This window comes from Marinomonas posidonica, from assembly GCF_043643765.1.
Classification (GTDB): domain Bacteria; phylum Pseudomonadota; class Gammaproteobacteria; order Pseudomonadales; family Marinomonadaceae; genus Marinomonas; species Marinomonas posidonica_A.
This window is the reverse complement of sequence record NZ_JBHZSP010000012.1, coordinates 1-56,582: the sequence shown is the minus strand read 5'-3', so window position 1 is coordinate 56,582 and position 56,582 is coordinate 1. Positions and strand designations below refer to the sequence as shown.

At 43.6% G+C, this 56,582-nt stretch carries 59 protein-coding genes and 1 pseudogene (1 of these 60 running past the window's edge); 34 read left to right on the top strand and 26 right to left on the bottom strand.

All coding sequences use genetic code 11. The features are described 5' to 3' along the window. Both ACHUFM_RS14175 and ACHUFM_RS14170 read right to left on the bottom strand, forming a co-directional pair. Positions 1-266, bottom strand: partial view of a methyl-accepting chemotaxis protein gene (locus ACHUFM_RS14175; protein ID WP_394182950.1) — the beginning only. Its footprint begins 1,354 nt before the window's first position; the window shows 266 of its 1,620 coding nt (coding positions 1-266); the start codon lies at positions 264-266; its stop codon lies beyond the left edge, outside the window. Between the two features lie 294 nt (positions 267-560). Beyond that, a complete protein-coding gene (locus ACHUFM_RS14170; RefSeq protein WP_394182948.1) occupies positions 561-1,175 on the bottom strand; it encodes a glutathione S-transferase family protein in 615 nt (204 codons plus the stop codon). Positions 1,176-1,312: 137 nt separating this feature from the next. On the opposite strand from ACHUFM_RS14170, the gene ACHUFM_RS14165 reads away from it, so the two are divergent. Together ACHUFM_RS14165 and ACHUFM_RS14160 are read left to right on the top strand one after the other, a co-directional pair. Then, on the top strand, positions 1,313-2,155 hold the full coding sequence (locus ACHUFM_RS14165) for a LysR family transcriptional regulator (protein ID WP_394182946.1): 843 nt from the start codon (positions 1,313-1,315) through the stop codon (positions 2,153-2,155). A 27-nt stretch (positions 2,156-2,182) separates the two neighbouring features. Continuing rightward, entirely contained in the window at positions 2,183-2,776 is a 594-nt protein-coding gene (locus ACHUFM_RS14160) for a DJ-1/PfpI family protein (RefSeq protein WP_394182944.1), read from the top strand. A gap of 4 nt (positions 2,777-2,780) precedes the next feature. Here the strand turns inward: ACHUFM_RS14160 and ACHUFM_RS14155 are convergent, their stop codons facing one another. Beyond that, positions 2,781-3,062 carry a putative quinol monooxygenase gene (locus tag ACHUFM_RS14155; protein WP_394182942.1) on the bottom strand — a complete coding sequence of 94 codons (282 nt, stop codon included), beginning with the start codon at positions 3,060-3,062 and terminating at the stop codon, positions 2,781-2,783. A gap of 94 nt (positions 3,063-3,156) precedes the next feature. Between ACHUFM_RS14155 and ACHUFM_RS14150 the strand changes: the two genes are divergently transcribed. Both ACHUFM_RS14150 and ACHUFM_RS14145 read left to right on the top strand, forming a co-directional pair. Then, complete coding sequence (locus tag ACHUFM_RS14150; RefSeq protein ID WP_394182941.1) at positions 3,157-3,591, top strand: MarR family winged helix-turn-helix transcriptional regulator; 435 nt, start codon at positions 3,157-3,159, stop codon at positions 3,589-3,591. A gap of 133 nt (positions 3,592-3,724) precedes the next feature. Beyond that, on the top strand, positions 3,725-4,147 hold the full coding sequence (locus ACHUFM_RS14145) for an organic hydroperoxide resistance protein (RefSeq protein WP_394182939.1): 423 nt from the start codon (positions 3,725-3,727) through the stop codon (positions 4,145-4,147). A 58-nt stretch (positions 4,148-4,205) separates the two neighbouring features. Here the strand turns inward: ACHUFM_RS14145 and ACHUFM_RS14140 are convergent, their stop codons facing one another. From ACHUFM_RS14140 to ACHUFM_RS14110, 7 genes are all read right to left on the bottom strand, one after another. After that, entirely contained in the window at positions 4,206-5,024 is an 819-nt protein-coding gene (locus ACHUFM_RS14140) for a helix-turn-helix transcriptional regulator (protein WP_394182937.1), read from the bottom strand. A 149-nt stretch (positions 5,025-5,173) separates the two neighbouring features. After that, positions 5,174-6,451: a TRAP transporter large permease gene (locus ACHUFM_RS14135; RefSeq protein ID WP_394182935.1), complete on the bottom strand. Its 1,278-nt coding sequence runs from the start codon at positions 6,449-6,451 to the stop codon at positions 5,174-5,176. Between the two features lie 15 nt (positions 6,452-6,466). Beyond that, positions 6,467-7,039, bottom strand: coding sequence for a TRAP transporter small permease (locus tag ACHUFM_RS14130; RefSeq protein ID WP_394182933.1), 573 nt, complete (start codon positions 7,037-7,039; stop codon positions 6,467-6,469). Between the two features lie 20 nt (positions 7,040-7,059). Continuing rightward, complete coding sequence (locus ACHUFM_RS14125; RefSeq protein WP_394182931.1) at positions 7,060-8,091, bottom strand: sialic acid TRAP transporter substrate-binding protein SiaP; 1,032 nt, start codon at positions 8,089-8,091, stop codon at positions 7,060-7,062. 117 nt (positions 8,092-8,208) lie between these two features. Further along, positions 8,209-9,849: a UxaA family hydrolase gene (locus tag ACHUFM_RS14120; RefSeq protein WP_394182929.1), complete on the bottom strand. Its 1,641-nt coding sequence runs from the start codon at positions 9,847-9,849 to the stop codon at positions 8,209-8,211. Continuing rightward, complete coding sequence (locus ACHUFM_RS14115; protein ID WP_394182928.1) at positions 9,846-11,030, bottom strand: mannitol dehydrogenase family protein; 1,185 nt, start codon at positions 11,028-11,030, stop codon at positions 9,846-9,848. Before ACHUFM_RS14115 ends, ACHUFM_RS14120 begins: the two co-directional genes overlap by 4 nt. Positions 11,031-11,033: 3 nt before the next feature. Continuing rightward, positions 11,034-12,044, bottom strand: a complete 1,011-nt coding sequence (locus ACHUFM_RS14110) for a zinc-binding alcohol dehydrogenase family protein (RefSeq protein WP_394182926.1) — start codon at positions 12,042-12,044, stop codon at positions 11,034-11,036. A 404-nt stretch (positions 12,045-12,448) separates the two neighbouring features. Between ACHUFM_RS14110 and ACHUFM_RS14105 the strand changes: the two genes are divergently transcribed. Next, positions 12,449-13,345, top strand: a complete 897-nt coding sequence (locus ACHUFM_RS14105; RefSeq protein ID WP_394182924.1) for a GntR family transcriptional regulator — start codon at positions 12,449-12,451, stop codon at positions 13,343-13,345. On the opposite strand, the gene ACHUFM_RS14100 is transcribed toward ACHUFM_RS14105, so the two are convergent. The 3 genes from ACHUFM_RS14100 to ACHUFM_RS14090 form a co-directional block, all read right to left on the bottom strand. Further along, positions 13,340-14,161: an amidohydrolase family protein gene (locus ACHUFM_RS14100; RefSeq protein WP_394182923.1), complete on the bottom strand. Its 822-nt coding sequence runs from the start codon at positions 14,159-14,161 to the stop codon at positions 13,340-13,342. The two genes, ACHUFM_RS14105 and ACHUFM_RS14100, sit on opposite strands and share 6 nt — an antisense overlap. Next, positions 14,151-14,588, bottom strand: a complete 438-nt coding sequence (locus ACHUFM_RS14095) for an RbsD/FucU family protein (RefSeq protein WP_394182921.1) — start codon at positions 14,586-14,588, stop codon at positions 14,151-14,153. Before ACHUFM_RS14095 ends, ACHUFM_RS14100 begins: the two co-directional genes overlap by 11 nt. A gap of 67 nt (positions 14,589-14,655) precedes the next feature. Next, a complete protein-coding gene (locus tag ACHUFM_RS14090; protein ID WP_394182920.1) occupies positions 14,656-15,348 on the bottom strand; it encodes a GntR family transcriptional regulator in 693 nt (230 codons plus the stop codon). Positions 15,349-15,458: 110 nt separating this feature from the next. On the opposite strand from ACHUFM_RS14090, the gene ACHUFM_RS14085 reads away from it, so the two are divergent. The 8 genes from ACHUFM_RS14085 (at position 15,459) to ACHUFM_RS14050 (ending at position 24,467) form a co-directional block, all read left to right on the top strand. After that, positions 15,459-16,979 (top strand): UxaA family hydrolase, encoded by a 1,521-nt coding sequence (locus ACHUFM_RS14085; RefSeq protein WP_394182918.1) that lies wholly within the window; start codon positions 15,459-15,461, stop codon positions 16,977-16,979. A gap of 32 nt (positions 16,980-17,011) precedes the next feature. Further along, positions 17,012-17,761 (top strand): SDR family oxidoreductase, encoded by a 750-nt coding sequence (locus tag ACHUFM_RS14080; RefSeq protein ID WP_113916075.1) that lies wholly within the window; start codon positions 17,012-17,014, stop codon positions 17,759-17,761. A 54-nt stretch (positions 17,762-17,815) separates the two neighbouring features. Then, entirely contained in the window at positions 17,816-19,309 is a 1,494-nt protein-coding gene (locus ACHUFM_RS14075) for a sugar ABC transporter ATP-binding protein (protein ID WP_394182916.1), read from the top strand. 22 nt (positions 19,310-19,331) lie between these two features. After that, positions 19,332-20,339, top strand: a complete 1,008-nt coding sequence (locus ACHUFM_RS14070; RefSeq protein ID WP_394182914.1) for an ABC transporter permease — start codon at positions 19,332-19,334, stop codon at positions 20,337-20,339. Positions 20,340-20,430: 91 nt separating this feature from the next. Further along, positions 20,431-21,378, top strand: coding sequence for an ABC transporter substrate-binding protein (locus tag ACHUFM_RS14065; RefSeq protein ID WP_394182912.1), 948 nt, complete (start codon positions 20,431-20,433; stop codon positions 21,376-21,378). A 60-nt stretch (positions 21,379-21,438) separates the two neighbouring features. Then, entirely contained in the window at positions 21,439-22,293 is an 855-nt protein-coding gene (locus ACHUFM_RS14060) for a fumarylacetoacetate hydrolase family protein (RefSeq protein ID WP_394182910.1), read from the top strand. Positions 22,294-22,412: 119 nt separating this feature from the next. Next, positions 22,413-23,366 carry an aldo/keto reductase gene (locus tag ACHUFM_RS14055; RefSeq protein WP_394182908.1) on the top strand — a complete coding sequence of 318 codons (954 nt, stop codon included), beginning with the start codon at positions 22,413-22,415 and terminating at the stop codon, positions 23,364-23,366. 84 nt (positions 23,367-23,450) lie between these two features. Next, positions 23,451-24,467, top strand: a complete 1,017-nt coding sequence (locus ACHUFM_RS14050) for an alpha/beta hydrolase family protein (protein WP_394182906.1) — start codon at positions 23,451-23,453, stop codon at positions 24,465-24,467. 71 nt (positions 24,468-24,538) lie between these two features. On the opposite strand, the gene ACHUFM_RS14045 is transcribed toward ACHUFM_RS14050, so the two are convergent. Then, the gene (locus tag ACHUFM_RS14045; RefSeq protein ID WP_394182905.1) at positions 24,539-25,354 is read right to left on the bottom strand and encodes a pirin family protein; all 816 of its coding nucleotides are present in this window, start codon (positions 25,352-25,354) and stop codon (positions 24,539-24,541) included. Between the two features lie 266 nt (positions 25,355-25,620). Here ACHUFM_RS14045 and ACHUFM_RS14040 point away from each other — a divergent pair, with 266 nt between their 5' ends. Beyond that, complete coding sequence (locus ACHUFM_RS14040; protein WP_394182903.1) at positions 25,621-26,487, top strand: LysR family transcriptional regulator; 867 nt, start codon at positions 25,621-25,623, stop codon at positions 26,485-26,487. Here ACHUFM_RS14040 and ACHUFM_RS14035 read toward each other — a convergent pair. Beyond that, positions 26,465-27,520 carry a helix-turn-helix domain-containing protein gene (locus tag ACHUFM_RS14035; RefSeq protein WP_394182901.1) on the bottom strand — a complete coding sequence of 352 codons (1,056 nt, stop codon included), beginning with the start codon at positions 27,518-27,520 and terminating at the stop codon, positions 26,465-26,467. The two genes, ACHUFM_RS14040 and ACHUFM_RS14035, sit on opposite strands and share 23 nt — an antisense overlap. Positions 27,521-27,669: 149 nt before the next feature. Between ACHUFM_RS14035 and ACHUFM_RS14030 the strand changes: the two genes are divergently transcribed. From ACHUFM_RS14030 to ACHUFM_RS14005, 6 genes and pseudogenes are all read left to right on the top strand, one after another. Then, positions 27,670-28,023, top strand: coding sequence for a DUF805 domain-containing protein (locus tag ACHUFM_RS14030; RefSeq protein ID WP_394182899.1), 354 nt, complete (start codon positions 27,670-27,672; stop codon positions 28,021-28,023). Between the two features lie 13 nt (positions 28,024-28,036). Beyond that, the gene (locus ACHUFM_RS14025) at positions 28,037-28,603 is read left to right on the top strand and encodes a hypothetical protein (RefSeq protein WP_394182897.1); all 567 of its coding nucleotides are present in this window, start codon (positions 28,037-28,039) and stop codon (positions 28,601-28,603) included. Positions 28,604-28,684: 81 nt separating this feature from the next. Continuing rightward, positions 28,685-28,915, top strand: a pseudogene (locus ACHUFM_RS14020) (GNAT family N-acetyltransferase); the annotation flags it as partial. Positions 28,916-29,029: 114 nt separating this feature from the next. Then, positions 29,030-29,305 (top strand): type II toxin-antitoxin system ParD family antitoxin, encoded by a 276-nt coding sequence (locus ACHUFM_RS14015; RefSeq protein ID WP_394182895.1) that lies wholly within the window; start codon positions 29,030-29,032, stop codon positions 29,303-29,305. Positions 29,306-29,326: 21 nt separating this feature from the next. Then, positions 29,327-29,641, top strand: a complete 315-nt coding sequence (locus ACHUFM_RS14010) for a hypothetical protein (RefSeq protein ID WP_394182893.1) — start codon at positions 29,327-29,329, stop codon at positions 29,639-29,641. 147 nt (positions 29,642-29,788) lie between these two features. Continuing rightward, on the top strand, positions 29,789-30,013 hold the full coding sequence (locus ACHUFM_RS14005) for an addiction module protein (RefSeq protein WP_394182891.1): 225 nt from the start codon (positions 29,789-29,791) through the stop codon (positions 30,011-30,013). A 122-nt stretch (positions 30,014-30,135) separates the two neighbouring features. Here the strand turns inward: ACHUFM_RS14005 and ACHUFM_RS14000 are convergent, their stop codons facing one another. The 4 genes from ACHUFM_RS14000 to ACHUFM_RS13985 are packed head-to-tail and all read right to left on the bottom strand — an operon-like array spanning position 30,136 to position 33,001. Continuing rightward, complete coding sequence (locus ACHUFM_RS14000; RefSeq protein ID WP_394182890.1) at positions 30,136-30,864, bottom strand: amino acid ABC transporter ATP-binding protein; 729 nt, start codon at positions 30,862-30,864, stop codon at positions 30,136-30,138. Continuing rightward, entirely contained in the window at positions 30,851-31,501 is a 651-nt protein-coding gene (locus ACHUFM_RS13995) for an amino acid ABC transporter permease (protein ID WP_394182888.1), read from the bottom strand. Before ACHUFM_RS13995 ends, ACHUFM_RS14000 begins: the two co-directional genes overlap by 14 nt. A 35-nt stretch (positions 31,502-31,536) precedes the next feature. Continuing rightward, entirely contained in the window at positions 31,537-32,199 is a 663-nt protein-coding gene (locus ACHUFM_RS13990) for an amino acid ABC transporter permease (RefSeq protein WP_394182887.1), read from the bottom strand. Between the two features lie 10 nt (positions 32,200-32,209). Further along, positions 32,210-33,001: a transporter substrate-binding domain-containing protein gene (locus ACHUFM_RS13985; protein ID WP_394182885.1), complete on the bottom strand. Its 792-nt coding sequence runs from the start codon at positions 32,999-33,001 to the stop codon at positions 32,210-32,212. 321 nt (positions 33,002-33,322) lie between these two features. Between ACHUFM_RS13985 and ACHUFM_RS13980 the strand changes: the two genes are divergently transcribed. The 12 genes from ACHUFM_RS13980 to ACHUFM_RS13925 all read left to right on the top strand — a co-directional run bounded on the left by ACHUFM_RS13980 (position 33,323) and on the right by ACHUFM_RS13925 (position 45,990). Then, entirely contained in the window at positions 33,323-34,141 is an 819-nt protein-coding gene (locus ACHUFM_RS13980) for a MurR/RpiR family transcriptional regulator (RefSeq protein WP_394182883.1), read from the top strand. Positions 34,142-34,241: 100 nt separating this feature from the next. Continuing rightward, a complete protein-coding gene (locus ACHUFM_RS13975) occupies positions 34,242-35,450 on the top strand; it encodes an amidase (protein ID WP_394182881.1) in 1,209 nt (402 codons plus the stop codon). Next, positions 35,447-37,042 carry a gamma-glutamyltransferase family protein gene (locus tag ACHUFM_RS13970; protein ID WP_394182880.1) on the top strand — a complete coding sequence of 532 codons (1,596 nt, stop codon included), beginning with the start codon at positions 35,447-35,449 and terminating at the stop codon, positions 37,040-37,042. The genes ACHUFM_RS13975 and ACHUFM_RS13970 overlap by 4 nt, the downstream gene beginning before the upstream one ends. Positions 37,043-37,116: 74 nt before the next feature. Next, on the top strand, positions 37,117-37,935 hold the full coding sequence (locus ACHUFM_RS13965; protein ID WP_394182878.1) for a sulfite exporter TauE/SafE family protein: 819 nt from the start codon (positions 37,117-37,119) through the stop codon (positions 37,933-37,935). A 6-nt stretch (positions 37,936-37,941) separates the two neighbouring features. Further along, positions 37,942-39,165 carry a pyridoxal-phosphate-dependent aminotransferase family protein gene (locus ACHUFM_RS13960; RefSeq protein WP_394182876.1) on the top strand — a complete coding sequence of 408 codons (1,224 nt, stop codon included), beginning with the start codon at positions 37,942-37,944 and terminating at the stop codon, positions 39,163-39,165. Next, positions 39,165-40,391 carry an allantoate amidohydrolase gene (locus ACHUFM_RS13955; RefSeq protein ID WP_394182874.1) on the top strand — a complete coding sequence of 409 codons (1,227 nt, stop codon included), beginning with the start codon at positions 39,165-39,167 and terminating at the stop codon, positions 40,389-40,391. The genes ACHUFM_RS13960 and ACHUFM_RS13955 overlap by 1 nt, the downstream gene beginning before the upstream one ends. 320 nt (positions 40,392-40,711) lie before the next feature. Continuing rightward, the gene (locus ACHUFM_RS13950) at positions 40,712-41,077 is read left to right on the top strand and encodes a cupin domain-containing protein (protein ID WP_394182872.1); all 366 of its coding nucleotides are present in this window, start codon (positions 40,712-40,714) and stop codon (positions 41,075-41,077) included. Between the two features lie 209 nt (positions 41,078-41,286). After that, entirely contained in the window at positions 41,287-42,261 is a 975-nt protein-coding gene (locus tag ACHUFM_RS13945; RefSeq protein WP_394182870.1) for an ABC transporter substrate-binding protein, read from the top strand. Positions 42,262-42,268: 7 nt separating this feature from the next. Further along, positions 42,269-43,279 carry a FecCD family ABC transporter permease gene (locus ACHUFM_RS13940; protein WP_394182868.1) on the top strand — a complete coding sequence of 337 codons (1,011 nt, stop codon included), beginning with the start codon at positions 42,269-42,271 and terminating at the stop codon, positions 43,277-43,279. Then, complete coding sequence (locus ACHUFM_RS13935) at positions 43,272-44,303, top strand: FecCD family ABC transporter permease (protein ID WP_394182867.1); 1,032 nt, start codon at positions 43,272-43,274, stop codon at positions 44,301-44,303. The genes ACHUFM_RS13940 and ACHUFM_RS13935 overlap by 8 nt, the downstream gene beginning before the upstream one ends. A gap of 30 nt (positions 44,304-44,333) precedes the next feature. Next, a complete protein-coding gene (locus ACHUFM_RS13930; RefSeq protein ID WP_394182865.1) occupies positions 44,334-45,209 on the top strand; it encodes an ABC transporter ATP-binding protein in 876 nt (291 codons plus the stop codon). Continuing rightward, positions 45,202-45,990 (top strand): IucA/IucC family C-terminal-domain containing protein, encoded by a 789-nt coding sequence (locus ACHUFM_RS13925; protein ID WP_394182864.1) that lies wholly within the window; start codon positions 45,202-45,204, stop codon positions 45,988-45,990. Before ACHUFM_RS13930 ends, ACHUFM_RS13925 begins: the two co-directional genes overlap by 8 nt. A 37-nt stretch (positions 45,991-46,027) precedes the next feature. Here the strand turns inward: ACHUFM_RS13925 and ACHUFM_RS13920 are convergent, their stop codons facing one another. The 6 genes from ACHUFM_RS13920 to ACHUFM_RS13895 all read right to left on the bottom strand — a co-directional run bounded on the left by ACHUFM_RS13920 (position 46,028) and on the right by ACHUFM_RS13895 (position 52,667). After that, positions 46,028-48,433 (bottom strand): TonB-dependent receptor, encoded by a 2,406-nt coding sequence (locus ACHUFM_RS13920; protein WP_394182862.1) that lies wholly within the window; start codon positions 48,431-48,433, stop codon positions 46,028-46,030. A gap of 130 nt (positions 48,434-48,563) precedes the next feature. Further along, complete coding sequence (locus ACHUFM_RS13915; protein ID WP_394182861.1) at positions 48,564-49,523, bottom strand: FecR domain-containing protein; 960 nt, start codon at positions 49,521-49,523, stop codon at positions 48,564-48,566. Next, a complete protein-coding gene (locus ACHUFM_RS13910; protein WP_394182859.1) occupies positions 49,516-50,043 on the bottom strand; it encodes a sigma-70 family RNA polymerase sigma factor in 528 nt (175 codons plus the stop codon). Before ACHUFM_RS13910 ends, ACHUFM_RS13915 begins: the two co-directional genes overlap by 8 nt. 192 nt (positions 50,044-50,235) lie before the next feature. Beyond that, positions 50,236-51,165: an allantoinase PuuE gene (gene puuE, locus ACHUFM_RS13905; RefSeq protein WP_394182857.1), complete on the bottom strand. Its 930-nt coding sequence runs from the start codon at positions 51,163-51,165 to the stop codon at positions 50,236-50,238. 80 nt (positions 51,166-51,245) lie between these two features. After that, complete coding sequence (locus tag ACHUFM_RS13900; protein WP_394182855.1) at positions 51,246-51,977, bottom strand: aspartate/glutamate racemase family protein; 732 nt, start codon at positions 51,975-51,977, stop codon at positions 51,246-51,248. 24 nt (positions 51,978-52,001) lie between these two features. Then, positions 52,002-52,667, bottom strand: a complete 666-nt coding sequence (locus ACHUFM_RS13895) for a GntR family transcriptional regulator (RefSeq protein ID WP_394182853.1) — start codon at positions 52,665-52,667, stop codon at positions 52,002-52,004. A gap of 265 nt (positions 52,668-52,932) precedes the next feature. Between ACHUFM_RS13895 and ACHUFM_RS13890 the strand changes: the two genes are divergently transcribed. After that, a complete protein-coding gene (locus tag ACHUFM_RS13890; protein WP_394182851.1) occupies positions 52,933-54,369 on the top strand; it encodes an NCS1 family nucleobase:cation symporter-1 in 1,437 nt (478 codons plus the stop codon). Between the two features lie 24 nt (positions 54,370-54,393). Here ACHUFM_RS13890 and ACHUFM_RS13885 read toward each other — a convergent pair whose 3' ends face one another. After that, complete coding sequence (locus ACHUFM_RS13885) at positions 54,394-55,290, bottom strand: LysR family transcriptional regulator (RefSeq protein WP_394182850.1); 897 nt, start codon at positions 55,288-55,290, stop codon at positions 54,394-54,396. Positions 55,291-55,391: 101 nt separating this feature from the next. On the opposite strand from ACHUFM_RS13885, the gene ACHUFM_RS13880 reads away from it, so the two are divergent. Continuing rightward, a complete protein-coding gene (locus tag ACHUFM_RS13880; protein ID WP_394182848.1) occupies positions 55,392-56,261 on the top strand; it encodes an urea carboxylase-associated family protein in 870 nt (289 codons plus the stop codon). The last annotated feature ends 321 nt before the right edge of the window (positions 56,262-56,582 follow it).

The following is a 56,582-nucleotide window of genomic DNA, read 5'->3' as shown; positions in this document are numbered from 1 at the left end:
TGTCGAGCGTTCTCAAGCACAATGCTTTCTTGCTCGGCGACATCTACTCCGTGTCTGGCGAATACTAATGAAGCCAAGGCGAGTCGTGATTGATATAAATCGCGATCCGCATTTTGGATGAGGGATGAGCCAGAAGCATATTTTCCCATGTTATTTTGTAAGTGATGAACTAGGCTTTCCGCCGCAATAACGACGACTAAAAAGGTGACGGCCAAGCCGCCAAATGCGAAGGTATAGCGACCCCGAATGGTTTGAAATAGTGACATGAAGCGTTCCTTGAATGTGTAACTATTAATGAATAGAAGTGAATAACTTCCTTGCTATACAACGGTCTAAAACTTTCAAAACGGTTATGAAAAGACAATAGCGCTCATTTAACAGTGGCACTTTATTCATTATGTGCAAAAAAAAAGATTGTAACTTTTTTTATCTGTCTTATTAGGCATGGGGTGACTGGGTGAATGAAGACTGACGATGCCCTGTGTTTTATTAGATGCCTTCGTCAGTTTGAGCGTTTTGCCTAATTACTAAATGGATAGCCAAATTTGCTTCTGTGATGCTTATGGATTATGAGTGATAGGGATGTACCAGTTTTGTGCTTGAATTGCTTGTATCCAACGTTGCACATTGGGGTAATCTGACAGTTGATAAGCGCCGCCTTCTTCGGCGACATGGGTATAAGCGAATAAGCTAATGTCAGCAAGAGTCAGGTGATCGCCAGCGAGAAAGTTTTGTTTAGACAACTGGTTATCCATTAATTTGAGCGCAGTCTGACCTTGTTGAATGCGCTCTGGTAGCATTTGTTCTTTTAGTTCTGTCATGGCGTTATGGGTTAACCAAAAACGTACCGAAGCAATATTTGGTTCGTGGCTGTATTGTTCCCAGAATAACCATTTCATTACTTCTGCTTTGTCGAGAGGGTTACTTGGTAATAAATCAGACTGATGAACTTCAGCCAGATACAACAGAATTGCGTTGCTCTCACTTAGGCATTGGCCATTATCGAGTTCAAGCACAGGAATTTTGCCATTTGGACTGAGGGCGAGAAAGGCTTCTGTACGAGTTTCACTTTGGGTAATGTCGTATTCTTTTAACTGGTAACTGAGTCCCAACTTGGCGCAAGTTAGGCGAATTTTATAACCGTTTCCAGAAGGTAAAAAGTCGTGCAATATCATGCTTATACTCCAATAAAATAGAAAAGGAATACGGTTATCATGGCGTTAGACTAGCATCATGAAAAGCGAATTTAATTGATGGCATTGTTAAGCCATTTTGATGAATCAGCTCAATGAGAGCCAAACAGAGGTGAGCGGTGGATACGGAATTACTTAAGACGCTCGTGGCAATTGTGGATCATGGCAGTTTCCAGCGGGCTGCTATGCAAACTTTTCGCACACCGTCCGCTATTAGTATGCAGATGAAGCGGCTAGAAGAGCAGGCAGGGACTCCGTTATTTGTCAAACAAGGCCGAGAGCAAGCTTTGACAGAAGATGGTCAGCGTTTAGTGCATTACGCCAGACGTATCCTGCAGCTACAAGAGCAGGCTTTAATGTCATTGAAAGGCCCGCAGCAAGGGGCCTTGATTCAATTGGGTTGTCCCAACGATTATGTCGCGAACCTATTGCCATTGATTATGGCAACTATGGAAGAAATGGCGCCTAGACTCAGGTTCCGTATTCGTACTGGTACGTCTATCGAGCTGCGAGAGCTGATGGACAAAGGGGAGGTCGATCTTGCGTTGGTGACACGCTCACCTGGCAGTGATGAAGGGTTAGCTTTGTATCAGGATAAAGGCGTATGGGTAGCGAAAAAAGGCTTTGATTGGCAAGCCAATTTGTCACCTTTGAACTTAGCCATGTACGAGCCAGGTTGTAAATTTCACTCTAGTGCCATTGATGGTTTGCAAAAGAAAGGGGTGGATTACCACCTGTATTGTGTGACGTCTAATTTGGCATTGATCGAAAGTTTGCTGGTGGCGGAAAAAGCCATCTCAGCCATTGCCAGTGTGAGTGTGAATGAAGCGCTAGAAGTGATTGAAAGTGATGTCTTGCCAAGTTTGCCGAGCATTGAAATTGCCTTTAGTCGTTCTGCTGCCGCACCAGAATGGTTGACCATAAAGTGGATTGAAGAAGTGATCACCAAGATACAATCCTAAGCATAAAACTGAGTCATAAGGGAACACATGAAAAGTATCAAAATAGGCATTTATTTATACGAGTTGGCAGAAGTATTGGACTTTTCTGGGCCATTTGAAGTGTTTACGACGGCTTCTAGAATCAGTGAAGATACGCCTTTTGAGGTGTTTCTCATCAGTGAAAATGGGCAGACGGTTTCCGCCCGAGCAGGGTATAAAGTAGTGCCGGATTACAGCATTAAGGACCACCCTGAATTGGATGTGTTGCTAGTTGTGGGCGGTGATCATACTCAGGAAATGAATAAAACGGCGGTGTTGGCTTGGATTGCGCAACAAGCATCAAAAGTGACTTGGTTAACGTCTGTGTGTACCGGTGCTTTTTTGTTGGCCAATGCGGGCGCTTTGCGTGCTCATAAGGTCACCACTCATTGGGACGATGTTTTGGATTTAAGGAAGTTGCACCCCGATCTTGAGGTAATGGAAGGGGTGCGTTGGGTGCAACAGGATAAACAGCTGACTTCAGCGGGTATCTCGGCTGGTATAGACATGAGTTTGCAGTTAGTCAGTTTGTTACACAGTGACCTGCTGGCGGAAAAGACTGCACATCAAATGGATTTTGATTGGACGAAAAATCCGCTCTAGTGAATCATTCACTGTGCGACACATTGTAAAAACGTTCGACATTTTGAGCTACCTGTCCCCACAGTGACGCTTTTACTCTGGCTTGGTGTAGGTCAAAAGCGGCTTGATCAATGAATTCTTCGTAGACTTCAAACCGCAATGGGTTATGAACGTTCTGCGTCACTTTAAAAACCAAGCAGCCTGTTTCTTCTTGGGTTAGCTTAATGTGTTCTGACAGGGCTTGTTGTACCTGATTGAGATCTTGATGGGGCACCATAATGTGCCCAGTGAGTGTGATTTTTGTCATACTTTACCTTCTTCTTGTGTCTGTCTAATGTAATGCGATGACATGAAAGTTTCGTTAAACTAGCAGAATTATTTGAACGCTCCTGTGAGACTTTATGAAACCGAATGATCCTCTGCTACTGGATAACCAACTTTGCTTCGCTTTGTATTCTACGTCTCTGGCGATGACTCAGTTCTATAAAGAGCCATTGGCGAAAATTGGTCTTACTTATCCGCAATATACCATCATGCTAATTTTATGGGAGCAAGATGGTGTGAGTCTGAAGCACATTGCTCAGTCTCTAGGGCAAAAATCAGGTGCATTGACGCCCGTCATCAAACGCATGGAGGGCGATGGTCTAGTGCAGCGTTTACGTGGAGTTGAAGACGATCGTAGTTTGAGTATTGCGCTTACCGAAAAAGGCCGTGCGTTACGAGAACAAGGCTTGGAAGTGAATCGTTGTGTGGCCGAAGCGTGTGGCATTGAGATGCAAGAAGTGGTCGCTTTACGAGACCAGTTAAACCGACTTAAAGCAAAACTAATAGAATAATGGTTGCGCAGTTATTATTATCGCGATAACATATATTTAATAGCTCATTCAGTTGAGCTTTTATTTTAGCTATATAGTTATCGCGATAACTATTTTGAACGGTACCGTTTTAATCATTTAAGGGAGTCTTATTATGCAAGCATTATATACAGCAACCGCTACGACTACAGGTGGCCGCGATGGTCGTTCCATCTCATCTGATAATCGTCTTGATGTGGCGTTAAGCACGCCAAAAGAGTTAGGTGGTGCCGGTGGTGAGGGTACGAACCCAGAGCAATTGTTTGCGGCAGGCTATTCCGCTTGCTTTATTGGCGCATTGAAATTGGTTGCGTCTCAGCAGAAAGTGACACTACCAGCAGACCTAACTGTCACAGCGAACATTGGCATAGGTCCAAATACCAAAGGCGAAGGTTTTAGCATCAGCGCGGATATGACCGTCAGCCTTCCAGGTATTGAAAAAGCGCTAGCGGAACAATTAGTCGAAACCGCTCACAAAGTGTGCCCATACTCTAACGCAACACGTGGCAACATTGATGTGAATTTTGACATCAAGTAAGTCTTAATCTTCTATTGAATAGCCCCTACGAACCTTGTTTCGTAGGGGCTATTGTTGTTTATTTCTGGCTTAAAAGGGCTTTTAAATCGTCACTGGATTCAGGGACTAAAGACACCTTAAGCTGAAAAGGTTTAAACATCTTGTTGAGGATTTCCGCTGTGTAGTTACCTTTGCCGTTCTCCACTTCCGATAGGGTTTTACGTGAGACACCAGTCAATTCTGTATAGGCTTCTTGTCTTAACCCCAACACTTTTACTCTTAATTCTCGAAGTGCTTCCCCTTGACTAAGGTCACCCATTAAAAGGCGTTTCACCACATCTTGCGTGGCGATTTTTTGTTCGTCTTGAGTGAGGGTCGCTAGGTTTTTTGAAGCGCGTTGACGGTTCGCATTTTCTGCAAGAGCTTGAATGTCTTCTACAGCTGTCTTACGCCTAGTAGAACGAGGACGTCTTGTGATTCTCTGAACCGGCTTCGACTCGACACTTGTTACGGTAGCAGCCGAGTTATGATGAGTCAGTGATTCAGTTTCAGCCAGATTAATCTCTAGGTCATCAATCGCTACAGTTGTCTGAGTGTTTTTTGCTTTACTAACTGTGTTTTCGAGTGGGGAACTCTCTGTCGTAGGTATGCTTGTTACTTCGGCTTCAGGCGATTTGATATCAATGGATTTGTCTTTATTGTCATTTGCTTCGACTTTAGCCGATTTTTTACTTTTTTTAGTGACGGCCAACGCCTCTTTTTTAAGTACTTTCTTGTCTTTTTCTGCCTTTTTCGCTTTTAACTTGGCTTGTTTCTTTTTCTTTACCTCAGCCTTTTTGGATTTTGCTTTTGGCTTTTTCATTGGTTGAGGGCTGTCTAATTGATCTTTCATTTTCATATTGGTTGCACTCCAATCAGATTAAGTTCTGCCTACCAAGTAAAGCTACAGGGATAAGATGACAAATAAGTAACAATAGATGAAAGTCGTGTTTTTAGCTAAATTTAATATATGCCAGAGAATACGTTTTTGATCTCTGGCATCTTTTTTTAACGGTACAGAAGGGTGGGTAGCCACATTGAAATAGCGGGAATGAAGGTTAATAAAAGTAGTACCGAAACGAGAGGGATTAAGAATGGTGCTGTAGCCATTACGCATCGCTCGAAGGGGGTTTCAGACACTTTTGCAAGAACATATAGCACCATACCTACTGGTGGAGTCAGTAATCCGAGCATTAAATTTAGAATCAAAATAATACCAAAATGGACTGGGTCGATGCCTATTTGTACTGCCACTGGCAAAAGTACGGGGACTAAAATAGTGATGGCTGCAATCGTCTCCATGAAACAACCAATTATTAATACCATGACGGTAATAATGAGCAGTATCATGACTTTATTTTCGGTGAAAGTAAGCAGCTGCTCTGCAAAAAAAGTGGCGAATTGGTTCGCTGTCAGAATCCACGCAAAAATCGTTGATGTTGCGACTATCATTAAGATTGAAGCGGTTGTTTCAATGGTTTCTTGCGACACTCGAATAAGGCTTTTAAAGGAAAGTGTGCGATAAACATACATTCCTAGGAACATGGAGTAAGCAACAGCCGCGACAGCTGCTTCAGTTGGTGTAAATATTCCGGTTGCTATCCCTCCTACGATAATCACAGGTGTCATTAGTGGAAGGCATGCACGTTTAAAAGTAGCCCATAATATACGTACACTAAAATGGTCATCTTTCGGATAGTTACGCACTTTTGCGAACCAAGACACCATAATCATCAGTGCAAAAGCCATCAGCAAACCAGGCACAAGACCAGCGGCAAAGAGTTGGCCGATGGAGGTGTCTGCCATCACACCATATATCACTAAAGGGAGAGATGGGGGGATAATCGGACCAATAGTGGAAGAGGCCGCCGTAATTCCAACGGAAAAATCCGTATCATACCCTGCATCTTTCATTGCCTTAATTTCTACGTTCCCAAGGCCTCCGGCATCAGCTACCGCTGCGCCAGACATGCCGGCAAAGATAACGCTGGCACCTACGTTTACATGACCTAATCCGCCGGGCATCCACCCAACTAAAGATCGGGCAAAGGCGAAAATACGATTGGTAATTCCCCCCGTATTCATTAAGTGCCCTGCCAGTATAAAGAAAGGAATGGCGATTAAGGTGAAACTATTAACGCCATTCACCATGTTATGCAATACCACAATACTGGGCATGCCTTCCATTATTATGAAGATTAAAGAAGCGACGCCGAGTGACACAGCAACAGGTACACCAATCATTAACAGCGCAAATAAAATAAGAAACATGAAAAGAATAGACATAAAAATCCTTAGTCTTCAATCAGGTACGATCTGATCATTAATATGACTAACCAATTCATCACTGCTTTGTCTACAGTGTTTTATCAGCCACAGTAAAGAGTGACAGGCCATCAAAATGAAGCAAACGCCAATAGTCCAATAGATATACGATTTTGGTACTGGTATTGAAACGAGTGTTTGATGAAGACGCATTGCTACTTGAAAAGACAAATGAGCACAATAAGCATAAAAAATCACACATGTAACATCAGCAAACATCACTAGGCCTTTTGTTAGTCCTGCCGGTAGGTAGCGATATATGAATTCTAAAAATATATGGCTACCTTTTCTAACGGCTGTAATTGACCCAATAAAGCCGACCATAATAAGTAAGTAACGAGCAATTTCTTCCGTCCAGCCGGGCGAATCATTTAACACATAACGAGTGAAAAATTGCCAAAAAACAACGATGATCAACATCCAGAAAAAGAGCATCACTGGTAAATCGGCTAGGTTAAATTTGAATGAATCCTCGACCTGATCTTCATCAATCAGATCGAGGGGAAGCGAGCTTTCTTTAGCTCGCTCTTGTATCTGTTGATTATCCATCAAGCAGCCCCTCTAGGTATTTATAGCGCTTCCAATTCAGCTAATTGTTCAGCAGTGAATCCATTATCTTGGGAGTTAAGCAAAGGTTGAATCGCATCGACAAATGGTTGCTTATTCACTTCCTGTACTATGACACCCTGGTCTTTGAACCAGCTGACAAGGTTTTGTTCTGACTCATTAATTGCCTCAGAAGCTTTACTCGCAGCTTGGTTGGTAATAGAGACAATTGTTTTGTAGTCATCGCTACTGACTTTGCTCTTTGTGTAACTCGAGATCATGGTGAAAACAGAGTTAGTCATGTGTCCGGTTAAATTTATATATTTTTGGACTTCATAAAACTTTTTAAATTTGATTGTTGGTAATGGGTTTTCCTGGCCATCAACAACGCCCATTTGAAGAGCTAGGTATACTTCTGAAAATGGGATTGGTGTTGGATTTGCCCCAACTGCTTGTGGAAACATCAAATAAAGGGGAGCATTTGGTACTCGAATTTTCATTCCTTCCATATCTTGAGGTTTAGTGATTGGAAAGTTGGATGTGACATGGCGAGCTCCATAATAGGTAAAACCGGCTACATCCTGACCTGTTTGTTTCTCATATTCGGAGGTAATATTTTTATATAAGCTGCTGTCACGATAATGCTTCCAGTGGTCGAAATCGCGTATTGCAAATGGGAAAGAGGATATACGCATAGGAGGGTATGTCTGACCAGCAAAAATGTCACCAGTATAAATAATATCAACCGCCCCAAAATCTAATGCTTCACTAAGCTCAGCTTCTTTGCCCAGAGATGAAGCTGGATAGGCGTTAATTTTTACTCTTCCTTCAGTCTGTTTCTCTATTTCATCGGCAGCCCATAATAGTGCTTCGTGGTAGGCTGATCCGGTTTCATAGACGTGAGCCCATTTTAGCGTCGTTGCTGCATTTGCTGAACCAGCAAAACCAAGGCCAACGGCAATGGTTGAAGCCGCTACTAAGAAAGTACGGCGAGTTAATTTATTTAAAAAAGTAGCTTGGCTAGTTTCGTTTATTTTACGACTGATTTTCATCATGATTTTACCTATTTTATTTTTATAAAAAATCAAAGGGTTTACTTAGGTGTAGACAAGTAACGTTTCCTAAGTCGTTTCGTGGTTTCCGCTTAAGCAGAAACCAAGCATTAAATTTTTTTATAAAGAAACACCTCGTTTCCATGGAATAAAGTCATCTTGACCAAGCCGCTTTGCTTTTGTTGCATAAGCACCTGATACGGTTTCAAGGCACAACTCAAATAAGTCATTACTTAATACGTCTAAGGTATTCTCACCCGTCACGATTGGACCAGCATCAAAATCAATAATATCTGGCATACGCTCGGCGATGGTTGAGTTGCTAGAAATTTTGAGCACTGGAACAATAGGGTTACCTGTTGGTGTGCCAAGTCCTGTTGAAAATAAAATAAGGTTTGCTCCCGATGCGACTAATGCCGTCGTGGATTCGACATCATTTCCAGGAGTACACAGCAAATTTAATCCCGGTTGAGTTACGACTTCAGTGTAATCAAGTACATCCGAAACTGGCGCGGCTCCACCTTTCAATGCCGCCCCAGCGGATTTCATTGCATCGGTTATTAAGCCATCACGAATATTTCCCGGAGAGGGGTTCATATCAAAAGAAGCGCCAGCCGCAAGAGCATGAGCTTCATAAGCTTTCATTAATCCAGAAAAGCGGCTTTTCAATTCGGGGTGGGTACAACGATCTAACATATTCTGTTCTACGCCACATAGCTCAGGAAACTCGCCTAATATCGATGCGCCACCAAGTGCCACCGCTTTGTCAACGACACGACCAATAAGTGGGTTAGCGGATAAACCAGAAAAACCATCGGAACCACCGCATTCAACACCAATTTTAAGAGCCGACAGAGGTACCGCTTCTCGTTGATATTGATTCGCTTTGACTAGCCCTTCAAACGTGCCTTTTATAGCCGCATCCATCATAGTGCGCTCTTTTCCATAAGCCTGTTGCTCAAACCATAAAACAGGTGTATCACCGTTTGGCTCAAGTCTGGATAATTCCTCTTGTAACAAAGACATTTGCGCGTTTTGGCAACCAAGACTAAAGACCGTTGCTCCAGCCACATTTGGATGATGAATATAACCCGCTAAGAGTTTGCAAAAAGACAACGCATCTTCTCGGGTTCCGCCACAACCAGCAGAATGAGTCAAAAACTTCACCCCATCAAGGTTTGGAAAAACACGTTCCTGAGGTAATGAAACCAAATCCTCAGACATTGATGAAGCGTCCGGTTGATTCGTCAAATGCCCTTTTACCAAATTCCGAGCAAGGTCGATATAATGGGTTTCATTACTGTAACCAAGCGCATCTTGCAAAGCCGTTTTCATTTGCTCAACATTACGGTTTTGGCAAAACACTAAGGGGACTACAAGCCAGTAATTTGCGGTTCCTACTTGACCGTTTTCGCGTCGGATTCCTTGGAAGCTTGCCCCTTGCCACTTGGATACATCTGGCTTTTTCCATTCATAAGTTTGACCATCTTTGCCATATGTTTGACTACTATGGCGGGTGTTATCTGTTGTGATGGCTGTTCCTTGCTCAATGGTATTAATGGCTTTACCGACCGTGATGCCATACTGGATGAGCGTGTCTCCTTCAGCAAAATCAAGCGTGGCAAATTTGTGTTTGGCTTTAATATTTTCTTTTATAGGGTAATGAATGCCATCTAACTCGATGGTTTCACCTATTTGTAAGTTGTCGAGAGCCACAATCAAGTTATCATCCGGATGTATTTTTAATACTCGGCGCTTCATAAAAACGTCTCCTCAACGGATTGATGAAATCCATTGGCTGATAAACATGCTGCTAATTTAGGAAAGCTTTTAGCTGGTAAAACGTCTAAGCCTTTCTGATAAATAGGCAAAATACGGCGTTCAACTTTTGCTTGATGATTCTGGGCTATGTCGCTCAATTTATGTTGTAAGAATGGGTTCAAAAAGCGCTCTCTAACGCTTTTCACATAAGACTCTACGTCTTCTGACAAATTCGCCGCCAGTAAAATAGGGATCACTTCGTCTGCTAATACGGACTCTAATTCGGCACGTAATGCCTTGTGCTCCATAGCTTGTCTAACCGTCGTTACGTCACTAAGAGAGAGACCGTTAAGCTCGCCTTGCTTCCATAAATCAACTAAATATGTATGAGACAAGTTCAGTACACCAAGCTTTAGAAACTCGATGTCTTTTAGGCTATCCACTAACTTGATAGAAGTGTGTTGGCAAGGCAGTGTCAGGTTTCTCTGTTTTTCAATTGCCCATAATGCGTAGGGTTCTGCCACCGCACCAATGGGTTCAATGGCATCCGAAACAATACGATCCACTAAGGAGTTAGCCCAACAACAGGACTCTTGCAACCAAGATACAAACGGCTCTGATAGTTGCCATTTTTTGGCTAACCCAATAACCAAATCTTTTAACACATCGCCGTTATCCACAACCAACTCACAAGGCATGATAACCAGCCCTTGTTGGTTGAAGTCAAAGCGTGCTTTTAGTAAGACCAAAAGCTTTGCTGGAAAGCTTTTGGGGGCCGTATTCGAGTTGAGCAAATCTGTGTGATCGTCAGCATTTAGCTGAAATCCTTGGTCGGCAGTATTAGACACCACATGCGAAACGCGTTGGCAAAACAACGTTTTGATGGTTTGCCAATCCTCATCTGCTTGTAGTGCCATTTCAATGGAATTAATTTGATAAGTGCTATCAATGACATCACCATTTTGAATGCCTTGTACTTTTACCGGATAAGTCGAATGCGAATTAAAAGCCGCCATGCGGTGTTTACCCGCTGGGCTACTAGACGATTGCACAATGGCAATTTTGCTCGATGACAAGCCTTGTGTAATGGACTCGCCAACAAAAAAATCGACGTGAGCCTGTAAAAAGCGGCTAGTGCCAAACTGCATAATTAAATTTTGGTTCAGCAAATCATTCTGCATGGCTTACACCTCAACCAAGGCTTTAATAACACCCGTCTCACTCTTGCTCCATAGAGGCAATAAGGTAGGTAAATCCAGTAAAGAGCCACGGTGAGTAATCATAGAAGAGACCACTGCACGCCCTTCACGCAAACATTTAATAACGTGTTCAAAATCTTCTTTTGTCGCATTCCGGCTGCCCATTAACGTCATTTCGCGCTTATGAAATTCAGGGTCTGAAAATTGAATATCGGCTTTAACAACACTGACTAGAACCAAAGTGCCACCATGAGAAACCCAGCCGAAACAAGATTGCATGGCTTTAGGATTACCCGTTGCATCAAACACTGTCATCGGGAATTCATTATTCGTCAATGCCGCCAGTTTTTCTGTTGCAGCATCACCAGCTAATATCGTTTCATCTACTTTTAACGTATTTTTGCAATAATCCAGACGCTCTTGATTCATGTCCATCATGATCACACGGGCACCACGCTCTTTCGCAAATTGCGCGACACCCATACCAATAGGACCTGCACCAACAACCAAGACATCCGTATTGGCTTCTAATCGAGAGCGACGAACAGCATGAGCGCCAATCGCTAAGCACTCAACAACCGCCATGTGATCTAATGGCATGTCATTAGTTTCAACAACATAATCGACAGGAACTTGTAAGTATTCTGTCATCCCACCATCCACATGCACGCCAATGACTTGAATGTCTGTACAGCAGTTTGGTTTGTTATTTCGACAAGCAATGCATTTACCGCATGCCATGTAAGGCACAACATATACATTTTGCCCTGTAGCAAGATTCACGCCTTCACCTACTGAATCAACAGTACCTGACAGTTCATGACCTAATACTCGCGGGTATTCAAAATAAGGTTGCTGTCCGCCAAAAGCATGAATATCCGTACCGCAGATACCGATGTGTTTGATTTTAATAATAACGTGTCCAGGTTTATCTACAGGACGCGCAACGTCTTGTATTTCAATAACACCAGGCTGAGTACAGATTGCAGATTTCATAATTATCGACTTTCCAATAAAGAGAATTTTAAAAATTGACAAAAATACAAGCGATGTTTGGAGCCTAAAAAAAGCGCTTTAACGAGATAGGAGTGACAGTGGCTGAACCAAGTGAATTGGCAGAAAGTGTCAAAAGGAAAGATGGTTTTTTTGCAGAGTTCATAAGGTTACCTAACATGCTTTATTTTTATAGTTTGCCCAGAATAGGAATTTAAAATATAAAGTTCAACTGTTTTTTATTTATAAAATACATAAAATAAAAATCATTATTTGCTATTTTGCTGGAATTATGTAGTTTTTAGTTTATAAAAGACTTTATATTTGGAAGGTTAGAAAACTGAAAATATTTTGGATAAAGACTATCATTAGGGCGATTATGAAGAAGAAAAAAGGTTGGAATGCTTGTGAGTCGTAAAAATTTTGTATTTCAAAAACTAGTTAATACATTGTTAGAACACATCATCAAAAACTACAAAATAGACGATAACTTACCGTCTGATGTTGTATTAGCGAACCAATTTAGTGTGAGTCGGACAACGGTTCGTAAAGCCGTTGAGTACCTAGAAGAGCTCGACATTCTTGTTAAGTCTGGTGCAACTAAAACACTAATGGCTATGCCTAATTCGGAGCATTTTTTTGATGTTAGTAAGCAAAGCAAACCAAAAGAAAAGTTGGTCGAAGAGTATTTTCTAACCTTGATCCAGCATGGCAAGCTTAAGCCAGGAGACAAATTCTCAGAGCTTGAATTAGCTCGTCAATCAGAGACAAGTACCGTTGCGGTGAGAGAGTTTTTAATTCGTTTTTCTCGCTTTGGTTTGATTGAGAAAAACCCTCGCTCACAGTGGAAAATGAAAAAGTTTGATGAAGCTTTTGTCGATCAGCTTTATGAAATTCGCCATCTTTTTGAGATGCATTCCTTATCTAACTTTATTCAATTGCCCGAAGATAGTGAATACTGGCAACAACTTAATGATCTTTTTATTGAACATAAAAGTTTGTCTCTCAAAATGGATACTTGTTATGAAGATTTTCCTCGCTTAGATCAAAAGCTTCATGGGTTACTTCAACAGGCCCACCCAAATCAATTCGTCAATCAATTTTATGACATCATCAGTTTTGTTTTTCATTATCACTATCAATGGGATAGAAGTACTGAACGCGAACGAAATACGGTTGCAGTACAAGAGCACCTAGAAATTATCGGTAAGATGTTAATGAAAGATTATCGAGGAGCAGCAGCTGCCCTTGAGAGACACCTAAATACCGCCAAACAATCTTTGAAAGACACAGCAATGCTATAAGTTGTAAATACGCATGGCGTTGTTACCAAATACAGACTCTTTAGAGATATTGTTGTGGGTCAAATATAGATTCACGGTATCGACCCATTTTGTATAAGACGATGCTAAAAGACTGACTGGCCAGTCGCTTCCCCAGAGGACTCTTTGTTCCCCGAAGACGTCAAAAATGGTATCGATATAAGGAAATAAATCCTTCGCTTGCCAATCACTATTGGCTTCTGTAACGAGGCCAGAAAGTTTACAGCTGACGTTTGGTAAGTCTTGAAATTCTTTGAGATCTAAGCGCCACTGGTGTAATTCATTCTCTCTAATATTGGGTTTCGCTCCGTGATTGATCACAACCTTTAGGTTAGGGTGTTGGTCTACCAGCCGTTTCAAATTTTTTAAATGTTGAGGTTTAACGAGAGCATCGAACACAAGCTGACACTGACTTAGGCTATGTAATGTTCTAGCGACAGTGGGACTTAGCATCCAGTCCACATTTTCAATGTCTTGGATCATGGGACGAATCCCCACTAATTGTGGGTGTTTTGAACATTCAGCTATGCGTTTCGAGGCATTGTCATCATCGAAATTAACCCAACCAACGACGCCTTTGATGCAATCGTATTGCTCGCTAAGTTTTAACAAAAACCATGTTTCTGCTTCTGTGGGAGCGGCTTGTACCAGTACAGTGCCATCAATATTGTGCTTGTTTAGCAAGGGAAGTAAGTCTTCTGGCTCAAAGTCTTTATACAGTTCAGTCAGCTCTGGTGTTAACCAAGCATAATCGTTTCGCTCTAGCCGCCAAAAGTGTTGATGAGCATCAATTCGCATGATTTATAACTCCTTTTTTGACTATGATGTTTGCGTATGGGCGAATATCAGACGTTTGAATGATCACAAAGGCTTTTTTAGCTCGCTCGTAAAATTCGAAACGCTCAAGTCCTTTTGGCGAAGAGAGAAAGGGGTTTTTTTGCTTAATGATTTGAGTGAAATCCTCCACCGTCGGTGGAATGGTTTTAGGGTGGTCGACTATTTCCATCGTGATAAAAGGATTTTCCACAAAGGTATCTATGGGCAAGAGCGTTAATATGGCTGATAAGGCTTCAGAGCTGTCTACGCCAGCGAGTCTGATGCATTCTTGACCATGACTAGTGGCCGGAAAATTTGCATCGGTGATGAGTAATTCATCACCGTGTCCCATCGATCTCATCGCATAAAGCAGTTCTGGTGTAATGATATTAGGTACGTGGTAAAGCATGTTATTCCTCTTTGTTTTTATTATGGAAAGATGACTTTAAAAACTGGAGCTTCTTATACTTGGCTAATTATATTTTGAAATATTCAGCGTGAGATTCTTCCAGTGGTAGGATTCTGGGTATCAATTGTCCAATGTGATACTTCATTGCTTCTCTTGCTGCGTCTACATCTTGATTTTTGATTGCCGCAAGAATGGCTTGGTGTTCTTTTACGGCTTCGCCCGGCCTTCCTTCTTCAGGTAAAACCAACATGCGTGCTCTAACTAAATGCAGTGAAACGCTTTCAAGTACCTGCGAAACACCATTAAAACCAGTGAAGTTCATTAGTAACGTATGGAACTCTTCATCGGCTTGGTAAAACCCTACAAAGTCTTTGTCTTCTACCAATAACGCTTGCATTCGTACATTTCGTGTTAATGCCGCCAATTGTTCCTCACTGCGCTCGAGCGTTACTTTTTCGACGGCGGCGATTTCTAATGCTTGCCGTAAAAAACTTGCTTCACGTATTTCATCCATAGAAAAACACGACACTTTGGTTGCCGATTGTGGAATGACATCCACCAAACCTTCTGCAGAGAGACGCGCTAACGCTTCTGCAACCGGAGAGCGTGAAACGCCCAGCTGTTCACATATTGCGCCTTTTCGAATCACGGTTCCGGGCGGGTATTGCATAGAGAGGATGGCTTCTCGTAATGATTGATAAACCCGCTGAGACAGTGAGCCGCTCAAGTTTTGAATTTTATTAAGCGATGACTCTGTCATAGAAAACCTTTCCTTAATACTAACATGTTAGTTGACGGTTGAAATTGTTGGTGCTAGTTTTAATATACAACAACAATAATTAAATGTGAATTTAGAACAGGGGATTGCCCATGATCATTGGGTCAAAACAAACCATTCGTTTACACACTAACGATAACGTCGTTATCGCCTTAAGCGATCTTGCCCAAGGCAGTCAATTAAACGAATTCGATGTTACGCTACTTAGCTATGTTCCGAGGGGCCATAAGGTTGCCGTTAAGAACATCGCGCAAGGTGACAATGTTATTCGCTATGGTCAAATCATTGGTCAAGCGACTCAAGCCATTGCTCTTGGTGAGCATGTTCATGTTCAAAACATGGGGATGGGCGAGCATCTTCAAGACTATGCATTTTCTCAAAGCAGCCATTCATTATCTCCCATTTTAACACCTCGTACTTTTAACGGTTATCACCGTCAAAATGGCAAAGTCGGTACTCGTAACTATCTCGGTATTTTGACGTCGGTCAACTGTGCGGGCTCTGTCGCGCGTTTCATTGAAGAAGCGGCAAGCAAAACTAACTTCTTAAATAATTATCCGAATATAGACGGCATTGTGCCGATTGTGCATAGCACTGGCTGTGGCATGTCAGGTCAGGGCGAAGGCTATCAGACACTTCATCGCACGCTTACAGGTTATGCCAATAATCCAAACTTTGGCGGCATTTTGTTAGTTGGCCTTGGTTGTGAAGTATTACAAGTATCTAGTCTTGTTAATGGCCAAGAGCCTAGTGCGGTATTTCGTTATATGATCATTCAATCTGAAGGTGGGACTCGAAAGACGATCGAAAAGGGTCTGCAAGAACTGCACTTTTTAGCGCAAGCAGCCAATAACGCGACGCGTGAACCTGCCCCCGTTTCAGAAATTATGGTTGGTATGCAATGTGGTGGGTCGGATGGCTATTCTGGCATTACCGCCAATCCAGCCTTAGGTTACGCCTCCGATTTATTAGTGCGCCACGGAGGCACCACCATTCTTTCCGAAACCTCTGAAGTGTATGGCGCCGAGCATTTATTGACACGCCGAGCCGTGTCTAAAGACGTTGGGCAAAAACTGATTGAGCGCATCCTTTGGTGGGAAGATTACTGTGCTCGTAATGGTGGAGAAATGGACAATAACCCAAGCCCCGGCAATAAAAATGGTGGTTTAACAACCATTCTTGAAAAGTCCTTAGGAGCCGTGGCGAAAAGCGGCAGCGCGCCATTAACCGATGTTTATCTGTTTGGTGAATCAATCGATAAAAAAGGTTTCGTGTTTATGGATAGCCCTGGTTTCGACCCTTGCTCGGTCACCGGTCAGGTCGCATCGGGGGCGAATATGATTATTTTTACGACAGGACGAGGTTCAGTTTCAGGTTATAAGCCTACGCCTTGTATCAAGTTGGCGACGAACACTGAGATGTATCGCCGGCTCCAAGAAGATATGGATCTAAATTGTGGCGATATCGTCACCAGTGGTGTGTCTATAGAAGAGAAAGGTCAGGAGTTATTTGAACTGATTATTCGAATTGCTTCTGGAGAAGAAACAAAAAGTGAAGCGCTTGGGTTTGGTGGGGCAGAGTTTGTGCCTTGGCAAATTGGCGCTGTGATGTAGCTATTATCATCTAGTTAAATGGAGAAACGATTGTGAGACTTAAAGGCAAAACAATATTAATAACAGCCGCTGGTCAAGGTATGGGGCGTGCAAGTGCTGAAGCGTGTATGCGTGAAGGCGCTCATGTTATTGCGACTGATATCAATGAAAGTGCGCTACAAACTTTAAAAAAAGATTGTCCAAGTATCCAGACGCACCTATTGGATGTGATGGACGCTAAAGCCATTAAATCATTCGCTGAACAGATGCCGAACCTTGATGGTTTGTTTAACTGTGCTGGTTTTGTTCATCATGGCAGTGTATTAGACATCAGTGACGAAGACTGGGAGTTTAGCGTGAATTTGAACGTCACATCTATGATGCGTATGTGTCGGGCTTTTTTGCCGGGGATGATGGAACAAGCCAAAATCACAGGCTCTTCTTCTGTAGTGAATATGGCTTCTATGGCGTCATCTATTAAAGGTTTCCCAATGCGCACCGCGTATGGTGCAACTAAAGCCGCTGTTATCGGTTTATCAAAAGGTATTGCTGCAGATTTTGTTACGCAAGGTATACGTTGTAATTCGATTTGTCCAGGAACGGTTAATACGCCTTCTCTACAAGGCCGAATTTCTTCTGCTGCGGACCCTGTTCAAGCACAGAAAGATTTTATTGCTCGTCAGCCGATGGGGCGTCTTGCTGAGGTAGCAGATATTACCCCTCTCATTGTGTATTTATTGTCTGATGAAAGTGTATATGTGACGGGGCAGTCGTTACTCGTCGATGGTGGTGTGACTATTTAACTGGGTTACTTAGAGGAAAGCTCGAATCAACCTAGTATTTGTTACGGAGTGAGAATGATGCCGTTATTGGTTGAAATGATCGGAATTGAGAAACGATTCCCCGGCGTATATTCCCTTAGAGGTGTGGACTTTAATCTTGAAAAAGGTGAAGTGCATGCCCTAATGGGAGAGAACGGTGCTGGTAAATCTACTTTGATGAAAATACTGTCGGGCGTTTATCAAAAAGATGACGGCACAGTAAAAGTCAGTGACCAGCTCACTGACTTTGATGGTCCTAAAGCGGCGCAGAAGGCAGGAGTGGGCATTATTCATCAGGAACTGAGTTTGATGAATGATCTGACCGTGGCACAGAATGTTTTTATTGGTCGAGAGCCTCGTTCATCTTGGGGGGTGATTGATGAAAAACGCTTAAATAGCCAAGCCAGTGACATCTTTAAAAAGATGAACTTTGATATTGAACCGATGACAGAAATTGGCAGCCTAACGGTTGCCAAGCAGCAGATGGTCGAAATTGCCAAAGCGTTGTCATTTCAATCTCGTGTTCTCATTATGGATGAGCCGACGGCAGCCTTAAATGATGCCGAAATTGCAGAGCTGTTTGTCATAATTCGACGTCTTAAATCAGAAGGTGTCGGCATTATCTACATCAGTCACAAAATGGATGAAATCAAGCAAATTGCAGACCGAGTAACAGTGTTACGTGATGGTGAATACATAGGTACGGTAGAAGCGAAAGAAACGCCACTTTCTAAGATCATTTCCATGATGGTTGGGCGAGAAGTGAAAGACGAGGCCGTGTATATCCCTGATTTATCCACACAACCTGAACTGCTGGCGGTGAAAGGGCTGAATCGAGGTAAAGAGATTAAAGATGTGAACTTTTCTCTTAAGAAAGGGGAGATTTTAGGTTTCGCTGGCTTGATGGGAGCAGGAAGAACGGAAGTCGCTCGGGCTATTTTTGGCGCTGACCCAATTGATTCTGGTGAGGTTTGGGTGAATGGCAAACTGTGCCAGATTGAGTCTCCAAGTGATGCGGTCGCGGCTGGTATTGGTTATTTGTCGGAAGACCGAAAGCATTTTGGTTTGGCCCTAGGCATGGATGTCAGAGCCAATATTGCTATGGCGACTTTAAACCGTTTTACGCGTTATTTAGGAGCATTAAACGAAGCTGAAATGAGCAGCATTGCGAATGACTATATTAAGCAGCTAGGAATAAGAACGCCTTCAGATACTCAAGAAGTTGGCTTTTTATCTGGCGGTAATCAGCAGAAAGTGGTCATTGCCAAATGGCTATTAAAAGACTGCGATATTTTGATATTTGATGAGCCGACGCGTGGCATTGATGTGGGGGCCAAGTCAGAGATTTATAAACTACTTGAGTCTCTAGCGAAGCAAGGCAAAGCCATTATTGTCATTTCTTCGGAGCTACCGGAAGTTATGCGTTTAAGTCATCGAATTGCCGTTATGTGCCAAGGAAAGCTCACAGGAATATTACCCGGCGGAAAAGAAACAACACAAGAACAAATCATGGCATTAGCCACTCAGTAAAGGCTAGCAGGAGAAAAAAATAATGATAACCGAAAGCCAAAAAACGCCACCAAGTTTAGTTAGCAAATTGATAAAAATGACGGCGCATCAACGAGTGCTCGCGTTTGCGAGTTTAATCGTGTTGTTGATTGTATTTTCTATCGCCTCCCCAAATTTTATGCAGACGTCTAATATGCTAGCCATTCTGCAGGCTACCTCTGTTAATGGCGTTCTAGCCGTTGCAGCAACCCTAGTTATTATTTCCGGCGGCATTGATTTGTCGGTAGGGACTCTGATGACATTCACTGCAGTGATTGCTGGGGTTTTGTTGACCAATATGAATTTACCGCTGCCAATTGGTGTGCTGGGTGCGATTTTAGCAGGGGCATTCTGTGGGTTTTGTTCTGGATCTTTTGTCGCCAAGATGAAGATACCTCCTTTCATCGCAACGTTAGGTATGATGCTGATTTTAAAAGGTTTATCTCTGGTTGTAAGTGGTGCTCGTCCGATTTACTTCAATAATACAGAAGGCTTTGATGAGATCTCGCGGGGCTCTTTGATTGGCGAAGTGCTGCCTTTTCTGCCTATTCCAAATGGCGTATTGATTCTCTTCATTGTTGCAGGTGTAGCGAGTTATGTATTGAGCACAACTATTTTGGGACGTTATTGTTTTGGAATTGGCTCAAATGAAGAGGCCGTGCGTTTGTCTGGTGTGAACACTGATCGTTGGAAAATTGCTATTTACGCCGTCGCTGGTGGCATTTGTGGCATTGCCGGTATCTTGATTTCTTCTCGTTTGAACTCAGCTCAACCTGCGCTTGGTCTTGGTTATGAATTAGAAGCTATCGCCGCTGTGGTGATCGGCGGTACGTCTCTATCAGGTGGACGCGGCACGATTATTGGTACGTTAATCGGTGCCTTAATTATGGCGGTATTAACGAACGGATTACGAGTTCTGTCGGTTGCACAAGAATGGCAGACCGTCGTAACAGGCATCATTATTATTTTGGCTGTTTATGCCGACATGATGCGCCGTCAAAAATCAAAATAATGCAAAGTAACCATTGTTAGAAAAAACGGTGGCATATCGCCACCACAAGAAAGTGAACCTCGAAAATAACAACATTAACGGAGGAACGGACATGTTGTCACGTCGCAAACTAGTAGGTCTTATCAGTGCTGTCACTATTATGGCAACGTCATCTCTTGTGAAAGCAGATGATCAGCTATACATCCCATTAATCTCAAAAGGTTTTCAGCATCAGTTTTGGCAAGCTGTGAAGCAAGGTGCTGATCACGCTGCAGAAGAATTTAACGTTCGAGTTACATTTGAAGGGCCGGATACGGAAGCGCAAGTGGATCGACAGATCGACATGTTAGCGGCTGCCTTAGCGAATAAACCTGATGCTATTGGTTTTGCCGCTCTAGACAGCCAAGCGGCCATTCCGTTGCTACGCAAAGCGCAAAAAGCCGGTATCCCTGTTGTAGCGTTTGATAGCGGTGTTGAAAGTGATATTCCAGTTACAACGGCAACGACTGATAACTTAGCCGCGTCGGCTCTTGCCGCAGATAAAATGGCTGAGTTAATAGGTAATAAAGGCCAAGTTGCAGTTGTGGCACACAGTCAAACCGGTACGACAGGTATTGATCGCCGTGATGGTTTTCTAAAACGCATGAAATATGCTCACCCTAATATTGATGTGGTAACGGTTCAATACGGCGATGGCGATCAATTGAAATCGACAGAAGTTGCCCGCGCAATTTTGACTTCTTATCCGAATTTAGTCGGCATGTTTGGGACTAATGAGGGATCAGCCGTCGGCGTCGTAAATGCCGCTCGTGAATCTAAAGCAACAGACTTGGTTATTATCGGGTTTGACTCTGGCACGGCTCAGATGAATGCGATTCGCAGTGGGTTGATGGCGGGTGCTATTACGCAGAACCCAATCGGAATTGGTTATGAAACGGTGAAAGCAGCGGTTCAAACTATTAAGGGTGAAACCGTGCCAAAAGTAATCGACACCGGTTTCTACTATTACACAGCTAAGAACATTGACGATCCAAAAATCGCCGCTGTTCTATATAAATAACAACCCTAAGCTATGGTGAAGTATCTACTCACCATAGCTTTTTATACATAGGAGAAAGCAATGAAATTAGTTCGCTTCGGAGCATTAGGGAAAGAAAAGCCAGGTTTACTTGATGATAGTGGCCGAGTTCGTGATTTGTCGTCGATCATTCCTGATTTGTCTGATGAGCATTTGAGTTTAGCCACCATGGCCAAATTGAATGAACTAGATATGAACAGTTTGCCGTTGGTCAATGGCGTACCACAAGAAGATTTACGCCTTGGTGCCTGTGTGGCAAATGTGGGTAAGTTTGTTTGTATTGGCTTGAATTACGCCGATCACGCGGCTGAATCCGGAATGCCGGTCCCAGCAGAGCCAGTTATCTTTAATAAATGGACGTCTGCGATTGTTGGTCCAAACGATGATGTAAAGATTCCTAAAGGCTCTGAAAAAACAGATTGGGAAGTCGAACTAGGCATCGTTATTGGTGAAGGTGGTAGTGATATATCTGAAGCCGATGCGATGCAGCATGTTGCTGGTTTTTGCGTGATCAATGATGTTTCCGAACGAGCTTTTCAACTTGAGGGAACAGGCACTTGGGATAAAGGTAAAGGTTGTGACACCTTTGGACCTACTGGCCCTTGGTTAGTAACTCCTGATGAAGTGGGTGATTTCAATGATCTTGGTATTTGGTTAGAAGTTGATGGTAAGCGTTATCAGAATGGTTCGACATCAACCATGGTGTTTAAAGTGCCTCACTTGATCGCTTATTGCAGTCGCTATATGAGCCTGCAACCGGGCGATATTATTTCAACGGGCACTCCGCCAGGTGTTGGTTTAGGTTTCAATCCGCCAATCTATCTAAAAGGTGGCGAAGAAATGAAGCTGGGTATTGATAAGCTAGGTGTGCAATGCCAGAAAGTCGTTAAGGCTTAGGCTAAATATCACCAATATTCATATGGTTACTCAACTCCTTGCGATTCTTTAGGTGCAAGGAGTTGTGAATAAGTGAGTAGGCAATGAAAACAAGAATAATAAACCGCAGTGGTTCCTCAATGTCAGAAATAGGGTTTGGTTGTGCTGGCGCGGGTAACTTGTATCGCCCTGTTTCTTATGAAGATTTTAGCGCAGCAGCGTGTAAAGCAAGTGAATTAGGCATTGAATATTTTGATACGGCTCCTCACTATGGTGCAGGCCTTTCAGAGCGTCGTTTGGGAATAGCTTTAGGTGATATACCTCATCAACAGATGTTCGTTTCCACCAAAGTTGGAAGATTACTGCATCCCGATCATTCTGTTGAGCAAAAAGATGCAGAGGGTTTTGTCAGCGCGAGTCCTTTTGATCGCGAGTATAATTATACTTACGATGGTATTATGAGTTCTTTTGAGGACTCCCTTCAGCGTCTTGGCGTGAGTCATATTGATATGTTGTTGATGCATGATATTGGCGAGCTGACTCACAAAGAGCAACACCCCATGTATTTTCAACAGGCTATTAATGGCGGCTTTAAAGCTATGATGGAATTACGCGAGCAAGGTTTGGTAAGCAATATTGGTTTAGGGGTAAATGAGTGGCAAATATGTGATCAAGCCATGAATCATGCACAGTTTGATTGTTTTATGGTGGCCAATTGTTTTACCTTATTAAACAATAATATTACGCATACTTTTACCGATAAATGTAGCGATAATAATGTCTCTCTTATAGCCGCTGCGCCATTTAATTCTGGCATTCTAGCCAAAGGTTCTAAAAATTTAGGTCATTACTTATATGATGAAGCACCGAAACACATTGTTGATAAAGTCATCGCCATAGAATCCATATGCGAACAATTTAATGTTTCGTTACAAGCTGCTGCAATTCAATACGCATTGCGATATGACTGTGTGAAATCGGTTTTAATTGGCATGACCAATGAAAGTCGGGTTAAGCAAAATATCGTTTGGTATGAAGAGCCGATCCCAGAAGCATTTTGGCAAGCCTTGGCCCCCGTTATTTACTCTTCCTAACGTCCTAAATCCGGTTTTAGGACGCTTTACTCGCAATTTCCTTCCATAGTGATTTTTTAAAGCATTTTGAAGAGGAATTACATCATGAGAGGATTTGCGAGTTTCATTCTATTAGTGGCCTGCTGGGCGTCGAATGCGTCCGCGTATTCGGTGGGTTTTGATCAGGTTCAGTTGTACACAGACAGCGATCGACCGTTAAAAGTGAGTGTTTGGTACCCGTCTAAAGACGTATTTCCGACAGAGAACATTGCCGAGAATAGGGCATTTGTTGGCACCAATGTGGTACGAATTGGAACGCCATTGACGGGGATGTTTCCTCTGGTGGTGATCTCTCATGGTTATCGTGGTAATTGGCGCAATCAGAATTGGCTGGCAACGAAATTAGCACAAGATGGTTATGTCGTGGCGTCGCTTGATCATCCAGGGACTACGTCTTTTGATTATTCCTCACAAGCGGCCGCTCAGTGGTGGCAACGCGCCAGAGACTTATCGCGTCTTCTAGATTGGTTGTTAAACGAATCTTATCTTTTACCAAATATTGATGTTGGTAATATAACGGCTATTGGCCATTCCTTGGGTGGCTGGACTGTGATGTTGCTAGCAGGCGCGCAATTTGATCGTGACCAGCTAAAGCAAGAATGTGTTCTTAATAATAATCCTCGAGTGTGTGGTTTGATGACTGAACTTGGTTTGGATCAACCACAAATAGGCGAGCCGACTGGCAGTTTAAAAGATGAGCGAATCAAGCGAGTTGCGTCGTTAGATTTAGGTTTGGCGAGAAGCTTTTCTAGACATAGTCTGCAAACCTTGACGGTGCCGACGTTAATTCTCGCGGCAGGTGTAGACATTGGCGATTTACCACAAGCGGAAGAGTCTGGCTTTCTCGCACAGTATCTACCAAAAAATACCTATGAATACATAGTGTACCCAGACGCAGCGCACTTTAGCTTTATGAAGCTTTGTAAACCGGGCGCTATTGAAATGATAGAAGAGGAAAATCCAGGTGATGGCATTGTCTGCCAAGACGGTAATTGGCGTACTAGGGATGAACTTCACCAAGCAATGTATCGAGACATCATTCAGTTCATTCAAAAATCGTAACATTATTGAACTGAGAGTATTGTAGAAAAGGGCGTTGCAAGAAGCCCTTTTCTACAATGATGCGTTGTTTCCTAACGATAGACTGGCACGGTACCTGAGGCTGTCTGTCTATCACCTGCTTCTCTGAGTTTCTTACCGAGTTCCTTGATGCGATCCTCTCCTATTTTTAAGGCTTCTGCAGAAGTATGTACAGAGTAATTGCCTAGGTGCAATTGGTACGGATGAGGTACTGCAGACCCCAAAACAAATACAGCGTCTTCATTGCTTGTAGATTGTATTTCTAATGCAGCATCGCCGTTTTCAAACAGTACCATTTCGCCTTTAGATACACTGCCATTAACATTTAGAGATCCGTTAGCCAATGCTAACCAAGCAAGGCTGTGGTCTTGTGGTGGAGTGTAAGTCCAGCGTTCGCCTGGTTTTAGTGTAACGAGAAGATAATTGGTTCCTTCTGGGGCTGGAACAGGGCTGTCGATACCGTCATAACGCCCAACGATGAGATAAGCTGGTCCTACTTGAGGCATGTCGTTGGCTTCGATATAGCGGTTCTCTGGCCGACCGTTTTCAACCTCAGGAGGCAAAGCTAGCCAGAGTTGGAAGCCTTGCATACCAGATGTACTTTTTGGTGTCATTTCTTGTCCATGCCAAACACCGTTTCCTGCCCGCATCCATTCAACACCGCCATAAGTAAGTTCGCCGGTGCCGGCTTCTGGATCATCGAAACGGACGGTACCCTTGGTAAATACGGTTACCGTTGCGACACCGGAGTGAGGATGAATTGGCATCCCTTTACCAGACTGCATAGCTTGCACCATATGTTTATCAGCATTAAAAATATCTAAAAATACAAAAGGTTTAAGGTGCTGTCCCAAATCAGAAGGACTCATTAAGCGGTTGATAAAACTGCCTCCATGGCCAAATGTTCGATGGATTATCTTGCGAGGTACTGCATTAACGGTAGGTTCAACAATGTTATTTTTTGATGCGTTTTCTAAACTAGTATGCATTTTTGGGCCTCTCATTTGTGTGTCGCTATGGATACATAGTCGAAAAAATGGGTTTATTAAAAGTGATAGGTAAACATAGCGTTTCGCACTATGCTTCGATAGACTGTATTTTGTCTACTTGGTGTTGCTTAAAAAGGAACGCGACAGTGAATATTGAGGATTTACACACTTTTATTGAAGTCGCTGATACTGGTGGTGTTGCTTCTGGTGCTCGTCGACTAGGTTTGTCAAAGTCCATTGTGAGTCGACGTCTTGCTAAACTAGAAGAAGAATTGGGTGCGCAATTTTTCTCTCGAACCACACGAGGTTCTGTCCTCACAGAAGCCGGATCGATTTTCCGTGAGCATGCTGTCCGTGTTATTGCTGAGTTAGATGCCGCGCAAGAAGCGATATCTACTGAGAACGCACTGATGGGACGATTACGTATTGCTGCACCGCTTTCATTTGATAATGCTCAACTCGCCACTGTGTTTGCGGAATTGGCAAAACGTTATCCACTATTAGAATTAGATATTTCTTACAGTGATCGCTTTGTTGATTTAGTGGAAGAGGGTTTTGACTGTGCCGTTCGTCTCGGTATTTTGCCCGATTCTAGCCTTATTGCTCGACGTATTTATTCCTTCAAAGCAAATTTTGTCGCTAGCGCCGACTATCTTAAAGTGCATGGTGTGCCAAAAACATTAGATGATTTGGCACACCATCAGGCCGTCATCAGAAAGGGCGAAGTATGGCGTATTTTCGATGGAGACAAGGTCACTAACGTTCGGCCAAGAGGACGCTTTACTTCGGACAGTACCGAAGCGGTTTTAGCGGCAGTTCTTGCTGGAATTGGCATCACTGGGCTACCGGATTTCTTGATTAATAAACACCTCGACAGTGGCAAGTTGGTCCCTATTCTGACCAACTATCAAATACCCGAATTAGGCATGTATGTCGTTCGTCCACCAAGTAGTTTTCCCAATCGAAAAGTAAGAGCACTCATCGAAATTCTCATTGAGTATTTTGGCGATTAGCGCGTCGAAAGGCACTGGGTGTCTGTTGTGTCACACGAGAAAACTCTCGATGGAAATTGGACTTAGTTTGGAAACCAGAATCCAAATAGATTTGGGTGATGGTTTTATCGGTTGATAGTAGCAGTATTTTGGCGCGCTCAATACGATATTCATTTACTACTTGCGAGATATTACGACCGTAAGTTTGGTTGATGGCGGCGGATATTTGACGCGCTGGGATGCAAGTTTTTCGAGCGAGTCTATCGAGTGTTAAATCTGGATCGAGAAACACTTCTTTGGTGCTCAGCAGTACGTCTATTTTGTGTGCTATGTCTTTCACTTCATCGTCTGTTAATGGATGCTGTGGCTTGTCTTTTGATTCATCTACTGGCGTTGTTTTTTCATTTTGATCGGGTGATTCGTTAACGCTGGGTGCGATACTTAGGCTCATCATAATGACGCTGATAGCCAGAACAGGTAGTAATACCGCATGACCAATAGACAGGATTATCAGCGCATGTTCACCCGCAAAAAAGGAAAAATCGACTGCCAAAGCGCCATCAATAACGGCAGACATTAATAACATGACTCCAGCGTCACGTTCGGCTTTTAAAGCATTGTCGATATCTGATAAACGTACTTGTTCAGGAAGGTTTGACGTTTTAGCAGACGATCGAATCAGTGCGATACCGTAACCCACATAAAGCAGCGTTAACATTGGGTCTAACGGTGGCCGCCAAAATGGATAGGTAAAAGACGCCAAGGTAACAAAAATAGGCGGTAAAACGTGCCAGATCTTAAGTTTGTAGCGTCGGTGAGCATTCGAAAAACAGTACCAAGCGGTAACGGGAATACACGATGCCAAGATGGGTTGAATCAAACGAAATAGCGAATAATCAAAGGTCCAACGTAATCCTACCACGGTTGTTGTAAGGGCACACAAGGCGATAAAAACAAACGCTGATTGCGTCGTTTCTGTTTGGCGAATAAACAGCAGAGCAGCCAAAATGCCTAGCAACAGGGCAACCACAAAAGGTAAGGGAATAGCGATCATTTTGTCTCCATCTTTTATCACTCAGATCTTTATTATGTCCTAGATCCTTATCAAGAACGTCCTCAAACCTGATTTAGGACGCGAATTTTTTCTTCGCAACGTACTTTTAAGCCTTCAATGTCCCCCGGAATTAGTCAAAGGAGAAAAGTATGAGCTGGTATTTTGATGCGTGGAAGCGTTATGCACAATTTTCAGGACGAGCATCGCTAGAAGCATTTTGGATGTTTTTTTTGGTGAATTGTTTGATCTCGGTTGTGTTTGTTGTATTGGAAATAGTCTTTCAATCGACATGGAAAATAGAGGCCCTTTATAGCTTGTTAGTTTTTTTACCCATGCTGTCTTTGACTGTACGTCGGTTGCACGACACCAACCGTTCCTCTTGGTGGTTGCTGGTGGTTTTGGTTCCGGCCATAGGCATGGTTATTTTACTTGTGTTGTTGGCTTTACCGAGTGAACCAGATAATCATTTTGATGATTATCCACAAAACAACGCGATGCTATAAGCAGGAGCCAAACATGAAAAATGTTAATAACTTACCCCACTTATCCACCATGTTATGCTCAATTTTGCTACTGTTTTTGGTTTCTGCGTGCAGCCGTGAAACAACAAACGCGGATCAAAATAGCATGGCATTTTCAGATAATATAAAAGCCGTGGTCTACATCGAGTCGCCGAAAGTCGGTACCTTATTGCAGCTGCGAGGTATCGCGGGAAAAGGTGTGTTGATTGCCAAAAAAGACAATCGACAAGAAGAGCAAACAACTTGCGTTTCTTCACCGATTCGATTCGCTGCGGGTGATTTCAATGGTGACAGCATTGGGATTCAGTCTGTAGAGCCTATTCGATTGCTTATCTACTCCGACAAGGTCACAGAAAAATTGATCGGCGGCGATGAAGTTGTCAGTGAACATTATGTTATTACTGATCAAAGCAAGCCCCAACTTGGCGACATCAAAATTGAATCGGGTTTAACGCTCAGCTACGGTTTTGTACTGAATCCTGGTGAGTGGTCTTGGGCGTCGGTATTTGGCTTGGATCATGATGAAGTGGGTTGTGGGTTGTTAAAAAGGTTAGCGTTATAACAGGCGAATTTAAGTGTTTTACTACTTTAGAGGCTTAGACGGCAACAAGGTTTGTGTTGTGTGTCATGAAGTTGAATGAAAATATATTTTTTCAATTATTCAACATGGCTAGGAAAGCATGGTTTATACCTTGAAGACTTATATGTTTCACCGTCGGAACGAGGCAGTGGCGCTGGCAAAGCATTATTAAAGCATTTGGCAGGAATCGCCATAGCGAATGACTGCGGTAGGTTTGAATGGAATGTTTTGGATTGGAATAAACCCGCCATCGCCTTCTATGAATCATTAGGCGCAAAGCCGAAAAGTGAATAGCTGGGGTATCAACTAACGGGTGAACATCTCACTGCGCTGGCCGCTTCTTAAATTACGTGGAAGCCAAAATACCACATGACTTACTGTTTCAGTTATTCTTAAAAGATACAAAGATTGATAATCCTTGTTTCTCTTACCGCTGAGTTAGAAGCTCGGGTGAAAGCAGAGGTTGAAAGTGGGTTATATAACAATGCTAGTGAGGTTATCCGTGAAGCATTAAGGTTTATGGATACGCATGATGAGTGGGTGAAGGAGTTAAAACTCGCCAAACTGCGAGATCATCTTCAAGTCGGTGCCGATCAAATCGCGCGTGGCGAAAGCCAAGTCATTAATTCTGAGTCAGAGCTGGATGCCTTGTTCACCAAAATTAAAGGACAAGCTGAGTGGTAAAGGGATTAAGGTGTTTTTTGTATGGCAAATAGTTGGAATATTCCGTCTTGGCTTGAATATGAAATTCGAGCAAGAGACAAGGTCTGTGTATATTGTGGTGTGGAATTTACGAGCGCAAAAGTATCTAAGAAAACATGTGCGAGTTGGGAGCACATCATTAATGATGCCCGTATTATTAGTAAAGACAATATTGCATTGTGTTGTTGCGGTTGTAACTCAAGCAAAGGTCAGAAAAAACTGTCGGATTGGTTGCAGACAAAATATTGCGTAACCAAGTCGATCACTCCTCAAACTGTTGCTCCAATTATTAAGCAGGCAATTCAGAATGGTCAATAACATATAAGAAACCGTATCGTCTAGCGTGTCTCGAATTGTTCTCTTAAGGGTTGTAATGATACGCCAATCTTATTTCATAACAGCTTAATTGTGTCCTTGATTTGTCTGTGCCAAAATTAATCAATATTCGAATAAGAGGTTTCCCTCATGAATCATCAAAGCATTGAAGATGAAGCACTTCATCTTTCAAGAGAGAAGCGAGCCTTGCTAATTCAACGATTAGTTTTGAGCTTGGAATCTCCATCAGAAAAAGAGCTCAAGTCTGATTGGTTGCTTGAGGCTAAACGTAGGGCTGAAGAGCTTGATAATGGTGCTGTGCAAACAGTGTCAGGTGATGATGTGATGAAGAAGGCTCGAGTTCTGATCAAATGAATGATTCTTTTCACCCAACAGATTAACGCTTTCTTCAAAAAACACAGTCAACGCATCATGAGGTGTTCTCTTAATTACCGTCATGATGCCTTGGCTGTGTCTTGTTCTGGTCCTTCGTATTCTTAAAGCACTGCCCCCATAAATTGCTTCAATTCATCGGTTTGTGGGTTGGACAAGAGGGTTTTTGGATCGCCTTGTTCCCAGACTTTACCTTGGTGCATGAAGACGACTCGGCTGCCGACGTCGCGGGCGAAGTTCATTTCATGAGTAACTAGAACCAAGGTAATGCCTTCTTTCGCCAGTTGTTCGAGTACTTTTAATACTTCGCCGACCAATTCTGGATCGAGGGCAGAGGTGATTTCGTCACACAATAAAACCTTGGGAGACATCGCCAAGGCGCGGGCGATGGCGACACGTTGCTGCTGACCGCCAGAAAGCTTTTCTGGGAAGCTGTCGAATTTTTCTGCGAGTCCCACTTTTTCTAGCATAGCTCTAGCCGTCGTTTCGGCCTCGGCTTTGCTTTTCTTTAACACAATTGTCGGTGCAAGCATGACGTTTTCGCCTACCGTCATGTGTGGAAAGAGGTTGAAGTTTTGGAAGATCATACCGACGCTAAGTGCAAGACGGCGAACCTGAATGTCTTCCGTGGTGACTTCTTTACCGTCAACGGTAATGCCGCCGTCTTGGTATTGTTCTAAGCCATTGATACAGCGAAGCAGAGTACTTTTACCTGAGCCACTTTTGCCGATGATAGAAACCACTTCGCCAGCTTTGATGTCTAGATCAATGCCTTTCAGCACATGATGATCGCCATAGTATTTATGGACTTGATGTAAGTTAACGAGAGACATTGAATTTTTTCTCCAGATGCTTGCTGTACAAAGACAGTGGGTAACAGAGCATGAAATAAATCAGCGCAACTAAGGTGAATATTTTAAAGGGTTCAAAGGTAGCGTTATTCAACATTGTGCCGACTTTAGTCAGTTCGACAAAACCAATGACCGATGCTAATGCGGTGCCTTTAATGACTTGAACTGAAAAGCCGACAGTTGGAGCGATCGCCACGCGAATCGCTTGCGGTAAGATAATATGTCGTAGGGTTTGTAAAAAGCTTAAGCCCAAACAACGACAGGCTTCCCATTGTCCTTTAGGTAGTGTGTCGATACAGCCACGCCAGATTTCTACTAAAAAGGCGCTGGTAAAAAACGTCAGTGACAAAATCGCTGCGCCCCAAGCGGATATTTCATAGCCCAGCATGGATAAGCCAAAGAAGCACAAGAACATCTGCATCAGCAATGGCGTGCCTTGAAATAGCTCTACGTATATTTTTACGATGCGTTGCATCACAGGATTACGCGTCAAACGCATGGCGGTTAATGTCAGCGCGACCGTGGTACCGCCGATAAACGCCGCGAGCGACAACAAAATGGTCCATTGTGTCGCAAACAATAAGTTGCGGAGAATGTCGTAGTTAGAAAATTCGATCATTGAGTATTCCTCATTTTGCTTTTCATTGGGAGTCTTTAATTGACTGTACGATAAGCAAATAGGCGTTTTCCTAAAGCGTTGAAAGCAAATCTCAACAGAATAGATAACCCCAAGTACAACAAGGCGGTAACCAAATAGCTTTCAAAAGCACGGAAGTTACGTGATTGCACAAGATTGGCTGCGTAGGTTAAGTCTTGCACCGAAATCTGAGAGATCACAGCAGAACCCAGCATGACGATAATGCATTGGCTGGTAAGAGCTGGGTAAATCTTTTCAAATGCCGGAATGAAGATCACACGCGTCAGAGTTTGGCGAAAGTTTAAGCCCAATACCTTTGCTGCTTCTATTTGGCCTTTGGAAATACTAGCAAGGCCGGCACGAATGATTTCAGTACTGTATGCGCCAAGGTTAATTGTCAGAGCGATCATACTGGCTTCCCATGGCGTCAACATCATGCCAATCGCGGGTAGACCAAAGAAGATAAAAAAGAGCTGAACAATAAACGGCGTATTACGGATAAGCTCTACGTATATACTGACAATTCGTTGACATGCTTGATTGCCGTATTGGCGAACGGTCGCGCAGACCGTTCCCAATACCACTCCCAAGATCGTTGTCAGTACAGTAAGTTCAACTGTGGTTTTTAAACCACTGAGAAACACATCGCTGTATTGTAATAGATCGGAGAAATACAACATAACGAAAGCCTTATGCGCCGAAGCCTTTAGGTAGTGGTGCTTTTAACCATTTCATCGAAATGTTGTTCAGTTCGCCAGATGCCAAAGCTCTTTTGATTAACTCATTCACTTTAGCTTGTAGTGCCACTTCCCCTTTTGCCATACCGATATAGCAAGGAGAGTCTTTCAGCATAAATTTTGCTTCAGGTGCTTTGCTTGGTTGACGTTTGGCGATCTCTGTTGCGACCAAATTACCAGTAGCAATTAAGTTCACTTGACCAGATAAGTAAGCGGTTAGCGTGGTGTTGTTGTCTTCAAAGCGACGTACGTTGACAGATTTAGGCGCGTTTTTCTCGAGCTCTAAATCTTCTACTGAACCACGTGTTACACCAACGGTTTTGTCTGCTAGCTGGCTGATTTGTGTCACGTCTTCATCTTTAGAACCAAATACGCCTAAGAAGAAAGGCGCGTAAGGTGTAGAAAAATCGATGGCTTTTTCACGCTCAGGGTTTTTACCAAGGCTAGAGATCACTAGATCGACTTTTTGGGTTTGTAGGTAAGGAATGCGGTTAGCACTGGTAACCGGCACAATTTGTAATTTAACGCCCATTTCTTTAGCAATGTAGTTCGCCATGTCGACGTCAATGCCTTGTGGTTGTAGATCTTTACCAATTGAACCAAAAGGTGGGAAATCTTGTGGCACGGCGATACGAATGGTTTGGCGTTCTTGGATATCATCTAGTACATCTGCAGTGGCGTTTAGTGCAGAGAAACAGGCCGCGACAATAAGGGTGTTGCTCAATAGTTTTATAATGCGTTTCATGGAGAGGGGTCCTCTTTTCGTTTAAGGTTTGATTGAATGCCTGAAACACAATTTGCAACACCCATGCCAACATGAAACAAAAGTTTCTTACTGGTGGCAACCTGTAACAAGTCCGCCACTTCATAAGGTGGCTGACTGGACTGGCTGATAAACTGTCTTGGTTATCATACAGAGCAAACGGGGAGTTTGTGTTCTTCTATGGTGCATAAATGAACATTCGTGACTTTTCTGGTGCAGTCATGCAGAAAGCGTCGCTTTCGGTTGGCAGTTAAACGAGAATCGATTAACTTAAGATAATATTTGTGAGATTGAGGTTTCTAAGTGACAACAAAACAGGATGTGTTATCCCTGATTGAAAAAAACTATCCAAGTCTGTCCTCGTCGGCGCGTGCCATTGCCAATTATCTACAGCAGCACCCATTGGCTATTGTGAGCCAGACGTCTGCGGAGATAGCCGACAATACCAACACCTCAAAAGCCACCGTGAGTCGCTTTTTTCGTCAGTTGGGGTATGACTCTCATCAAAGCGCAAAGCAAGCGCAACTTGCTTTGCGCGAAAGTGGTGTGCCGATCTTTACTCAAGGCTCATCATTGGATCAAACAGAGCAAGAGTTAAAAAATTTATCGCTGACGTTTGATGGTTTGCGTCCTGAAATATTGAATGATATCAGTGCCAGTTTAGCGAACGCCAGCCGGGTAACCTTAATTGGTTTTCGCAATGCTTATCCCTTGGCTTTGCATTTTCGACAGCAATTACAGCAAGTTCGTCATTCTGTTCGTTTGTTGCCTCAGCCTGGGCAAACCTTGGGAGAGGATTTACAGGATATTCTGGAGGACGAAGTCATTGTTCTGCTTGGTTTTCGTCGTCGTACTCGCCAATTCAAACAAATTGTTGATTTACTGGAAGGTCGTTCAACAGTGTTGATTACGGATCCAACTGGGCAAATTTACAACCAACAAGTGTCTCATGTGCTGTTGTGTCACTTGGGGAATGAAAATCCGTTTGACAGTTATGCCGCACCTATGAGTTTGATTTCAATGTTATGTAATCGGGTTTACGCTTGCTTAGGGGATGAGGCGAGAAAGCAAACTAAGGAGATCGCATCTTTGTATGAAACACTTAATGAACTTGAGCCTTAATTTAGAGGCATTAGCGAAATGAATTTACCGCTAATGGTCTTTTGTTTCAGTTGACAAACTGCTGAAACGAATGTTTCATAAGCTCTAACAAGGGGGAGTTATGAAACATTTCATCGTACAAAATCCATTTTTATCGCCGTCACATAGTGTTCAGTCTGATTCGTTTAAAAGTGCGACATCAGGCCAATTAAAAGGGCTCAGATTGGCGGTGAAAGACTTGTTTCATATGGCAGGGCTGCCAACTTCCGCAGGTAATCCAACTTGGCTTGCCACTCATCCGATTCCGACGAAAACGGCTTCTAGCGTTACCGCTTTGCTTGATGCCGGGGCAATTTTTTGCGGTAAAACCATTACTGATGAGTTGGCTTACAGTCTTAATGGTCAAAACATCCATTACGGAACACCCTCAAATCCGGTGACACCAAATCGTCTCCCAGGCGGGTCGTCATCAGGTTCGGCGGTGGCAGTGTCATCTGATCTTGCAGATGTAGGTTTAGGCACCGACACGGGCGGTTCGATTCGAGTCCCTGCAAGTTACCAAGGTTTATTTGGGTTACGTCCGACCCATGGTGTGATTTCAGCCGATAATATGGTTGCGCTTGCGCCGTCTTTTGACACGGTTGGTTGGCTCACGAGAGACTTAGCCACACTAGAAAAAGTGGCTACTACTTTACTTAAAAATAAGACGTCTAGAAAACTTACTAACGTATTAATTTCTAATAATTTAATAGATCAGGTTGAGCACGAAAAAGAGCTAAAAGCGCAGCTGGAAATATGGCGTGAACAAGGTCGTTTTTCAAAAGAATCTTCTATCGTAATCGACACTAAAACATGGAAAACCAGTGAGACATTTCGAACTTTGCAAGGTGCGGAAATTTGGCATGAACATGGCAAGTGGATTAATGATCTTAAAGGCCTAGCTGATGATGCGTCCTCCGTTTTTGCGCCAGATATTCAGTTGCGCTTTGACTGGTGTAAAACCATTTCTGAAGCCGATGTTGCTGCGGCAAAACAGCAAAGACAGCGCTTTACGGATTGGCTAGAAAACGAAATCGAAGGATCAGTTCTTGTCATCCCGACCACACCCGGTTTAGCGCCTTTATTTGATGCGGCCGACGACGAACTTGCTGCTTATCGCAATCAGTTGATGGACATCACCGCCATTGCTGGATTAGCCGGTCTTCCGCAGTTGCATTTACCGGTTTGTACCTTAGATGGCGCGCCATGTGGCTTGTCTTTAGTGGGTTCAAAAGGCACAGATTTGGCGCTGATTGAATTTGCAAAAACCTTAATGGAGTCAGCGTCATGAAAAAGAACGAGATAGCTTTTACGGCGCCACATTTTAACGCCACAGAAACGGGGCGAAAAATTCTTGAACAAGGTGGTACCGCAATAGAAGCCATGGTCGCCGCAGCGGCGACGATTGCCGTGGTTTATCCGCACATGAACGGCTTAGGTGGTGATGGTTTTTGGTTGATCAGTGAGCCGGGGAAAGCGCCAATTGGCATTGATGCTTCTGGTAAAGCAGCGCAACTGGCGACACTGGACTTTTATAAAGGCCACGACAGCATTCCAGCACGAGGCGGAAACGCCGCCTTGACCATGGCGGGTGCCGTTGCGGGCTGGCAAGAAGCCTTGGCTGTGAGCCAAGCTTGGCAAGACGCATCCAACGTACAAAACTTGCCTTTATCGACCTTACTGGACGATGCAATTCAATTGGCGAAAAACGGCAGTGACGTGACAAAAACCTACGTCGATGCAAGCAAGAAAACTTTTGCTGACTTGGTTAGTGTGCAGGGTTTTGCTGAGGCGTTTTTGAACGCTGGTAACATGTACGAACAAGGCGATACGTTGACCTTGCCAATACTGGCTCAAACGCTAGAAGAACTGGCTGAAAAAGGCTTAGACGATTTTTATCATGGCGACATAGCTACACGTTTGGCGAAAGATTTAGAAACCGCAGGTTCGCCGATTCGTTTGGCGGATTTTCATTCTTATCAGGCAAAACACGTAGAACCTTTGCAGGTCAAAACCAGTGTTGGCTCTCTTTATAATCTGCCAGCGCCAACACAAGGTATCGCGTCGTTATTGATTTTGGCTTTGTATGACAAGCTTTATACGCAAGGTAAAACCGCCACAGACATGGCGCATTTACTGATTGAATGCACCAAACAAGCTTTTATTGCGCGTAATGAATTTGTGACTGACGAATCTCGTTTGGCAATGGACTTGTCGTCTTTGTTGGATGAAGAACAGCTAGAAAAAATGTGTCATGAAATTGCCTTAGAGCGAGCTCAATCTTGGCCGCATCAAGCGAAACATGGCGACACCATTTGGATGGGCGCATGTGACAGCGAAGGCCGCATGGTCAGCTACATTCAAAGTTTGTATTGGGAGTTTGGCAGCGGTGTGGTTAGTCCTTCTACGGGGATTGTGTGGAACAACCGTGGCTCATCGTTTTCCTTGGAGAAAGGTTCTTTACAAGAACTTGGACCGACTCTAAAGCCTTTTCATACTTTGAATCCCGCTTTTGCCGAATTGAATGATGGTCGTCGTATGAGCTACGGCACCATGGGGGGCGAAGGTCAGCCACAGACGCAAGCGGCGCTGTTTAGTCGTTATGTTTATCATCAAATGCCGTTAGATCAAGCTATCAGCGAGGGCCGTTGGTTGCTCGGTCGAACGTGGGGGGATGTTAGCCATAATTTGAAAATGGAACGAGACTTTGCCGATATCGCAGCAGAGGAATTGGTTAAGCGCGGTCATGATTTGGTTATCGTTGATTCGTGTAATGAGTTAATGGGTCACGCTGGTGCGGTTGTGCTTCATCAAGACGGTCACATCGAAGCGGCGACGGATCCACGAAGCGATGGCTTGGCCATCGTGAGCACTTTTGATTAGCAACACTTTTAGTTAGTCGTACTTTTAAAGACTTATTTTATTAGAAAGCATCTCACTTAGGAGAAAACAGAAAAATGTCATTCATAATGGAAAACTATTCCATGATTCTCGCCATGATGGCCACTGGTATGGTGGGTGGAATTCTAGCCGGTTTATTAGGTGTTGGTGGCGGTATTGTCATTGTGCCTGTGTTGTTCTTTTTGTACCAAGGCTTAGGTGTCAGTGCCGACACCGCCATGCTAGTAGCCACAGCGACGTCATTGGCGACTATTATCCCCACTTCTATCAGCTCTATTCGTGCTCATAAAGCAAAAGGCAATGTGGATTTTGATCTGTTAAAACGTTGGGGCTTCTTTATTTTTGTAGGAGTTATGATTGGTAGTTTCTTGGTGACTCGTGTTGAAGGTGAATGGTTAACCTTACTATTTGGCGTGATTGCTACCTTATCGGCGTTGAACATGTTATTGGGTAAAAAAGACAGTTTGTTTCAGTCTTTGCCGGGTCGTGCTGGTCAAGGTGTGATGGCAACGTGTGTGGGTTTCTTTAGTTCGATGGTTGGGATTGGTGGTGGTACGTTAACTGTCCCCATGTTGACCTTTTGTAATTACCCTGCTCATCGTGCGGTTGGTACGGCCGCAGCGGTTGGCTTGATCATTTCGTTACCTGCAGCGTTAACTATGTTGATCTTTGGTCAAACACCAGTCGACTCACCATTTGGCACCGTAGGTTTGGTTAACTTGATTGGCGCAGTTTGCATCATTCCATTGACTGTTTTATTTGCTCCTGTTGGTGCGGGATTAGCGCATCGTTTGGATGCTGCGAAATTGAAGAAGGTCTTTGCGGTCGTTTTGATCATCACTGGCATGAAGATGCTTTATCAGGTTTTGGCCTAGGAGTTTATGATGCAGCCTTTAACGCTTCCACCTCGATTGTTGATGGGCCCTGGTCCAATTAATTGTTATCCGCAAGTCTTGTCAGCCATGTCTACTCAACTAGTGGGGCAATACGATCCAACCATGACCAGTTACATGAACGAAGTCATGGAATTGTATCGTCGTGTTTTTAACACTAAGAACCAACAAACCTTTTTGATTGATGGTACTTCTCGCGCCGGTATTGAAGCGGCTTTGGTGTCCTGTCTTGAACCAGGCGACAAGGTGCTGATTCCTATCTTTGGTCGCTTTGGTCATTTGTTGGCTGAGATTGCAGAACGCGCCGATGCTGAAGTTCATACTATCGAAGTGCCTTGGGGTGAAGTCTTTGATCCGCAGCAAATTGAAGACGCGATCAAAAAAGTACAGCCAAAATTATTGGCGATTGTACAGGGCGATACGTCAACCACTATGTTCCAACCATTAGAAGAGCTAGGCGATATTTGTCGTGCGCATGATGTGTTGTTTTACACCGATGCGACGGCGTCTATCGGCGGGAACCCGTTGGAAGTTGATGCCTGGAAAATCGACGCTGTGTCGGTTGGATTACAGAAGTGTCTTGGCGGCCCATCAGGCAGTGCGCCGATTACATTGAGCGACCGTTTTGTCTCTTGTGTTCGTAAACGTGCGCACGTAGAAGCAGGCATTCGTGATGCGCATCATCAAGGTTCATCTGGCATGCGCATTCGCTCGAATTATTTCGATTTGCCCATGATCATGGATTATTGGGGCGATGAGCGTTTGAACCATCATACGGAAGCCGCGACTATGTTGTTTGGTTCTCGTGAATGTGCGATTCAGTTGCTTAATGAAGGTCAAGACGCCGTGATTCAGCGCCATCAGTTGGCAGGCGATGCCATGCTGAAAGGCGTTCTAGCCATGGGCTTGAAGCCGTTCGGTGACTTGAAACATAAGATGACCAATGTCGTGGGTGTACACATTCCAGAGCATATCGATGGTGAACAAATACGTCATGATTTGCTGAACATCTTTAACATTGAAATCGGCACCAGCTTTGGCCCATTAAAAGGTAAGGTTTGGCGTATTGGCACCATGGGGTACAACGCTCGCCAAGACGCTGTATTGCATACCTTACAGTCGCTAGAAACCGTACTTCGTCGCGCTGGCTTTGCGTTACCCGCAGGTGATGCGGTAGATGCGGCCATGTCGGTTTATGCAGGAGAAAAATAATGACAGATTACGGCAAACTCGCTCAGTTGGTCATGGACCGCTGTGACGAACTTGGCAAAATCAGTCAAAGCGATGATTGCCTAGATCGTCGCTACCTCACCAAAGAACATAAACAAGCCAATGGATTGGTGGGCGGCTGGATGCAAGACGCAGGTATGCAAACGTGGCAGGATGAAGCGGGGAATCTTTGGGGACGCTGGCAAGCCGCTGACCCAGACGCGCCGCGCTTTATCATGGGCAGCCATTTGGATACGGTGCCAAACGGCGGCCAATATGACGGTATGTTAGGTGTGATTACGCCTGTCACCTTGATAGCCGCAATGAACCAAGCCGGTATTCGTCTACCGTTTCACCTCGATGTGGTGGGGTTTGGTGACGAAGAAGGCACACGTTTTAGCTCTACATTACTGGGGAGTCGCGCTTTGACAGGCCAATGGCCAACAAGCTGGGCCGATTTAAAAGACAGCGATGGTGTTAGTTTGGCACAAGCCCTAAAAGACTTTGGATCGGACTTTGCGAGTATTCCTAATGCCGCTATTTCAACAGATAACTTGCTCGGTTACCTTGAGTTGCATATTGAGCAAGGGCCAGTTTTAGAAGACTTGGATTTGCCAGTCGGTGTTGTGAGTGCCATCGCTGGGGCAAAGCGCTTTGAGTTTAACATTACAGGTATGGCTGGACACGCTGGCACTGTGCCAATGAACCTACGACAAGATGCTCTTTGTGCTAGCAGCGAGATGATTCTAGCCGTGGAAAAAATCGCACAAAATCATGGCATTGTTGCTACAGTCGGCCGCATTCAAAATCGCCCCAATGGCGTCAATGTGATTTCTGGCAACACAGAATTTTCCCTTGATATTCGCAGCGAATTCGATGACAAGCGAGACGTAGCACTTGACGAGATTTTGCTGGAATTAGACGCGATTGCTTTACGTCGTCATGTACAGATTGAACGCAAAGCGACTCATGCCGCTAATGCTGTGCATTGTGACGCTAAGTTACAAAGCGTATTACGTAACTCCATCGAAACGCAAAATATTCCGGTTCATACCTTATTTTCTGGCGCGGGACACGACGCTATGGCAATTGCCGATATTTGCCCTGTGGCCATGTTGTTCATGCGTTGCGACAAAGGCATTAGCCATCATCCAGCGGAAGCGATTGATACGCCAGATGTGGCGGTGACTTTAGCTGTGTTGAGTCAGACATTACAGAGTTTGGCCTAACGTTTTTGTGGGGTCATTCAGCATAACGCCTCGCTCCCCGAGCAAGCTCGAAGAATCGCTTTCACGTTATGCTGGGAAGCTAGCCTTCTCAGCATGTAAGTCAGATTAGCCGAGGCACGAGGCGCTTACTTGTAAAAAATAGTGACGGTTGAAGAGTCGCTTGGTGTTGCATTCAATGACACTTGAATGAAGCAAATATGAATACTCGGGAAAAGTGTCCATGCGTTTAGTTAGCGCTGACGTGTCGAGGAGCGAGACAATACGCAAGCCAATTAAATCGCGTGGACGCTGATGATTTACGGTAAATAGAGGAATATTCAATGCAATTTACGCGCATTTTTAACGATGATCAGGGCAAGAGTCACTTTGGTGATTTAAATATAGATGTCCGTGATGGTGGGCCAATTGGTTTTTTGTCTGAGCGTTTTCCAGCAGGTGAGATGATCTTCCGCGAAACCCCAAGTGACTATGATTTTAAATGGCATCCAGCGCCACAGCGTCAGCTTTTGTTTATCATTAAAGGCCGTTGTGAATTCAAAGTATCGTCCGGTGAAACTCGCCAGTTCGGTGCGGGTGACGTTGTCTTGTTAGAGGACACGGAAGGCGAAGGTCATTGTAGCAAAGCGTTATTTAACGAAGTTAGGCACTCGATTTTTGTTACCTTACCGGATGGTGTGGTGTTTTAGCGCACGAGCACGAAATTAAAGAGAGAATTTATTATAAATATAAAGCCTGAATTGAGTGATTCAGGCTTTTTTATTGCCTGCCATCTAGCTGTTTACGTCACAGTTAATGTTTATAAGGATGATAATTGTTATTATAACTGTTTTTGTTGTTCGTATTTTTCCGTGTCGTTATTGGCTAACAAAAGAACAATGTAAGGAAGTACTTCGAAATGCAGGTTAACCAAGTAAGAAAATGGGCGTTGTTGCTAACAGCGTTTTTGCTGATTTTAGCGCCTGTAAATCAGGCGATGGCGTCTGACAGTAAAAATACTGTCCATAAAAACGATGCTTATAAAGAGGTTATCCATGCGATGGGGTGCTCTGAGGTGCCCAAAAAAGTCTTACGTGTGGTGACCTTGTTCCAAGGGGCAACCGACTCTGTGGTGGCGTTGGGGGTGACACCTGTTGGCGTTGTAGATTCTTGGGCTCAACAACCAACCTATGAATATTTGCGAGATGCTTTGAAAGGTGTCGCTCATGTGGGGTTGGAAACACAACCGAACCTTGAGGCGATCGTGGCGTTAAAGCCAGATTTAATAATTGGCACCAAGTCTCGTCATGAAAAGATTTATCGTCAATTGTCGCAGATCGCCCCGACTGTGATGGCTGAAAATGTTTACGATTTTAAAACCACGTTGGATTTAACTGCGGAGGCACTGAGTAAAGAAACGAAGGGCAAGCAGATTTGGGACGGTTTTCAGCAGCGAATTACTCATTTCCACAATGAAGTTAAAAAGCGTGAGGTAAATTGGCCATTAACGGCGGCGATTCTTAATATTCGCGCTGATCATTTACGCCTGTATTTGAATCAAAGTTATCCAGGTGTGGTGTTGAAGGAGATAGGTTTTAAATTCCCTTTGCCTAATGAAAATGGTTGGGGGGTGAAGCTGAAAACCAAAGAAGCCTTGCCGAGTGTGAATGCCGATGTCTTTTTTATTATTTTACATTCCAGCGATGCGGCCGTTAGGCAAAATTACGATGCATGGCGGGCTCATCCGTTATGGAAAATGCTAACGGCGCCTAAAAATAAGCAAGTATATGAAGTCGATAATGTGGCTTGGTTGTTGTCTGGCGGGATTCTGGGCGCTGAGAAAATACTAGACCAGCTGTATCAGATCTATCAATTACCTCAGGTCGATCACTAGAGATTTTATGCGTTTACATAGCCGTCGCACTTTTAAATGGAGCCTTCTTGCTCTGTCTATTTTATGTCTGATGCTTTCTTTGTTGGGGAGCATTGCTTATGGGCAATATGTCATTTCAAGCAAATCTGTCTGGACGGCATTTTGGGCGTTTGACCCTCAATCCATTGACCACGTTATTATTCGTACCACTCGTTTATCTCGAGCGCTTGTCGCCTGTTTGGTTGGCTCGGCGTTAGCTGTTTCTGGTGTGCTGATGCAAGCCTTAACGCGCAATCCGCTGGCTTCACCGTCTATTTTTGGTGTCAACGCAGGCGCTGTGTTCTCCATCGTGTTGTTCTCTACTTTCTTTTCCGTTACTTCCTTGAATACTTTTCTTTGGTTGGCGTTTGTTGGCGCTGCTGTTGCTGGAGCCTTGGTGTATGGCCTTGGTAGTTTAGGAAAAGATGGTTTATCTCCAGTGCGTATTGTGTTGTCTGGGGCGGCGATCTCGGCGTTGTTTATGGCGTTTACTCAAGGCATTTTAGTCATTGGGCAAGAAGGTTTAGACAGTGTTTTGTTTTGGGTGGCGGGTTCCGTATCCGGTCGTGATTTATCTATGGTGATGCCATTAGTGTCCGCTTTTGTTGTTGGCATCGTGTTGGCGATGCTGGCAGCACCACAGATCAATATTTTGTTGTCCGGCAACGATATCGCGAAAGGATTAGGGCAGAACACTGTGCTGATTAAGGTGGTGCTGAGTTTGCTGATTATTGGTTTGGCGGGTGGCTCGGTCGCGCTGGGTGGCAGCATTGGTTTTATCGGTTTGATGGTGCCGCATATGGTGCGTTCCTTGGTGGGTTATGATCATAAGTGGCTAATACCGTTGAGCGCTCTGTGGGGGGCAATTTTATTGTTGTGTGCGGATGTGATCAGTCGTTTTGTGATTATGCCCGAAGAGGTGCCCATTGGTGTGACAACCGCGATTTTGGGCGCACCCTTCTTTATTTATTTGGCTCGTAAAGGAGGCAAACGTGAATAAGTTTTTCAGCGTTCGCCATCGGTTGTTTTCATTTTCAACGCCTGTTGGTTCTTTGTGCTCGATACTTGTTCTGCTCGCTTTTTTTCTGGCGATTATTTTGCTTTCTCTGTGTTTAGGTGAAGAGCTCATTGCCTTGCCTGACGTTTTTCAGGCATTGCTGGGCAATGGCGATCAGGCTTCGCAGTTTGTCGTCGAGACATTGCGTTTACCGCGAATTTTGATGGCCGCTATGGTGGGCGCTGCATTGGCATCGTCTGGGTTGGTACTGCAATCCATGATACGTAACCCGTTGGCGTCACCTGACATTATTGGTATTACCGGCGGAGCTTCGGCGGCGGCGGTGTGCTTCCTCTCTTTTTTCGCGACAGCAATGGGTATGGCTTGGTTGCCTCTTTTTGCCATCGCGGGCGCTTTGCTGGCGGCTTTGTTAATTTATGCCCTCGCTTGGAATAGTGGCGTGACGCCGATGCGTTTAGTGTTGGTTGGTATCGGTATTTCTTCGGCGATGGGCGCAGTGACGACCTTTGTTATTGCCGCAAGCCCGCTCTCTACCAGTATTACGGCGTATATTTGGCTAACAGGTAGTGTCTATGGTGCAAGTTGGGTTGAGGTGAAAGCGTTACTGCCATGGCTGTTGATTTCGTGGCCTTTGGCGTTTTATTTGGCGCGTCGTGTCAATACCCAAGAATTAGGCGATCAACTGGCGACAGGGCTGGGGATATCGGTTCAGCGGTTGCGTTTGGCCTTGTTATTTTTGAGTGTGATTATGGCGGCACCGGCGATTGCTTATGCTGGTGCGGTGGGCTTTGTTGGCTTGATTGCACCACACATTGCCCGACGTCTTGTAGCGCGCAGTTTTGCGCTTTTATTACCAACCTCAGCATTGGTTGGTGCTTGTTTGGTGATGCTAGCCGACCTTTTCGGTCGCTTGTTATTTCAGCCTTTGGATATTCCTGCGGGTGTCTTTGTGTCTGCTATTGGTGCACCATTCTTTATTTATTTACTCTATCGGCAGCGTTTCTAAGTCGGTTAGTCATATTGGGATGTTTTAACGATGAGTTTGTCTGAAAATCATTTATTAGACCGTAATTTAGGAAATAGTCACTTAGGGGAAAGCAACCCATTAGAAAGTGTGGCGCTGTCTTTAGGTTATGAGAAAAAAACCATTATTAAATCCATGGATTTGGTCATTGAACCTAACCAAATTACAGTGCTGGTGGGGGGGAATGGCTGTGGTAAATCTACCTTGCTTAAGTCGTTTGCTCGATTGCTGAAACCTTCGGCTGGGCAAATCCTACTGAATGGCGCAGACATTCATTCATTGTCTGGTAAAGAGGTGGCTCGCAAACTGGCTATTCTCCCTCAAGGTCCTGTTGCGCCAGAAGGTTTGACGGTCGAGCAGTTGGTTCGTCAAGGTCGCTATCCTCATCAAAATTGGCTACAAAGTTGGACTGAAGACGATGAGCGTTTAGTTCGTAAAGCCTTGCAAGACACCAATATGACCGAGTTTGCAGATCGTTCCATTGATGCTTTGTCAGGAGGGCAGCGACAACGAGCTTGGATTGCCATGGCGCTGGCGCAAGATACCGATATTTTGTTATTGGATGAGCCAACGACTTATTTGGATTTAACCCATCAAATAGAGATCCTAGACTTATTGTTTGAGCTTAACTTGACCCATCAGACTACCATTTTAATGGTGTTGCATGATCTGAATCTGGCCGCTCGTTACGCTCATAAAATGATTGCGATTAAAGATGGCGCCGTGTTTTGCCAGGGCGCACCAGAGGCTATTTTAGATCATGACATGGTGAAATCTGTGTTTGATATGGAATGTCATATTAGCGCTGATCCGCTATTTGGTACGCCAATGTGCATTCCTTATGGAAAAGGACGCAAGGTTAAGTCTCAGGCCGCTGAGCATGTTTGATCAAGCATTTAAGCATGCACTACTTCATGAAGAATGGGAGGTGTTGGCGGCATTTGGGCTCAAGTCTTTTCAACAAGATGAGGCATTTGCCATAGAGTCAAGTTCGTTATTGAATGATGACTTGTGTTTAGACACATTACAAAAAATCATGCCGGAACTCGGTGCGCCGAATCTTAAAGTGACGGCGTCATTAGTAATAAAGCGCATAGCGTTTCTCACTCTTGCGCCTGTTTTATATGCAATGTCGGGCTTTAATAAAGGCCTTGATGGCTCGCTAGAAAATAGTGTCTTTGAATATTCGTTAGAAAATAGAATATGGCAATCTAAGATGCCATTAAAAGATACGTCGGTGTCTATTTGGAAAGACTCGGATAAAGAGGGACGAGATGTTTGGCGAGATGAGATTTTGCGGAAGGTGTTTGCTGGACACCTCACGACACTCGTTGAACAATTTCACCTTTTAACCAAGGTACCAAAACGGATCCTTTGGGAGAATGTGGCTGTGCGAGTGTTTAGCATCTACGAACAGCGTATTTTACCGAATATACCAGATGCTCAAATGGTTCAAGCTCAGGTAGATCTTGCTTACCTATTAGATCAGAGTTCGACCGAGGTGTTTGGGCTGCCAGAAAATCCATTGACGGTGTTTTATCGAAAAAAGCAACAAACGGATGTATCCGATAAACCGATTCGAGTAAGACGTACTTGTTGTTACTACTATTTGGCAACTGAACCTGCGGTTTATTGTGGCGCTTGTCCTTTGCTTTTGAAGAAGCGTTAAGCCTCCTATCTTGGAGGCTTAAGCTTGAGTGCGTAAATTAAAAGTCCAAACCGTATGCTAGAGTAATTGTGCGCCCACGGCCTTTAAAGTAGTAACTGTCATTCGCATAAGCGGCTTGCGAGTAGTAGGTGAAGTAATCTTCGTTTAATAGGTTCGCGATAGCGATGTTCATGCTACCCACAGGGAGCTGGTAACCAACAGATGCATCAACTAAGGTATAACCATCAAAATCAAGGTCTTCATCATCAAAGCTTCGACTAAAAGCATGGCTGATTTGTAATTGAGAGGATAATTTCTCATTCCAGTGAGCATGCCATGAAGTAATTAAGCGATTAGGAGAAATATTAGCACCAGTTAATTTGGTTTCAACTTTGCCATCACCATCTGTATCGGACGTACCTTGAATAAAGGAATAGCTGGCCTGCAACCTGTGGTCTTTATTAAGTTGCAGACCTAACGACGCTTCAGCTCCTTGGATTTCTTTCTTTTCACGTTTTACAACGTATAGACCATCTACCTCAACGATACGACTGCCTAAATCTGAGTTGGATTCGTAGTAACTTATTTCTAAATCATAAGGATGGCGATTTACACGAAAGCCGACTTCGTAGTTGTCCGTCAATATAGGAGAAAGATCGATGAGAGTGTCAACGTCTTGACCACTGGTATCAACCCCTCTCAATATGCGTCCAACATCTGGCATGCCAAAACCTTGAGAGTAGTTGGCGAATAGGCTAACTGTTGGGGTTAATTTAAATACCACCCCTGCATTGTAGACGGTATCGCTAAAGCTTGGGGAGCCACCATTAACAGTCACATTGTTGTTCGCAGCCACTGTTTTGTAGGTGTCGACGTCCAATTTTGCATGCTCATAACGAGCGCCGGTTTGTAACACTAAGCGTTCGGTCGGTTTATATTCAAACTGAATGAAGGGAGCGTAGTTGGTGTAATCCGTTTCTGGAACATACAAGCGATTGGTTAATATTAATGATTGGCTGGTAGTATCCTGTAGTAAGTCCAGTCCTGTGGTAATACTGAGATTCTGGTCCAGAAGATCATTTTTGGTCAGGCTAAATTTAGCACCAATTTTCTCTGATTGGTTTTGGCTTTGGTCATAGGTAACCCCATTACTAGCATCTTGAAAACTACCTGAATCAGAGACACCATAACGACCTTCAAAATCTTGATGGAAAACTTGTGCTTTGAGTGACATACCATCAAGGTCGCTATCGGTATAGGAAAGACTGGTGGTTTGCACCTTGTTGTAAGGCGCAAATCCTCGAGGTGATCCCTTCTCTGAGCTGGTGGCGACACCGTTATCACGATCACCATTAACGCCAACAAAATTCATGCGCCCCTTCATTTGATAGTGGTTTAACTCAAATTCTAAGCGTTTTTCATCCCCTAGCCAGTAGCCCAACTTAGCGAAAGCATCATAGCTCTTGGAGTCCATAATATCGCCACGGACTGTTGCTGAACCAACGTAGTTACCATCGGCATCGAGGTACATACCTTGTAGTTCATTTGTCAAGCCAACTAAATAATCAAAGTCGTCTTTTGCACCTTCGACCTGATAGCCAATTTTGTAGCTAAGAGTGTCGCTGTTTAGATCATCGGTTGGTGAGCTCAATTGCACATCAATATGTTGCTTGAGCTCACTTGAACGATTGGATTTGGTAATAAAGTTGATGATGCCGCCGGTCGCACCTAAGCCATGGACGGCCGTAGCACCATGAATGACTTCGATACGCTCTACCATGGATAGGTCAATGGTATGGGCTGAACGACTGCCTTCTCGAATAGGGTTGGACTGTGGCACGCCGTCAACCATGTATAACACCGAGCGACCACGGAATGTCTGGCTGCTGTTGTTCAACTTTTGGGTGTTGGGCGAATAAGCTGGGAGAAGGTTTGTGAGCGCCTGAGAGCTATCGGTACTAATAGCAAGCTGTTCCTCTATTTGTTGTTGTGTAATAACCGTGATGACCTGAGGGCTGTCATCTTGCTTAGTATTAGACCGACTGGTTTGAATAATTAATGGGTTCAGATTAATGGATTTTGTATCAGAGTGATATTGACGACGATCTATCAGACTGTAAGTGCCATCTTGATTCGACTTTATCATGAGATTGGTGGTGGACAGCAATTGTTCTATTAGGTCGATTGGCGTGGTATGACCAGATAAACCAACACTTTTAAGGTTTTGAGTGAGTGTCGGATTAAACGATAGAGCGATGTTGTGGCGTGCGGCAAACGCCGTGAGCGTTGTTCCGAGATCGCCAGCTTCTATTTGAAGCCGCTGTTGATTACTCTGGATTGTACTGTCTTCCGCGAATGACAATGAACTCACACTAGCGGTGAATAGCAAGGCACTACAGGTTAGCACATTACGAATGGCTGAGTGGCGTCGTGTTTTTGATCGTAGATTTTTATAGGCAGACACAGCTACCTCCTTTTTGAAAGTTATCATGCTTATTATTTGTCTAACTAATAAGCCACTTGAAAAGGAAAAAGGTGTCAGAAAAATAAGAATAAATTTGTTTTCTTGGTTCTTAGAGACAGTAGTTCACACGTTATACGGCTTCTAGTGTGATCCAATAGTTTCCTAAATGATTTTTTATTTCAATGGGATATGTATTCGATAGCATGTTGAGTATGACGTTGATATCGGTAATAGGAAATGCACCAGATATTTCTATGTTTTCAATCTTCGGCGAGACTCGTAAGAGTCCTCGATGATACCGAGACACTTCTTGAATAAACTGATGGAGCGGCATGTTGTGCACAGCTAACATGTTATTTAGCCAAGAAATGGTGTCGCTAGACAAGGCCTCGTGAGATAAAAGAGAATGGTCTGATAGTTCAGCTTGGTGACCCGCTAGAATGATATTTTTCTCCTTATGTTCAGCAAATTTAGGCATGGCCTCGACACGACCTTCAATCACTCCGAGCCGAGTAGTATGACGGTATTGGCGAACGGTAAAATTGGCCTCTAAAGGGGATAAAAATGCTTCTTGGGTTGAGACGATGAATGGTCTGAAATCTTGAGACGTCACTTTGGTAACATGAAGTTGAATTTCACCTTCTCGCAAGGCTAATAAACGTTCTTTGCCATCAAAAAAAGCATCGAAAGCCGTGGCTGTGTTGAGAGTTACCTGAGTACCATCTGGCAAGGTAACCTGTTTCATTTGGCCTTTGGCCGTTCGGTAATCTGCTCGCCAGTGTTGGCTTTCTACTGTTTTATAGGCCCCCCAAGCAATAGGGCCTGTGGCTAATAGTAGTGCTAGTTTCCCGATGTTTAAACGACGTTCTTTATCATCAGGACGATTTAACACAGCATAAGCGATATCTTTTGGTAGTGTGTCTACTTGATTGATAAAACGCTGAGCGCGTTGCCAGGCAAAACGATTGTTAGCGGAAGATTGTTGCCAGTGCTCTAATTGTGTTTGCTCGACAGGAGTTAATGGTTTTTCTTGTTGCTTAACAAGCCATTCTGCGGCTTCTTGCAGGCTTTTTTTTGATGTTTTATTCAAAAAAATCGTTCTCCATCAACGTAAAACAATGAACATAAGCTTGTTTCATATATCGCTTCACTGTAGCAAGGGAGAGTGTCATTTCATCAGCGATTTGTTGATATTTTTTTCCCTCTAGCTGTGACATTAAAAAGACGTCTTTGACATGGCTTGGTAGGGTGTTAAGCAATGAATCTATTTCTTCTAAAGTTTGTAAAATAATGAATTGGCTTTCTGTTGAGGGGGCCAAATTTTCAGGCTGCTTTGCCAGATACTCTAGATAGGTTTGTTCTAATGATTTGCGTCTATAAAAATGGCTAACAAGGCCTTTTGCGATTGTTGTCAAATACGCTTTAGGTTCATTGATTGTGTCAGCATTTTGTTTCGCGTAAATACGTAAAAATGTATCTTGAGTTAAATCTGCGGCATCAAATTGATTATCCAAACGTCGACGTATCCATGTGTATAACCAATTGTGGTGATTGATATACAGAGAATGCATTACATCATGTTGCACGTTTAGGATCGGATTGTGCGGCATGAAATGTCTCCTTTTGGAGTGTAAATGATAATTACTATTATTAGAGTGCTTTATGGATTTTTTGTCAATATAAAGTGCGGAGAGAGCGCTTTTTCGTTATGTGTAAAGGAAAAAACGCCTTTATAACGACTGTTACTAAGGCATTTTTATTTTTTGAAGAAGGTTTATTTCATTCGGTCAGGTTGGTTCTGATCACTTTGGTGGGTGGTTATTTATCCAGTGCTCAGCAATGTCTTCACGTTTTGCTATCCAGACCTTGTCATGAGACTGAACATAATCTAAGAATTTTTTCAGTGCCATGAAACGGCTGGGTTTACCGAGTGTTCGGCAATGCATGCCGATGGACATCATTTTGGGTGTCGTTTGGCCTTCTTCATATAGGCAATCAAAATTGTCTTTCAAGTATTGGAAAAACTCTTCACCGTGACTGAAGCCATAAGGAGAGGAGAAACGCATGTCGTTACAGTCTAAGGTGTAAGGCACAATTAGATGTGGTTTGGTGGTGTTCGCCTCTTCATGGTGAGGCACTTTTACCCAATAAGGTAGATCGTCACCATAATTATCAGAGTCGTATTTTAGCTGAGTTTGTTCTGCCACTAAGGCTCGCGTATTCGGAGAGTCTCGTCCCGTATACCACCCCATTGGCTTCACGCCAGTAAGGTTTTCAATTAATTCCAGTGCTTCTTGCATGTGGCGTCTTTCTTCGTCGATAGACATGTCTTGGTAGTGGATCCATTTTAATCCATGACAGACGATTTCGTGTTGGCCTTCTACAATGGCTTTGGCGACATCTGGATTACGTTGCAGGGCGGTAGCAACGGCAAAGATCGTAAGAGGTAGGCCGCGTCGTTCAAATTCATTGAGAATGCGCCAAACGCCTGAGCGTGAACCGTATTCGTATAGGGACTCCATGCTCATATGACGATCTTTATAGGCTTGGGCTCCAAACATTTCAGATAAGAAGGTTTCCGAATGTTCATCACCGTGTGCTACGCAGTTTTCGCCACCTTCTTCAAAGTTCAAAACAAATTGTACGGCGATACGAGCTTGATTTGGCCATTGAACATTTGGGTGTCCATTTCGGCCATAACCGGCAAAATCTCTGTCTAAATAATGTTTCATGGTCGGTGTTCCGTTTGTGGTTAGGTTTGTTAGTAAGTACGATTTAATTTTTAGTCTGGAATGGCTGTCTCTGATAAACATCATGGTGCCCAGTGAGCATAGCGTCCTATAAAGGGTTTGCTTATCCGCTTTCCATACTGGCCTGTTTTAGAGGTTTGTAAGCCGAGTTGATGCAATGACTCTGCCAGCTTCACTGCCGCGGTGACGCCATCGATAATAGGAACAGGAAGTTCTTTGGACAGTTGGTTTACTAGGTTGGACATGCCTGCACACCCTAGCACAATGGCCTCAGCGCCATCTTGTTTGATAGCGGCTAAGCATTCCGTTTTTAGTAATTGGTAGGCTTGGTTGTCTATGTTTTCTAAAGCTAATACTGGGATGTCTGTGGCTCTGACGCTACAGCAATGAGTCTGGTGGCCATACTTTAAAAGTAAGTGCTCACTTGCTGGTAGTGTCCTTGATAAAGTGGTTACGACGCCAAAGCGATATGAAATGAGGCTGGCCATTTGAAAGGCTGCTTCTGCTATGCCAATGACTGGTGCATCTGCTAACTCACGAGCGGCATCTAATGCAGGGTCACCAAAACAGGCAATAATGTGAGCATCCACATTCTGTTGCTTCCCTTGTTCAATTAAATCAAGTAATGCGGCACTGGCAATGGCTTCATCAAAAGCGCACTCAATGCTTTTTGGACCGTGTTCGGGAGTACTTGGAATGATTTTAGTGCTGGGTAAGGCAGTAGCGCGAGCGCTTATGACCATTGTGTTGGTCATGTCGGCGCTGGTGTTTGGGTTGATTAACTGAATTTTCATAGAAGCCTTAATGAGTCAGCGTTTTTAATGTGTAAACAGCTGTTGAAAGTCGATGTTGTCATCTGTTGTGCTATCCAGAATCAAGGAAGATTTAATGTGCTGTAAATGATGGCGCATCCAATTCTGAGCTTGATCAGATTTTTTTTCGTCAAGCAGGTCAAGTAATTGCGTATGGTCGCCGCACTCGCAACCTACACTACCGCGTGTGCCATAAGCGGCGAGTATTAATGAAGAGCGATAGCAAAGCTGCTCTATAAAGCGGGCTAATACTTGGTTTCCAGATACGTTCGCTAACTCATAATGAAAACGCGCGGTGAGTTGAATGGATTTTGCTAACTGATTGGCGGCTTCGGCTTGCTTCTCCTCTTTTGCCATGCTTCGAAAGCGTTTCGATTGCGTTAAATCCCAATGGTTAAGTAATGCTGGTATAAGTTGTGGTTCGATTAACATTCGACTGTCTAATACTTCCGACGCTTCTGCTTCACTGGGGCGATTAACGTGAGCCCCTTTGTTTTTTTCGATAATGACAAAGTGCTCTAAGGCAAGTCTTTGTAACACTTTGCGAATGCCAGTTCTGCTGACGCCAAATGCCTCAGATAAACGATCTTCTGGTAAGCGTGCACCAGGGGGGAGTTGATGTTCGACGATGGCCTTGAGTATTTGTTGGTATATGTGTTCGTCATTCGACATAAGGTGTTCCTATAAACTGTATACAATATTTTTTATTTGTACTTGGTTAAGCAATATAGCATGTCAGTCTATTTCGTACATCTTAATCAAAAAAGAAATCTTTCATGCACTGGTTTGGCAATAAGTTCGTGTTTATGTTTGTTTTTGGTGCGGGTTATATCTCTATTACGGCTTCTTTCCTAATTTATACCTTGGTTTATTAGGTTTTATTTTTGGCACGTAAATTGTATTCAATATTGTATACAATCAAAAAAGGGATTCGGTCATGAAACAAGAGTTTGAGCAAAGTCTTAAATTGGCAAATAACGATCTCCTTCCGGAGAAAGCGCAAAAGTGGGGGTGGTACAGCATCTTCGCGTTTTGGATGTCTGATGTTCATAGTGTCGGTGGATATGTGTTCGCTGCTAGCTTGTTTGCTCTAGGGTTAAATGGCATTCAGGTCTTTATTAGTTTGCTGTTAGGGATTTCTATTGTCCTGTTGTTTGCGAATTTGATGGGTAAACCAGGCCAAAAAGCTGGCGTACCGTTCCCGGTGGTGGCGCGTATGTCGTTTGGTGTCTTTGGCGCCAATATTCCTGCCATTATTCGAGGCTTAATTGCAGTTGTTTGGTACGGCATTCAAACTTTTCTTGCGTCCAGTTCTTTCATTATCTTATTGCTTTATTTTTTTCCTGAGATGGCGTCGTTAGCGGATAAATCATTTATTGGTTTGTCTTACTTAGGCTGGATTGGTTTTTCAGCAATGTGGGTGGTACAGGGAATTGTGTTTATGTTTGGTATGGACATGATTCGTAAAGTAATCGATTGGTCGGGCCCTGCGATTTATGTCGCCATGTTTGCTTTGTGTCTTTATATGGTTGATCGAGCGGGGTGGGAGAACATCAGTTTTAATCTGAGTTCAACCAGCCTTACTGGCATGGATGTTTATGTGCAGATGTTTATCGCTATTGCTTTGGTCGCTGGATATTTTGCTGGGCCGACATTGAACTTTAGTGATTTTTCTCGTTATTGCGGCAGTTATCAGAAATTAAAGCTTGGTAATTTATTGGGGTTACCGGTGAATTTTGTGTTGTTCTCTTTGTTTAGTGTGGTCATTGTCTCAGCCTCTATTCCGGTTTTTGGTCAGATGATTACTGACCCAGTGGAAACTGTGAAACGTTTAGATTCTGGCTTTATTACGGTACTTGGCGCGCTGACTTTTATCTTTGCGACAGTGGGTATCAATATTGTTGCGAACTTTGTTGCCCCTGCATTTGATTTTTCTAATGTGTCGCCGCAGAAAATAAGCTTTAAAGCGGGTGGTTTTATTGCTGCATTTGGCTCGGTTCTCTTAACGCCTTGGAATTTGTTTAATAATCCAGAGGTTATTCACTATACCGTCGATGTGCTTGGCGCGATGATTGGTCCTTTATACGGCATTATTATCGTGGACTATTACTTTATTAAAAAAGGTCATATTGATGTAGCGTCTTTATACACTGAATCTGTTAAGGGCCTGTATTGGTACGATAATGGTGTGAATAAAAAGAGCGTTTATGCACTAATTATTGCTGGCTCTGCATCGATCTTAGCCACGTTTGTTTTCCCAGTTCTTGCCAATTACGCTCTTTTCATTGGTGGCATTATTGCTGGGTTAAGTTATCGCTACATGATGGAATCTGAACGTGTGGCGATGCAGAACATGACGCTCGCGAAGCCTTAGAATAGTCGAAAAACATAGCCCAGATTATGATCTGGGCGTACTTTTTTTCATAGGCTGCTGGTTTAGGGAGCTTAGCTCTAGGTACTGAATGAGTTGCTGGAGGTTTGATTGAGCATAAGGGTTGTACTCCAGCCCGTAATAACGCGTGTTATCTCCTTCTTGTGGAAATAGAGCTATTAAACTACTGGCCACTAATTCCTTTTGAATCAAAGCTCTTGGGCAAAGAGCAACGCCTTGGCCGGCCAGTGTGGCCATCTTTAATAGGTGGAAGTCTTCATAGATTAGCTTTTGCCCAGCAGAAAGTGTGAGGTCGAACTGAGAAAACCAAGTTTGCCAGCTGTGTTCTGAGTGATCGTGTAATAAATTTGCTTCCAGTAAAGATGCTGGATTGTCTATTGGGTTAGCTTGACTCAAGTAAAGAGGGCTACAGACGGGAATGGTTTTTCCAGTAAAAAGAGGAACAACTTTATATTGGCTCGCATGGTTTGGTAGGAAGCTGCTAATACGGAGGCTATTTTCATCTAGGTATTCAGGTGCTGAAGAGTGATAGCGAATAATTAGATCCAACTCAGGATGCGTTTCTTTGAAAGTTAGTATGAGTGGCAATAACCAAGGTTCCAACAAAGATGGCAAACAATATAAGGTCAGACTTTGTGGATGGTTTGGAGTCTCATTTAATAGAGTGTGATCAATATGATCAAAAGGTTGGGCGAGTTGTTCAGCTAGCGCTAGGCCTCTGGGAGTTGCTTTTAACTGACGACCATTTTTATAAAACAAAGCGTAACCGAGTTGTGATTCTAGTCGTTTAATCTGATGACTCACCGCGGACTCTGTCAAACTTAAGTGGTCTGCGGTTTGTTTCAAACTGCCGAAACGTATAACCAAATGAAAGGTGTGGAGTGACGTGTAGGGAAGGCTCATATAATCACTTTAAAAATTGTCATGTATCTAGAAATAATATCAGTTTTTTAATGTGTTTACTTTTCCTAAGCTTGACTTACTCATTGTATTTGGAGGTCATCATGGCAAAAGTAGAAGCTGCTTATCGTAAAGGTCCTGACTCAAAACTCACCATAGACAAAGGTTTTTATGCCTCATTAACGCAAGGCAAGACAAAACGTACTTTAATTGACAAAATTTCTGTCCCGTTGCGCTCAGGAAAAGCTTGGAAAGTGCCTGCAGGTCATGTGTTTCGAGTCCTGGTGCCAGAAGGGCCACAAGTGGGTGACTTTAATATGTGGAATCAACATGATCCGCGAGAAAAAATGTGGGCATCACGTACTCGTCAATTACAAAGTGCTCATGTAAGTACGTTTGATCGCATCTGGTCAACCTTACCTTTCTTGCGCCCAATGGTGACCATTATCGATGACACTTTGGCCGATTATGGACAGGATGAGGAAGGTGGTCGTGTTCATGATTTATTAGGGACAAGATGTGATCCTTATGTAAATCATCTTTTAACGGGGGAGGATTTTGATTTTCACTGTCATTCGAACTTAGTAAGAGCGGTTCTGCCTTTTGGGTTAACGGAATTTGATGTGCACGATGTTCTGAATATTTTTCAATGCACAGGCTTAAATGAAGATGATCAATATTTCATGAAAGCTTGTCCTGCGAAAAAGGGTGACTATTTAGAGTTCTTTGCTGAGATAGATTTGCTTTGTGCATTGTCTTGTTGCCCCGGTGGTGATCTGTCAGTTGACCTTTGGGGGCCGGATGCTAAGGATCCGCTATCAACCTGCCATCCATTGGAGGTTGAAATTTATCAGTTAGAAGAGGCTGCTTTAGAAGGGTGGCAAACTCCATCTAGTCCAAGCTATCAAGGTGGTCATGGTTTGCAGACTCCGACGATTGATTGGCAAGCACGAAAAAATGCCATAAAAGGCTGACGTGTTTGTTTTTTAAACGATTTTCCTGTTCTAAATTTGCAAAAAATAAGCAGGTCCAACTTTTTAGGGAATTAATTCAATAATCTCAAAAAAGGGCTTGCACTCAAAAATAGGATGCGTATTATACGCATCCACTGACACGGGGTGCACTTCAAAGCATCGAAGCAACACCAAAACAAGTCAGCACGCTCTTTAAAATAGATAATCAGATAATTTGTGTGGGCGCTCGCTGGGGCTTCAAAAAAAATTGAAGTCTTACGAGAGTCAAACACGTCAATTCGCTTTATTAAGTAAAATTGTGAGTGTTTCGAATTTGAGTGA

Bases quoted from the DNA above. Each gene is read 5' to 3' on its own strand.
- ACHUFM_RS14160 (WP_394182944.1), top strand. From the start codon at position 2,183: ATGAAAAGTATCAAAATAGGCATTTATTTATACGAGTTGGCAGAAGTA.
- puuE (WP_394182857.1), bottom strand. From the start codon at position 51,165: ATGAAACATTATTTAGACAGAGATTTTGCCGGTTATGGCCGAAATGGA.
- ACHUFM_RS13985 (WP_394182885.1), bottom strand. From the start codon at position 33,001: ATGAAACGCATTATAAAACTATTGAGCAACACCCTTATTGTCGCGGCC.
- ACHUFM_RS13960 (WP_394182876.1), top strand. From the start codon at position 37,942: ATGATGCAGCCTTTAACGCTTCCACCTCGATTGTTGATGGGCCCTGGT.
- ACHUFM_RS13995 (WP_394182888.1), bottom strand. From the start codon at position 31,501: ATGATCGAATTTTCTAACTACGACATTCTCCGCAACTTATTGTTTGCG.
- ACHUFM_RS14170 (WP_394182948.1), bottom strand. From the start codon at position 1,175: ATGATATTGCACGACTTTTTACCTTCTGGAAACGGTTATAAAATTCGC.
- ACHUFM_RS13890 (WP_394182851.1), top strand. From the start codon at position 52,933: ATGAAACAAGAGTTTGAGCAAAGTCTTAAATTGGCAAATAACGATCTC.
- ACHUFM_RS14135 (WP_394182935.1), bottom strand. From the start codon at position 6,451: ATGTCTATTCTTTTCATGTTTCTTATTTTATTTGCGCTGTTAATGATT.
- ACHUFM_RS14070 (WP_394182914.1), top strand. From the start codon at position 19,332: ATGATAACCGAAAGCCAAAAAACGCCACCAAGTTTAGTTAGCAAATTG.
- ACHUFM_RS14065 (WP_394182912.1), top strand. From the start codon at position 20,431: ATGTTGTCACGTCGCAAACTAGTAGGTCTTATCAGTGCTGTCACTATT.
- ACHUFM_RS13955 (WP_394182874.1), top strand. From the start codon at position 39,165: ATGACAGATTACGGCAAACTCGCTCAGTTGGTCATGGACCGCTGTGAC.
- ACHUFM_RS14110 (WP_394182926.1), bottom strand. From the start codon at position 12,044: ATGAAATCTGCAATCTGTACTCAGCCTGGTGTTATTGAAATACAAGAC.
- ACHUFM_RS14130 (WP_394182933.1), bottom strand. From the start codon at position 7,039: ATGGATAATCAACAGATACAAGAGCGAGCTAAAGAAAGCTCGCTTCCC.
- ACHUFM_RS14140 (WP_394182937.1), bottom strand. From the start codon at position 5,024: ATGAAAATGAAAGATCAATTAGACAGCCCTCAACCAATGAAAAAGCCA.
- ACHUFM_RS14055 (WP_394182908.1), top strand. From the start codon at position 22,413: ATGTCAGAAATAGGGTTTGGTTGTGCTGGCGCGGGTAACTTGTATCGC.
- ACHUFM_RS14025 (WP_394182897.1), top strand. From the start codon at position 28,037: ATGAAAAATGTTAATAACTTACCCCACTTATCCACCATGTTATGCTCA.
- ACHUFM_RS13885 (WP_394182850.1), bottom strand. From the start codon at position 55,290: ATGAGCCTTCCCTACACGTCACTCCACACCTTTCATTTGGTTATACGT.
- ACHUFM_RS13970 (WP_394182880.1), top strand. From the start codon at position 35,447: ATGAAAAAGAACGAGATAGCTTTTACGGCGCCACATTTTAACGCCACA.
- ACHUFM_RS13940 (WP_394182868.1), top strand. From the start codon at position 42,269: ATGCGTTTACATAGCCGTCGCACTTTTAAATGGAGCCTTCTTGCTCTG.
- ACHUFM_RS13910 (WP_394182859.1), bottom strand. From the start codon at position 50,043: ATGCCGCACAATCCGATCCTAAACGTGCAACATGATGTAATGCATTCT.
- ACHUFM_RS14085 (WP_394182918.1), top strand. From the start codon at position 15,459: ATGATCATTGGGTCAAAACAAACCATTCGTTTACACACTAACGATAAC.
- ACHUFM_RS14005 (WP_394182891.1), top strand. From the start codon at position 29,789: ATGAATCATCAAAGCATTGAAGATGAAGCACTTCATCTTTCAAGAGAG.
- ACHUFM_RS13895 (WP_394182853.1), bottom strand. From the start codon at position 52,667: ATGTCGAATGACGAACACATATACCAACAAATACTCAAGGCCATCGTC.
- ACHUFM_RS13945 (WP_394182870.1), top strand. From the start codon at position 41,287: ATGCAGGTTAACCAAGTAAGAAAATGGGCGTTGTTGCTAACAGCGTTT.
- ACHUFM_RS14115 (WP_394182928.1), bottom strand. From the start codon at position 11,030: ATGCAGAATGATTTGCTGAACCAAAATTTAATTATGCAGTTTGGCACT.
- ACHUFM_RS14155 (WP_394182942.1), bottom strand. From the start codon at position 3,062: ATGACAAAAATCACACTCACTGGGCACATTATGGTGCCCCATCAAGAT.
- ACHUFM_RS14090 (WP_394182920.1), bottom strand. From the start codon at position 15,348: ATGACAGAGTCATCGCTTAATAAAATTCAAAACTTGAGCGGCTCACTG.
- ACHUFM_RS13930 (WP_394182865.1), top strand. From the start codon at position 44,334: ATGAGTTTGTCTGAAAATCATTTATTAGACCGTAATTTAGGAAATAGT.
- ACHUFM_RS14150 (WP_394182941.1), top strand. From the start codon at position 3,157: ATGAAACCGAATGATCCTCTGCTACTGGATAACCAACTTTGCTTCGCT.
- ACHUFM_RS13880 (WP_394182848.1), top strand. From the start codon at position 55,392: ATGGCAAAAGTAGAAGCTGCTTATCGTAAAGGTCCTGACTCAAAACTC.
- ACHUFM_RS14075 (WP_394182916.1), top strand. From the start codon at position 17,816: ATGATGCCGTTATTGGTTGAAATGATCGGAATTGAGAAACGATTCCCC.
- ACHUFM_RS13925 (WP_394182864.1), top strand. From the start codon at position 45,202: ATGTTTGATCAAGCATTTAAGCATGCACTACTTCATGAAGAATGGGAG.
- ACHUFM_RS14125 (WP_394182931.1), bottom strand. From the start codon at position 8,091: ATGATGAAAATCAGTCGTAAAATAAACGAAACTAGCCAAGCTACTTTT.
- ACHUFM_RS14050 (WP_394182906.1), top strand. From the start codon at position 23,451: ATGAGAGGATTTGCGAGTTTCATTCTATTAGTGGCCTGCTGGGCGTCG.
- ACHUFM_RS13950 (WP_394182872.1), top strand. From the start codon at position 40,712: ATGCAATTTACGCGCATTTTTAACGATGATCAGGGCAAGAGTCACTTT.
- ACHUFM_RS14100 (WP_394182923.1), bottom strand. From the start codon at position 14,161: ATGCGAATTGATGCTCATCAACACTTTTGGCGGCTAGAGCGAAACGAT.
- ACHUFM_RS14145 (WP_394182939.1), top strand. From the start codon at position 3,725: ATGCAAGCATTATATACAGCAACCGCTACGACTACAGGTGGCCGCGAT.
- ACHUFM_RS14095 (WP_394182921.1), bottom strand. From the start codon at position 14,588: ATGCTTTACCACGTACCTAATATCATTACACCAGAACTGCTTTATGCG.
- ACHUFM_RS14010 (WP_394182893.1), top strand. From the start codon at position 29,327: ATGGCAAATAGTTGGAATATTCCGTCTTGGCTTGAATATGAAATTCGA.
- ACHUFM_RS14030 (WP_394182899.1), top strand. From the start codon at position 27,670: ATGAGCTGGTATTTTGATGCGTGGAAGCGTTATGCACAATTTTCAGGA.
- ACHUFM_RS13965 (WP_394182878.1), top strand. From the start codon at position 37,117: ATGTCATTCATAATGGAAAACTATTCCATGATTCTCGCCATGATGGCC.
- ACHUFM_RS14120 (WP_394182929.1), bottom strand. From the start codon at position 9,849: ATGAAGCGCCGAGTATTAAAAATACATCCGGATGATAACTTGATTGTG.
- ACHUFM_RS13975 (WP_394182881.1), top strand. From the start codon at position 34,242: ATGAAACATTTCATCGTACAAAATCCATTTTTATCGCCGTCACATAGT.
- ACHUFM_RS14035 (WP_394182901.1), bottom strand. From the start codon at position 27,520: ATGATCGCTATTCCCTTACCTTTTGTGGTTGCCCTGTTGCTAGGCATT.
- ACHUFM_RS13990 (WP_394182887.1), bottom strand. From the start codon at position 32,199: ATGTTGTATTTCTCCGATCTATTACAATACAGCGATGTGTTTCTCAGT.
- ACHUFM_RS14000 (WP_394182890.1), bottom strand. From the start codon at position 30,864: ATGTCTCTCGTTAACTTACATCAAGTCCATAAATACTATGGCGATCAT.
- ACHUFM_RS14045 (WP_394182905.1), bottom strand. From the start codon at position 25,354: ATGAGTCCTTCTGATTTGGGACAGCACCTTAAACCTTTTGTATTTTTA.
- ACHUFM_RS13900 (WP_394182855.1), bottom strand. From the start codon at position 51,977: ATGAAAATTCAGTTAATCAACCCAAACACCAGCGCCGACATGACCAAC.
- ACHUFM_RS14060 (WP_394182910.1), top strand. From the start codon at position 21,439: ATGAAATTAGTTCGCTTCGGAGCATTAGGGAAAGAAAAGCCAGGTTTA.